54 protein-coding genes, 2 tRNA genes and 1 other annotated feature (2 of these 57 running past the window's edge) are annotated in these 56,460 nt (G+C 57.7%); of the genes, 29 read left to right on the top strand and 27 right to left on the bottom strand.

Features of this window, described 5'->3' with window-relative positions:
• The 3 genes in view from xth to ACN0TS_RS00910 are tightly spaced (at most 46 nt apart) and all read right to left on the bottom strand, a layout consistent with a single transcriptional unit that may run on beyond the window.
• Window positions 1–419, bottom strand: partial view of an exodeoxyribonuclease III gene (xth, locus tag ACN0TS_RS00920; protein ID WP_417257436.1) — the 5' portion only. Its footprint begins 412 nt before the window's first position; only the first 419 of its 831 coding nucleotides appear in the window; its start codon is at window positions 417–419; its stop codon lies beyond the left edge, outside the window.
• 36 nt (window positions 420–455) lie between these two features.
• A complete protein-coding gene (locus ACN0TS_RS00915; RefSeq protein ID WP_417257435.1) occupies window positions 456–1,655 on the bottom strand; it encodes an NAD(P)/FAD-dependent oxidoreductase in 1,200 nt (399 codons plus the stop codon).
• Between the two features lie 46 nt (window positions 1,656–1,701).
• Window positions 1,702–2,034, bottom strand: a complete 333-nt coding sequence (locus ACN0TS_RS00910; RefSeq protein WP_417257434.1) for a HesB/IscA family protein — start codon at window positions 2,032–2,034, stop codon at window positions 1,702–1,704.
• 171 nt (window positions 2,035–2,205) lie between these two features.
• On the opposite strand from ACN0TS_RS00910, the gene ACN0TS_RS00905 reads away from it, so the two are divergent.
• The 10 genes from ACN0TS_RS00905 (at window position 2,206) to ACN0TS_RS00860 (ending at window position 14,203) form a co-directional block, all read left to right on the top strand.
• Window positions 2,206–3,393 carry a deoxyguanosinetriphosphate triphosphohydrolase gene (locus ACN0TS_RS00905; RefSeq protein WP_417258160.1) on the top strand — a complete coding sequence of 396 codons (1,188 nt, stop codon included), beginning with the start codon at window positions 2,206–2,208 and terminating at the stop codon, window positions 3,391–3,393.
• 36 nt (window positions 3,394–3,429) lie between these two features.
• Window positions 3,430–4,380: an aldo/keto reductase gene (locus tag ACN0TS_RS00900; RefSeq protein WP_417257433.1), complete on the top strand. Its 951-nt coding sequence runs from the start codon at window positions 3,430–3,432 to the stop codon at window positions 4,378–4,380.
• Window positions 4,381–4,406: 26 nt separating this feature from the next.
• Entirely contained in the window at window positions 4,407–6,395 is a 1,989-nt protein-coding gene (locus ACN0TS_RS00895; RefSeq protein ID WP_417257432.1) for a cation:proton antiporter, read from the top strand.
• Between the two features lie 120 nt (window positions 6,396–6,515).
• Window positions 6,516–8,234, top strand: a complete 1,719-nt coding sequence (gene argS, locus ACN0TS_RS00890; protein WP_417257431.1) for an arginine--tRNA ligase — start codon at window positions 6,516–6,518, stop codon at window positions 8,232–8,234.
• Between the two features lie 165 nt (window positions 8,235–8,399).
• Entirely contained in the window at window positions 8,400–9,629 is a 1,230-nt protein-coding gene (locus ACN0TS_RS00885) for an SPOR domain-containing protein (RefSeq protein ID WP_417257430.1), read from the top strand.
• A 17-nt stretch (window positions 9,630–9,646) separates the two neighbouring features.
• The gene (locus ACN0TS_RS00880) at window positions 9,647–10,648 is read left to right on the top strand and encodes a glycoside hydrolase family 3 N-terminal domain-containing protein (RefSeq protein WP_417257429.1); all 1,002 of its coding nucleotides are present in this window, start codon (window positions 9,647–9,649) and stop codon (window positions 10,646–10,648) included.
• A gap of 50 nt (window positions 10,649–10,698) precedes the next feature.
• Entirely contained in the window at window positions 10,699–11,523 is an 825-nt protein-coding gene (locus tag ACN0TS_RS00875) for a segregation and condensation protein A (protein ID WP_417257428.1), read from the top strand.
• A complete protein-coding gene (scpB, locus tag ACN0TS_RS00870; protein ID WP_417257427.1) occupies window positions 11,520–12,197 on the top strand; it encodes an SMC-Scp complex subunit ScpB in 678 nt (225 codons plus the stop codon). Before ACN0TS_RS00875 ends, scpB begins: the two co-directional genes overlap by 4 nt.
• A 145-nt stretch (window positions 12,198–12,342) precedes the next feature.
• The gene (locus ACN0TS_RS00865; RefSeq protein WP_417257426.1) at window positions 12,343–12,561 is read left to right on the top strand and encodes a hypothetical protein; all 219 of its coding nucleotides are present in this window, start codon (window positions 12,343–12,345) and stop codon (window positions 12,559–12,561) included.
• A gap of 190 nt (window positions 12,562–12,751) precedes the next feature.
• The gene (locus ACN0TS_RS00860; RefSeq protein WP_417257425.1) at window positions 12,752–14,203 is read left to right on the top strand and encodes a diguanylate cyclase; all 1,452 of its coding nucleotides are present in this window, start codon (window positions 12,752–12,754) and stop codon (window positions 14,201–14,203) included.
• Here ACN0TS_RS00860 and ACN0TS_RS00855 read toward each other — a convergent pair.
• The 8 genes from ACN0TS_RS00855 to ACN0TS_RS00820 form a co-directional block, all read right to left on the bottom strand.
• Window positions 14,190–15,266: a 2'-deoxycytidine 5'-triphosphate deaminase gene (locus ACN0TS_RS00855; RefSeq protein ID WP_417258159.1), complete on the bottom strand. Its 1,077-nt coding sequence runs from the start codon at window positions 15,264–15,266 to the stop codon at window positions 14,190–14,192. The two genes, ACN0TS_RS00860 and ACN0TS_RS00855, sit on opposite strands and share 14 nt — an antisense overlap.
• 80 nt (window positions 15,267–15,346) lie before the next feature.
• Window positions 15,347–15,423 (bottom strand) — tRNA-Pro (locus ACN0TS_RS00850).
• A gap of 88 nt (window positions 15,424–15,511) precedes the next feature.
• Window positions 15,512–16,561 carry a MerR family transcriptional regulator gene (locus tag ACN0TS_RS00845; protein WP_417258158.1) on the bottom strand — a complete coding sequence of 350 codons (1,050 nt, stop codon included), beginning with the start codon at window positions 16,559–16,561 and terminating at the stop codon, window positions 15,512–15,514.
• 8 nt (window positions 16,562–16,569) lie between these two features.
• Entirely contained in the window at window positions 16,570–16,869 is a 300-nt protein-coding gene (gene ihfA, locus ACN0TS_RS00840; RefSeq protein WP_417257424.1) for an integration host factor subunit alpha, read from the bottom strand.
• A 125-nt stretch (window positions 16,870–16,994) separates the two neighbouring features.
• The gene (locus ACN0TS_RS00835; protein ID WP_417257423.1) at window positions 16,995–17,969 is read right to left on the bottom strand and encodes a beta-ketoacyl-ACP synthase III; all 975 of its coding nucleotides are present in this window, start codon (window positions 17,967–17,969) and stop codon (window positions 16,995–16,997) included.
• 30 nt (window positions 17,970–17,999) lie between these two features.
• Complete coding sequence (gene plsX, locus ACN0TS_RS00830; RefSeq protein WP_417257422.1) at window positions 18,000–19,133, bottom strand: phosphate acyltransferase PlsX; 1,134 nt, start codon at window positions 19,131–19,133, stop codon at window positions 18,000–18,002.
• 21 nt (window positions 19,134–19,154) lie between these two features.
• Complete coding sequence (gene rpmF, locus ACN0TS_RS00825) at window positions 19,155–19,361, bottom strand: 50S ribosomal protein L32 (RefSeq protein ID WP_074906205.1); 207 nt, start codon at window positions 19,359–19,361, stop codon at window positions 19,155–19,157.
• Window positions 19,362–19,594: 233 nt separating this feature from the next.
• Window positions 19,595–20,170 carry a YceD family protein gene (locus ACN0TS_RS00820; RefSeq protein WP_417257421.1) on the bottom strand — a complete coding sequence of 192 codons (576 nt, stop codon included), beginning with the start codon at window positions 20,168–20,170 and terminating at the stop codon, window positions 19,595–19,597.
• Window positions 20,171–20,261: 91 nt separating this feature from the next.
• On the opposite strand from ACN0TS_RS00820, the gene ACN0TS_RS00815 reads away from it, so the two are divergent.
• Window positions 20,262–20,735: an outer membrane protein assembly factor BamE gene (locus ACN0TS_RS00815; RefSeq protein WP_417257420.1), complete on the top strand. Its 474-nt coding sequence runs from the start codon at window positions 20,262–20,264 to the stop codon at window positions 20,733–20,735.
• A 17-nt stretch (window positions 20,736–20,752) separates the two neighbouring features.
• On the opposite strand, the gene msrB is transcribed toward ACN0TS_RS00815, so the two are convergent.
• Complete coding sequence (gene msrB / locus ACN0TS_RS00810) at window positions 20,753–21,160, bottom strand: peptide-methionine (R)-S-oxide reductase MsrB (protein ID WP_417257419.1); 408 nt, start codon at window positions 21,158–21,160, stop codon at window positions 20,753–20,755.
• A gap of 190 nt (window positions 21,161–21,350) precedes the next feature.
• On the opposite strand from msrB, the gene ACN0TS_RS00805 reads away from it, so the two are divergent.
• From ACN0TS_RS00805 to ACN0TS_RS00775, 7 genes are all read left to right on the top strand, one after another.
• A complete protein-coding gene (locus tag ACN0TS_RS00805) occupies window positions 21,351–22,130 on the top strand; it encodes a GNAT family N-acetyltransferase (protein WP_417258157.1) in 780 nt (259 codons plus the stop codon).
• Between the two features lie 86 nt (window positions 22,131–22,216).
• On the top strand, window positions 22,217–24,046 hold the full coding sequence (locus ACN0TS_RS00800; protein WP_417257418.1) for an ABC-F family ATP-binding cassette domain-containing protein: 1,830 nt from the start codon (window positions 22,217–22,219) through the stop codon (window positions 24,044–24,046).
• 225 nt (window positions 24,047–24,271) lie between these two features.
• Window positions 24,272–24,880: an outer membrane protein gene (locus ACN0TS_RS00795; RefSeq protein ID WP_417257417.1), complete on the top strand. Its 609-nt coding sequence runs from the start codon at window positions 24,272–24,274 to the stop codon at window positions 24,878–24,880.
• Window positions 24,881–25,019: 139 nt separating this feature from the next.
• Window positions 25,020–25,454, top strand: a complete 435-nt coding sequence (locus ACN0TS_RS00790; protein ID WP_417257416.1) for a DUF1499 domain-containing protein — start codon at window positions 25,020–25,022, stop codon at window positions 25,452–25,454.
• 81 nt (window positions 25,455–25,535) lie between these two features.
• A complete protein-coding gene (gene prfA / locus ACN0TS_RS00785; RefSeq protein ID WP_417257415.1) occupies window positions 25,536–26,585 on the top strand; it encodes a peptide chain release factor 1 in 1,050 nt (349 codons plus the stop codon).
• Complete coding sequence (prmC, locus tag ACN0TS_RS00780) at window positions 26,582–27,442, top strand: peptide chain release factor N(5)-glutamine methyltransferase (protein WP_417257414.1); 861 nt, start codon at window positions 26,582–26,584, stop codon at window positions 27,440–27,442. The genes prfA and prmC overlap by 4 nt, the downstream gene beginning before the upstream one ends.
• Before the next feature lie 253 nt (window positions 27,443–27,695).
• Window positions 27,696–28,352, top strand: a complete 657-nt coding sequence (locus ACN0TS_RS00775) for a DUF4167 domain-containing protein (protein WP_417257413.1) — start codon at window positions 27,696–27,698, stop codon at window positions 28,350–28,352.
• A 151-nt stretch (window positions 28,353–28,503) separates the two neighbouring features.
• On the opposite strand, the gene rsmA is transcribed toward ACN0TS_RS00775, so the two are convergent.
• From rsmA to ACN0TS_RS00745, 6 genes are all read right to left on the bottom strand, one after another.
• Entirely contained in the window at window positions 28,504–29,346 is an 843-nt protein-coding gene (gene rsmA, locus ACN0TS_RS00770) for a 16S rRNA (adenine(1518)-N(6)/adenine(1519)-N(6))-dimethyltransferase RsmA (protein ID WP_417257412.1), read from the bottom strand.
• On the bottom strand, window positions 29,343–30,326 hold the full coding sequence (pdxA, locus tag ACN0TS_RS00765; protein WP_417258156.1) for a 4-hydroxythreonine-4-phosphate dehydrogenase PdxA: 984 nt from the start codon (window positions 30,324–30,326) through the stop codon (window positions 29,343–29,345). The genes rsmA and pdxA overlap by 4 nt, the downstream gene beginning before the upstream one ends.
• A gap of 21 nt (window positions 30,327–30,347) precedes the next feature.
• Window positions 30,348–31,640, bottom strand: a complete 1,293-nt coding sequence (locus ACN0TS_RS00760) for a peptidylprolyl isomerase (protein WP_417257411.1) — start codon at window positions 31,638–31,640, stop codon at window positions 30,348–30,350.
• 84 nt (window positions 31,641–31,724) lie between these two features.
• Window positions 31,725–33,893, bottom strand: coding sequence for an LPS-assembly protein LptD (locus ACN0TS_RS00755; RefSeq protein ID WP_417257410.1), 2,169 nt, complete (start codon window positions 33,891–33,893; stop codon window positions 31,725–31,727).
• Complete coding sequence (gene lptG, locus ACN0TS_RS00750) at window positions 33,893–34,990, bottom strand: LPS export ABC transporter permease LptG (protein WP_417257409.1); 1,098 nt, start codon at window positions 34,988–34,990, stop codon at window positions 33,893–33,895. The genes ACN0TS_RS00755 and lptG overlap by 1 nt, the downstream gene beginning before the upstream one ends.
• Window positions 34,987–36,144: an LptF/LptG family permease gene (locus tag ACN0TS_RS00745; RefSeq protein WP_417257408.1), complete on the bottom strand. Its 1,158-nt coding sequence runs from the start codon at window positions 36,142–36,144 to the stop codon at window positions 34,987–34,989. The genes lptG and ACN0TS_RS00745 overlap by 4 nt, the downstream gene beginning before the upstream one ends.
• Window positions 36,145–36,314: 170 nt before the next feature.
• On the opposite strand from ACN0TS_RS00745, the gene ACN0TS_RS00740 reads away from it, so the two are divergent.
• Window positions 36,315–37,781, top strand: coding sequence for a leucyl aminopeptidase (locus ACN0TS_RS00740; RefSeq protein ID WP_417257407.1), 1,467 nt, complete (start codon window positions 36,315–36,317; stop codon window positions 37,779–37,781).
• Window positions 37,782–37,786: 5 nt separating this feature from the next.
• On the top strand, window positions 37,787–38,263 hold the full coding sequence (locus ACN0TS_RS00735; RefSeq protein WP_417257406.1) for a DNA polymerase III subunit chi: 477 nt from the start codon (window positions 37,787–37,789) through the stop codon (window positions 38,261–38,263).
• Window positions 38,264–38,266: 3 nt separating this feature from the next.
• On the opposite strand, the gene ACN0TS_RS00730 is transcribed toward ACN0TS_RS00735, so the two are convergent.
• From ACN0TS_RS00730 to ACN0TS_RS00720, 3 genes are all read right to left on the bottom strand, one after another.
• A complete protein-coding gene (locus tag ACN0TS_RS00730; protein ID WP_417257405.1) occupies window positions 38,267–38,845 on the bottom strand; it encodes a retropepsin-like aspartic protease family protein in 579 nt (192 codons plus the stop codon).
• A 31-nt stretch (window positions 38,846–38,876) separates the two neighbouring features.
• Window positions 38,877–39,506 (bottom strand): MarC family protein, encoded by a 630-nt coding sequence (locus tag ACN0TS_RS00725; protein ID WP_417257404.1) that lies wholly within the window; start codon window positions 39,504–39,506, stop codon window positions 38,877–38,879.
• Between the two features lie 136 nt (window positions 39,507–39,642).
• The gene (locus ACN0TS_RS00720; RefSeq protein WP_417257403.1) at window positions 39,643–41,496 is read right to left on the bottom strand and encodes an ABC-F family ATP-binding cassette domain-containing protein; all 1,854 of its coding nucleotides are present in this window, start codon (window positions 41,494–41,496) and stop codon (window positions 39,643–39,645) included.
• 160 nt (window positions 41,497–41,656) lie between these two features.
• Here ACN0TS_RS00720 and ndk point away from each other — a divergent pair, with 160 nt between their 5' ends.
• Entirely contained in the window at window positions 41,657–42,079 is a 423-nt protein-coding gene (gene ndk / locus ACN0TS_RS00715) for a nucleoside-diphosphate kinase (RefSeq protein ID WP_417257402.1), read from the top strand.
• Window positions 42,080–42,171: 92 nt separating this feature from the next.
• Here the strand turns inward: ndk and ACN0TS_RS00710 are convergent, their stop codons facing one another.
• Both ACN0TS_RS00710 and kdsA read right to left on the bottom strand, forming a co-directional pair.
• Window positions 42,172–42,510: a TfoX/Sxy family DNA transformation protein gene (locus tag ACN0TS_RS00710; protein ID WP_417257401.1), complete on the bottom strand. Its 339-nt coding sequence runs from the start codon at window positions 42,508–42,510 to the stop codon at window positions 42,172–42,174.
• 342 nt (window positions 42,511–42,852) lie between these two features.
• Entirely contained in the window at window positions 42,853–43,683 is an 831-nt protein-coding gene (kdsA, locus tag ACN0TS_RS00705) for a 3-deoxy-8-phosphooctulonate synthase (protein WP_417257400.1), read from the bottom strand.
• Between the two features lie 286 nt (window positions 43,684–43,969).
• On the opposite strand from kdsA, the gene ACN0TS_RS00700 reads away from it, so the two are divergent.
• Both ACN0TS_RS00700 and ACN0TS_RS00695 read left to right on the top strand, forming a co-directional pair.
• The gene (locus tag ACN0TS_RS00700) at window positions 43,970–44,185 is read left to right on the top strand and encodes a DUF1127 domain-containing protein (RefSeq protein WP_417257399.1); all 216 of its coding nucleotides are present in this window, start codon (window positions 43,970–43,972) and stop codon (window positions 44,183–44,185) included.
• A gap of 278 nt (window positions 44,186–44,463) precedes the next feature.
• The gene (locus ACN0TS_RS00695) at window positions 44,464–45,951 is read left to right on the top strand and encodes an NAD-dependent succinate-semialdehyde dehydrogenase (RefSeq protein WP_417257398.1); all 1,488 of its coding nucleotides are present in this window, start codon (window positions 44,464–44,466) and stop codon (window positions 45,949–45,951) included.
• An 82-nt stretch (window positions 45,952–46,033) separates the two neighbouring features.
• Here the strand turns inward: ACN0TS_RS00695 and ACN0TS_RS00690 are convergent, their stop codons facing one another.
• Window positions 46,034–47,014 (bottom strand): zinc-binding dehydrogenase, encoded by a 981-nt coding sequence (locus tag ACN0TS_RS00690; RefSeq protein WP_417257397.1) that lies wholly within the window; start codon window positions 47,012–47,014, stop codon window positions 46,034–46,036.
• A 343-nt stretch (window positions 47,015–47,357) separates the two neighbouring features.
• On the opposite strand from ACN0TS_RS00690, the gene ACN0TS_RS00685 reads away from it, so the two are divergent.
• A complete protein-coding gene (locus ACN0TS_RS00685) occupies window positions 47,358–48,170 on the top strand; it encodes an SDR family NAD(P)-dependent oxidoreductase (RefSeq protein ID WP_417257396.1) in 813 nt (270 codons plus the stop codon).
• Window positions 48,171–48,339: 169 nt separating this feature from the next.
• Here the strand turns inward: ACN0TS_RS00685 and ACN0TS_RS00680 are convergent, their stop codons facing one another.
• On the bottom strand, window positions 48,340–49,188 hold the full coding sequence (locus tag ACN0TS_RS00680) for a shikimate dehydrogenase family protein (RefSeq protein ID WP_417257395.1): 849 nt from the start codon (window positions 49,186–49,188) through the stop codon (window positions 48,340–48,342).
• Between the two features lie 171 nt (window positions 49,189–49,359).
• Window positions 49,360–49,415 (top strand) — a sequence feature (sul1 is cis-regulatory element that is thought to sense ions involved in sulfur or methionine metabolism; They are found in Alphaproteobacteria).
• A gap of 71 nt (window positions 49,416–49,486) precedes the next feature.
• Here ACN0TS_RS00680 and ACN0TS_RS00675 point away from each other — a divergent pair.
• The 4 genes from ACN0TS_RS00675 to ACN0TS_RS00660 all read left to right on the top strand — a co-directional run bounded on the left by ACN0TS_RS00675 (window position 49,487) and on the right by ACN0TS_RS00660 (window position 53,870).
• Complete coding sequence (locus tag ACN0TS_RS00675; protein ID WP_417257394.1) at window positions 49,487–50,983, top strand: SulP family inorganic anion transporter; 1,497 nt, start codon at window positions 49,487–49,489, stop codon at window positions 50,981–50,983.
• A gap of 9 nt (window positions 50,984–50,992) precedes the next feature.
• Window positions 50,993–51,847, top strand: a complete 855-nt coding sequence (locus ACN0TS_RS00670) for a universal stress protein (RefSeq protein WP_417258155.1) — start codon at window positions 50,993–50,995, stop codon at window positions 51,845–51,847.
• A 392-nt stretch (window positions 51,848–52,239) separates the two neighbouring features.
• Window positions 52,240–52,764, top strand: coding sequence for a hypothetical protein (locus ACN0TS_RS00665; RefSeq protein ID WP_417257393.1), 525 nt, complete (start codon window positions 52,240–52,242; stop codon window positions 52,762–52,764).
• Between the two features lie 8 nt (window positions 52,765–52,772).
• Entirely contained in the window at window positions 52,773–53,870 is a 1,098-nt protein-coding gene (locus ACN0TS_RS00660) for a CFI-box-CTERM domain-containing protein (RefSeq protein WP_417257392.1), read from the top strand.
• A gap of 245 nt (window positions 53,871–54,115) precedes the next feature.
• Here the strand turns inward: ACN0TS_RS00660 and ACN0TS_RS00655 are convergent.
• Both ACN0TS_RS00655 and ACN0TS_RS00650 read right to left on the bottom strand, forming a co-directional pair.
• Window positions 54,116–54,190, bottom strand: a tRNA-Asn gene (locus ACN0TS_RS00655).
• 74 nt (window positions 54,191–54,264) lie between these two features.
• Window positions 54,265–55,179 (bottom strand): MBL fold metallo-hydrolase, encoded by a 915-nt coding sequence (locus ACN0TS_RS00650; RefSeq protein ID WP_417257391.1) that lies wholly within the window; start codon window positions 55,177–55,179, stop codon window positions 54,265–54,267.
• Between the two features lie 44 nt (window positions 55,180–55,223).
• Here ACN0TS_RS00650 and ACN0TS_RS00645 point away from each other — a divergent pair, with 44 nt between their 5' ends.
• Window positions 55,224–56,460, top strand: the 5' portion of a protein-coding gene (locus tag ACN0TS_RS00645) for an ATP-binding protein (protein ID WP_417257390.1). Its footprint extends 104 nt past the window's final position; only the first 1,237 of its 1,341 coding nucleotides appear in the window; the start codon lies at window positions 55,224–55,226; its stop codon lies off the right edge, out of view.

Here is a 56,460-nt window from a genome sequence, read left to right as displayed (position 1 = left end):
TTGAAATCATACTTCGAGCCCTCAACCGGTGTCCCATCGGCATTGAGATCGACGGGGTTGCCGTTGGGTAGATATAGCCCGCAGATGCGTAGGGAATCCCGTGCGCCCATCACCGTGGCCTCGATATATCGCGCTTCGATGTCGTCCGCGCTGTCGCGTCCCATACCCTCGCCATTTGGCAAGCCACGTGTGACATCTTCCAGGGGCAGTTTGGACAGGATCGCAACGCCGTTGAATGACTTTTGCCCATGGGTTTCAACGATATAGCCCATGTCCTCAAAGTGTTCGCGCGGGAAGTTTTCGTCGACGGATTTGATCTCTTGGAGGACCACCACATCAGGTTCGGCCTCGCGCAACCAATCGGTGAGTGCGTCAATGCGGGCTTTGATCCCGTTGATGTTGAAACTGGCGACTTTCATGATGCACTCCTAGACGTTTTCCCCTTTGTAGGGGGCTTAACGGGACGCTGCAATGGCGCGACCACATGCGGCGGCAGATGACCAAGCCCATTGGAAATTATAGCCGCCAAGCCAGCCTGTGACATCGACGACTTCGCCGATGAAATAGAGCCCTTTGACCGCTTTGGCCTCCATCGTGCTGGAGGACAGCGCATCGGTGTCGACACCGCCAAGGGTGACTTCCGCCGTGCGGTAGCCTTCGGACCCCACGGGGCGCAACTCCATTGCGTGGAGCGCGTCGGCGATGGCGTGGAGCGCCTTGTCGGATTGATCCGCGAGATTGCCAGACAGGCCCAAGCGTTCGGCCAATGTGTTGGCCAGTTTGGTGGGAAAGATTGTGCCGAGAGCTGTGTGCATCTGGCGGCGACCGTTTTCAGATCGCGCGGCCTTGAGTGCGCCGAAAATGTCGCGGGTGGGCGATAGGTTCACCGTGATCGGATCGCCCTCGCGCCAATAGGAGGAGACTTGCAAGATGGACGGGCCTGAGAGGCCGCGATGCGTGAACAACAGTGCCTCGTCAAAGGCGGTGCCATTGGTCGCCACACGGGCGTCGAGCGCGGTGCCAGAGAGCGGCGCGATCCACTCAAGCTCTTGGGGCGCAAAGGTCAGCGGGACAAGGGCAGGGCGGGTGTCTGTGACAGCCACGCCAAACTGTTCGGCGATCTGATAGCCAAGGCCCGTCGCGCCCATTTTCGGAATGGATTTTCCGCCCGTGGCGACCACTAGGTTGTGGGCTGTCACCTTGCGTCCTGAGAGGGTCAGGCGAAACTGGATGCCGTCATGGGCCACAGCGTCGACGCTCGTGCCAAGGGCAATATCTGCGCCGCGGGCCTCGGCCAAAAGCATGTCGATGATGGCTTGGGATTTGCCATCGCAAAACAACTGCCCGAGGGTCTTTTCGTGGTAGGTGATCCCGTGACTGACGGCCAGATCGACAAAATCCCATTGGGTGTAGCGGGCCAGTGCGGATTTGGCGAAGTGCCTGTTCGCGCTTATGAAATTGTCGGGCCCTGCGTACATGTTGGTGAAGTTACACCGCCCGCCGCCAGATATGCGCACCTTTTCGGCTGCGCGTTTAGCGTGATCGACGACCAAGACCTTGGCACCTGTCTCGGTGGCGAATTTCGCGCAAAACAGCCCCGCAGCGCCTGCGCCGAGAATGATGGTGTCGTAATGGGGATCAGGGGCGTTGCTCATCACCTGTTACTGCCGCGAATGCACCCCGAAAACAAGGGGGTGCTGTCTACATCGAAAACGAAGTGCCACAGCCGCAAGAGGCGGTTGCATTGGGGTTGTCGATCACGAAACGCGCGCCGATAAGTTCTTCGCTGAAATCAATCACCGCGTTTTCCAAAAAGGGCAGGGACACGGGATCGACAACAACCACCGCCCCGTCGCCCTCAAGGCGTACATCATCGTTTGCAGGCTCGTCGAGGGTGATGTCGTATTGAAACCCCGAACAGCCGCCGCCCTCAACCGCGACGCGCAACGCTTTGGCCTCACCTGAGGCCGCGTTGATCTCGGCGATGCGGGCAAAGGCGCGGGGCGTGACGGTGGGCGGGAGCGTAAGGGCCATGAAACGTCTCTTTTTCGTTGAAGTTCGGTGATTTAAGCGTTGTTTTGCGCGGCATCTGTTTGTCGCGCGGTGTTGCATCCAATATAGTAGCGGAAAGGACTGCCGACAAGGTGGCCAAACAGGACTGTGATGACCGCCACAACGGCGGCGTCTCAAAGGGGAATTGCGCAGATGTTGAAATCCTATGCGAGCCAACCGTTCGAGACGCGTGGGCGTCTGTACGAAGAAAAACTGTCGACCTTTCGCTCGCCGTTTCAACGCGACCGCGACCGCATTATCCATTCGTCCGCCTTTCGCAGGCTCAAACATAAAACCCAAGTGTTTGTGGAACATGAGGGCGATTATTACCGCACCCGCCTGACCCATTCGATTGAAGTGGCGCAGGTGGCGCGCACCATTGCGGGCGCTCTGGGCCTCAATGAGGGCTTGGCCGAAGCGATTGCCTTGGCCCACGATTTGGGCCATTCGCCGTTCGGGCACACGGGCGAGGATGCGCTTGAGGCCTTGATGGCGCCCTATGGCGGGTTTGATCACAACGCACAGGCCTTGCGCATTGTCACCAAACTGGAGCGTCACTACGCCGATTTCGACGGGTTGAACCTGACGTGGGAGAGCCTTGAGGGGATCGCGAAACATAACGGGCCAATTATCGGCCCCTATGCTGACCCCAAGCGCCATCCCGAAGGCTCGGACTTGTCTTACGCGCTCAAAGAGGTCAACGATCAGTTTGATCTCGAATTGCACACCTTTGCCAGTGCCGAGGCACAGGTGGCCGCGATTGCCGATGACGTCGCCTACAATCACCATGACCTGCATGACGGGTTGCGGGCAGGGCTGTTTGCCGCTGAGGATCTGATGGAGCTGCCGCTCACGGATCGCGCCTATGCCGAGGTCGATGCGCTGTACCCCGAATTGGAGCGTAGCCGTCGCGACCATGAGGCCCTGCGTCGCGTGTTCGGCTATATGGTCGAGGACGTGATCGCCATTGCCACCAACCGCCTCGATAGCGAGATGCCCGAAACGGCGCAGGATATCCGCGATATGGATCGGACGATCATTCGCTTTTCCAAGCCGTTCTTTCAAAATCTCAAAGCGATAAAATCCTTTTTGTTCAAACGCATGTATCGCGCTCCTTCTGTGGTGGAAGAACGCAAGCGCGTGACGGCGATGGTGAATACACTCTTTCCGTTGTTCATGGAAAAGCCCGAGTTACTGCCCGATGAATGGAACCATGAGGTCGAATTGGCGTCGAGTGACGTCGAGTTGGCGCGGATTGTGCTTGATTACGTCGCGGGGATGACCGACCGTTTCGCGATTCAGGAATACGAACGCCTATGCGGAACGCCGCGCGATATCTAAGCGTTGGGCACCATAGGCAATGAGGAGGGAGACGATATGACACTGCGCAAGATTGGAACAACAGGGGTGGCATTGACTCCCTTGGGATTTGGCACCTCTGGTTTGGGCGATATGCCTGATACCTATGGCTACTCCGTGGATGAGGATCGTGCTGCCGCTACGGTGCGGGCGATTTTTGACGGGCCTGCGCGTTTGATCGACACCTCCAACAACTACGGTGCGGGGCGCTCGGAAGCGCGAGTGGGCGCGGTGATCAAGGCCGAGGGTCTGCCTGAGGGGATGACGCTGTCGACCAAATTGGATCGCGATCCCGAAACGGGACGCTTTGACGCCGACCGCGCATGGGCCTCTTTGGAGGAAAGTTGCACGCGGCTTGGATTGCCTCAAATCCCGCTGCTGTTCTTGCACGACCCTGAGCACGCGCGGGATCTGGATGAAGTCGAGGGCGCGCTTGATGCGCTCTTTGCGATGAAAGAGACGGGGCGGGCTAAGGCCGTTGGATTGGCTATGGGGCGGCTTGATATCATGGAGCCGATGCTCAAATCGCGCCCCTTTGATGCGCTGATCTCCCATAATCGCTACACACTTTTGAACCGGTCTGCCTCCGCGATGTTCGACTATGCCGCCCAGACGGGTATCGCTGTCATCAACGCTGCGCCCTTTGCGGGTGGGGTGTTGGCCAAAGGCGCCGACGTGATGCCACGCGTCACCTATCAAGAAGCCAATGAGGAAACACTCGCCCCTGTGCGCCGGATCGAAGACCTCTGCGCGCGTCACAACGTGGCAATGGGTGCTGTGGCCTTGCAATTTTCCATGCGTGATCCGCGGGTGACGACCACTTTGCTCGGCGTGACCAAGCCTGAACGTGTCACCCAAACTCTCGAATGGGCTGAGGCAGATATTCCTGAGGCGCTGTGGGATGAATTGGCAGAACTTCCCTATGAGACCACCGACCCCGAAGCCAACCGCGACTATAAACCAGGCTGATCAGCCGCACGAAGGATGATACCAATATGGCAGTAGAAAGCGTTACAGGCTTGGCTCCCGTCGAAGCCTTTGCCCTCGTCGGGGTTCTCGGTGTGGGCGCACAATGGGTGGCGTGGCGATTGCGCTTACCTGCCATTGTGGTGATGCTTGCCGTCGGCCTGTTGGTCGGTCCCGTGTTGGGTTTATTCGATCCCGCGCGAGACATTGGCGATATGGTGCAGCCGCTTATTTCAATGGCGGTTGCGGTGATCCTGTTCGAGGGCGGATTGACGCTTGACCTGCACAAGCTCGGAGATGCCAAGAAGGGCGTCATGCGGCTTGTGTTCATCGGCGCACCTTTGGGGTGGTTCCTGTCGTCTTGCGCGCTGCACTTCGGTGCGGGTCTTGGATGGGAAGCCTCGACCGTGTTTGGCGGCATTCTGGTGGTGACGGGGCCAACGGTGATTGCGCCCTTGCTGCGCACCGCAAAGCTGTCACGTCGACCCGCCAACCTGTTGAATTGGGAGGCTATTGTTAACGACCCCGTCGGGGCCTTGGCGGCGGTCTTGGCGTTTGAATTTGTCCTTGTGGGGCGTGAAGCCGAAAGCCTTGGTAGCGCGATTTCCGTCTTGGGCGTGGGGATTGTTGTGGCCTTGCTTGTGGGACTTGCTGCCGGCATCGGGATTTCTCGGGCGTTTCGTCGGGCGTGGGTGCCTGAATTTATGAAGGTGCCCGTGCTGTTCGTGACCATGCTCGCGGCCTTTGCGCTTCCCGATATGTTGTTGCACGAAAGCGGGCTATTGGCCGTGACGGTTATGGGGTTGGTGATTGCCAATGCCGATCTGCCGTCCTTTGTCGAACTGCGCCGGTTTAAAGAACACGCGACGATCCTTTTGGTGTCTGGGGTGTTTATCCTGCTTGCAGCGTCGCTTGATTTCGCCTCTTTGAGCGGCCTGACATGGCGGGCGGGTCTGTTCGTGGCGTTGGTGATTTTGGTCGCGCGTCCGTTGACCGTTCTGATCGCGTTGATGTTTTCGGGACTACCGACCAAGGAAAAGCTGCTGATCGCCTTTACGGGGCCGCGCGGTGTGGTTCTGGTCGCCGTTGCGGGTCTCTTTGGCGAGCGATTGGCCGCCGCAGGGGTCGCAGACGGGGCTGTGATCGGTCCGCTCGCCTTTATTCTCGTGATGGCGACTGTGGTCTTGCACGGCTTTACCCTCGCGCCCTTCGCGCGGTTTCTTGGCTTGGCGCAAAGCGGCACTCCGGGGGTGCTGTTTGTCGGTGGATCGCGCTTTACCACGGCCTTGGCCGAGGCGCTCAAAAAGGTCGAGGTGCCTGTGTTGATCGTGGACCCGAACCATTCCCGCTTAGTGCGTCCCCGCGCTTCGGGCATCCCTGTGTTTTATGGCGATGTCTTGTCGGAGGCCGCCGAGCATTCGCTTGAAGTCCTGAGCTATCAAACGGTCGTGGCGGCCACGGAAAACGACGCCTATAACACGCTTGTGGCCACGGATCTTGCGCCCGAATTTGGGCGCGATCAGACATGGCAAATTGCGCGTCATCGCGGGGAACAAGCCCGTCATGCTCTGCCGACACAACTTGGGGGGCGGCCATTCGGGGCGGGCAAAACCTACCGTGAATTGGAAGACCTGCACATGGACGGGTGGCGGATTTCTATCACGGGTCTGACCGATGAGTTTACATTTGAGGATTGGAAAGAAGGCCGCGAGGGGGCGCATTTGTTGGGCTACATCTCGAACGATGGTGAGTTCAAGCGCGTCACAACAGGTGAGACCGAAGTTCTGTTTCCAAATCGCGCCGAGGCCCGTATCGAGGATCTACCCGAGGAGCAGCGCGACAGTGCGCGTGCTGCCCTTAAACGCCGTTTGTCCGATGCGCGCCGCAACGCCGCGCGGGCCAAGATGGCCGATGGCGTGCGCCTTGTGGCTTTGGTTCCGCCGCGTAGCGAGAGTGAGGCCAAGGCGATGGCCGATCAAAAATCGGACATGCCCAAGCCGCAGGGCAAATTGCCCTAAAGCGCGGGAAAATCCAATTGGCGCAAGGGCGGGCAAATCGGCGCGTGTTTGCCCTATACCGTTGACGATTGCGCCCATCATGTTAAACCGCCCGCAGACGCAAAAGAGAGATCAAAAGACATGAACCTATTCGCCGATATTCGCGCTCTGGTGACAAGCAGCCTTGATGCCTTGGTATCCGAGGGCGTTCTTCCTGAAGGTCTTGATTTTGCCAACGTGGCCGTCGAGCCGCCACGCGATCCGTTGCACGGCGATATGGCCACCAATGCGGCGATGGTTCTGGCGAAACCTGCCAAGTCGAACCCGCGTGCGATTGCCGAGGCTCTGGCCGCAAAACTGGGCGCTGATCCGCGTATTGAAACGGTCGATGTTGCAGGGCCGGGGTTCATCAACTTGCGTCTGGCACCCAGCCTGTGGACTGGCCTGATTGAGGGCATTTTGAATGAACCCGCCTATGGCACCTCGGATCGGGGCGCAGGCAAGAAGGTCAATGTCGAGTTTGTCTCCGCCAACCCCACAGGCCCGATGCACGTCGGCCATACCCGTGGCGCGGTGTTCGGGGATGCTTTGGCGGCGCTGTTGGATTACGCGGGTTACGATGTGACGCGCGAATACTACATCAATGACGGCGGCGCACAGGTCGATGTGCTCGCCCGTTCCGCCTATCTGCGCTACCTTGAGGCGTGGGGCAAAGAGGTCGAATTCCCCGAGGGCACATACCCCGGTGACTACCTCGTTCCCGTGGGGGAAGCTCTCAAAGAGAAATACGGCGACAGCCTTGTGGGTAAACCCGAAGAGGACTGGCTCGCGGACATCCGTCTCTTTGCCACCGAGGCGATGATGGACATGATCCGCGGCGATCTGAAGGCACTCGGCGTCGAGATGGATCATTTCTTTTCCGAAAAATCGCTCTACGATACGGGCCTCATCGAGTCCGCTATTGGCGAGTTGAAGGAGAAAGGCCTGATCTATCGCGGCACGCTTGAGCCGCCAAAGGGCCAGATGCCCGAAGATTGGGAACCCCGCGAACAAACGCTGTTCCGCTCCACCGCGCATGGTGATGATGTGGACCGTCCGATCCAGAAATCGGATGGGGCATGGACCTATTTCGCGCCCGACATTGCCTATCACTACGACAAGGTCAAACGCGGCTACGACGAGATTATCGACATTTTCGGGGCCGATCACGGCGGCTATGTCAAGCGGATGAAGGCGGCAGTTTCCGCGCTCTCCGAGGGCAAAGTGGCCTGTGATATCAAACTTGTGCAGCTTGTGAAGCTGTTCAAAAACGGCGAGCCGCTCAAAATGTCCAAACGCTCGGGCACCTTTGTGACCCTGCGCGATGTCGTCGAGCAGGTGGGCGCGGATGTGACCCGTTTTGTGATGCTGACGCGCAAAAATGACGCGCCGCTTGATTTCGATTTCGACAAGGTTCTGGAGCAGTCTAAAGACAACCCTGTGTTCTATGTGCAATACGCCCATGCGCGGGTCCGCTCTGTGCTGCGGAAGGCAGAAGAGCAGGGGGTGACGCTGACCGGCACGCCCAGCCTGACTGATCCCGCCGAACTGGCTGTGGCCAAGAAGCTCGCCGACTGGCCGCGTCAGGTCGATATCGCCGCGAAAAGCCACGAGCCGCACCGCATTGCCTTCTACCTCTATGAGTTGGCGTCTGATTTCCATGCGCTGTGGAATAGGGGCAATGACGACGAGAGCTTGCGGTTCTTGCAAGACGATGCTGCGGCCTCAGCGGCAAAAATTGCCCTACCACGTGCCGTGGCCGTTGTTATTTCGGCGGGTCTTGGTATTCTCGGTGTAACACCTGCCGAAGAGATGCGTTAAACGCGCGTCTCGCGGCAAAAGGTGACTAAGGGTGGATGTGCATCCTCGTGTGGCGGCTGACGGAGATCAGCCTCACGCATCACATCAAGAGCAGTTTATAACCCGCTGATAACAAACAAGGCGGGAGGGGTCGCAACGTCGATTCCATGAGGCAAAGAGGCGAATATGACGCAGGATTTCAGATCTCATCACGGCGTGAATGCCCCTCAAACGGGCGCGCCTTCTGCGCAGCCGCATCAGGGCTATGCGCAACCACAGGCCGGGGGCTGGTCTCCCCAGACCGCACCGCAGGGCTATGCCGCTGCGCCACATGTCGCGCATCAGGGCGGCTCAACTGTGCACTCTGGGCAACAGTCCGCCCCCCATGCTGCGCAGTCCTACGCCGCGCAGCAACCGTCCTACCATGAACAACTCTACGCCCAAGGTCATGGACAGTCGCAGTATGGAGCGCCACATGGTTTTGCTGCGCCCGATGCCGAGTATGACGATGGCAGCGCCACGGCGGCCATGCCGCGCCTTGGCGCTGCGCAATGGGCGGGGGCTGCGATTTCCTTTGCACTGGTTTTAACGCTTGGTGTTTGGGGCTACAAACAGATGGTGCGTGATGTGTCAGGGGTTCCTGTGATCCGCGCCATGTCTGAGAGTGCCCGCTCTGTACCTGAAGATCCCGGTGGACAGTTGGCCATGCACCAAGGTCTCGCGGTGAACTCTGTCACTGCTGATGGCTCCGCTGCCGCTCCTGCCGATAGCCTGATCCTCGCGCCAAAGCCGATTGCGCTTACGGATGAGGATCAGCCGATGGGCGAAATCGAACCTGAGGCGACACTGGTGTCCTATACGCCCGAGACCAACGCCTATGCCGTTCCTGCCGATGAGGGGTTAACCCAAATCGCAGTCGATGTTGATCCACTTGAGCTTGACGCTGTGGAGCCTGTTTCCGCGTCGGTTGAGCTTGAGCCCGAGGCGGACCTTGGCCCAGAGATTGTCGTTTCTCCTATGCCGAAGCCGCGCCCCGTGCGTTTGGCTGCGGCTCAGACGAATACAACGATAAAGACGGATGCTTCTCCGAGCCTTGACGGTGTTGCGGGAGATATCTTTGCCGCAATCGGTGCGACGGAAGAAGTCTCGCCCGCTGATGTCAGCGCGGACACCCCGATGGTGCAGCTTGGGGCCTTTCCCAAACGCGACAGTGCGGTGATGGAATGGGATCGTCTTTCGACCAAATTTGCGGATTTCATGGAGGGTAAGAAGCGGGTTGTGGCTGAGGCCACATCTGGCGGCAAGCCGTTCTACCGTCTGCGTGCGATCGGGTTTGAGAACACCGAAGACAGCAAACGGTTCTGCGCCGCACTGAACGCGATGAAAACAGGCTGTGTGCCTGTTGCCCGCAACTAAGCGGCTCGCGTTACTTTATGGGGCAGGGCGCGTATATTTTCGGCTGTGAGGGACCACGCCTCGACAAGCGTGAGGCGGCGTTTTTTCGGGAAAGCGATCCGTGGGGCTATATCCTGTTTGCTCGCAATGTGGAGGCGCCCGAACAGCTGTATCGGCTGACCAATGAGTTGCGCGAGGCCGTGGGCCGAGAGGCACCAATCTTGATCGACCAAGAGGGTGGACGGGTGCAGCGGATGCGCGCGCCCGAATGGCGCGAGTTTCTCCCACCGCTCGATCAGATCGAGGCGGCGCTGCGCCGTGGTGACGAGGAGGCCGCTGCGCGGTCGATGTGGCTGCGTGGGCGTTTGATTGCCGACGATCTGGTGTCCGTGTGCATTGACGTGAATTGTGCGCCAACATTGGACGTGGCCCGTGACGAGACCCATCCGTTTTTGCGCAACCGCTGCTATGGCACCGAGGCCGATGTCGTTGCCCTGATGGGGCGCGCTATGGCCGATGGCATGGCCGAGGGCGGTGTGTTGAGTGTGATGAAACACATGCCCGGACATGGGCGCGGGACGGTGGACAGCCACCTTGGCTTGCCGCGCATTGAGGTTGAACTCGACGAATTGGTGGATGATTTCGCCCCGTTCAAAGCACTCAAGGATTTGCCGATGGGTATGACCGCGCATATCGTGTTGGATGCCGTTGACCCCGAAGTGCCTGCGACCCAAAGCGACAAGGTGATTGGGCTCATTCGCGACGAGATCGGCTTTGACGGGCTGTTGATGACGGATGACATCTCGATGGAGGCTCTCAGCGGCTCGGTGCTTGAACGGGCCACGCGGTCACTCAAAGCGGGCTGTGATCTGGTGCTGCATTGCAATGGCGATCTGGCGGAAATGGACAGTCTGGCCACGCTTGGCCATATGACGACTGCGGCTCAAACCCGCGCAGATCGCGCACTTGAGATGCGCAAACCGCCTGTAGGCATTGACATCCGCGAGGCACAAGCCGAACTTGACTCCCTAATTGAGTGAGCCGCGCAGCTTTGCCGCGCCCACGGCGCCGAGGAGAGATCGTCACCGACATGACGGACAGTGAACAGATCGAATTTGAGGACGGGTTCGAGAGTGATCTCGATGGAAGCGGCGCGCTTACCGTCGAGGAACGGCTTGCCGCCGAGGCACTGATCGTCGATGTCGATGGCTTCGAGGGGCCGCTCGATCTGTTGTTGCAATTGTCACGCACGCAAAAGGTCGATCTGCGTCAGGTCTCGATCCTTCAGCTGTCGTTGCAATATCTCGCCTTTGTCGAAAAGGCATCGGCCCTGCGTATTGAGCTGGCCGCCGACTATCTGGTGATGGCGGCATGGCTTGCCTTTCTCAAGTCTCGGCTGTTGTTGCCACCCGACCCGACCGACGAGGGGCCATCGGGCGAGGAACTGGCCGCGCACCTTGCATTTCAACTGGCCCGCCTTGAGGCCATGCGCAAAGCCGCTGCCCGTCTCATGGCCCGCGATCAACGAGGCCGCGATTTCTTTGTCCGCGGAATCCCAGAGTCCGTGGAGCGGGTGCGTAAAGTTACCTATACCGCGACGCTGTTGGACCTGATGCAGGGATACGCGCGTATCAGGACCAAGGATGAATTCCGCCCCTTCGTGATGGATCGCGACAGCATCTATACGATGGAGCAGGCATTAGAGCGGATGCGCGGGCTATTGGGCTATGCGGGTGAATGGGCGGACCTGACGTCCTATCTACCCGACGGGTGGCAATTGGACCCCAAACGCCGCCGCTCCGCCACCGCTGCCTGTTTTGCCGCCTCGCTTGAACTGGCGAAGCTGGGTAAGGTGGAGTTGCGCCAAGGCGACGTGTTTTCCCCGATTGAAATTAAGGCCAGAGACTCGCGATGACCGATACTGATCTCCCTCCTGACCTCACGGATGATGCGGCAGATGACGGACAGACCGAAAGCCTGTTCGAGGCGCCGCCCTTGGCCGAGCAGGAACGTATGGTCGAGGCCGTGCTGTTTGCCTCTGCCGATCCTGTAACGCTGACTGATCTGACATCGCGTATGCCGCATGGCTGCGACGCCAAGGCCGCGTTGGAGTTGTTACAGCGCCGTTATGAGGGGCGCGGTGTACGGGTCGTCAAAGTGGGCGAGGCATGGGCCATACGCACCGCACCCGACCTCGGTTATCTGATGCAAAAGGAAACGGTCGAGACGCGCAAGCTCAGCCGTGCGGCCATCGAAACACTGGCGATTATTGCCTATCACCAACCCTGCACCCGCGCCGAGATCGAAGAGATCCGTGGCGTGTCGGTGTCGCGGGGGACCATTGATCAACTGCTTGAAATGGAATGGATTCGTTTCGGGCGGCGACGTATGTCTCCGGGACGACCTGTGACCTATGTCGTGACCTCAGGCTTTCTCGACCACTTCGGCCTTGAAAGTGCCCGCGATCTACCTGGCGTTAAAGAGCTACGGGCTGCGGGACTGTTGGAAAGCCGCCCCTTGCCTGGATTGGGAGGCGACGACGAGGACGACGAAGATGGCCAAGAGGACATGTTCGAAGACGAAAGCTAACGTCCCGTTTCCGTCCCTTCGCCTCTTTGCAGACCTGTCTCGCGCGAATGTGAAAGGCACGCCATGAAATCACCGTGTTTTCGTGCTATAGAGCAAAGTGACAAGCCGCAGACCAAGCGTGTCTGCGCGTGAAAGGAAGACAGAAATGAATCTCGAACGCGTGATCAATATGATCCTCCGCCGTGTGATGAACCGTGTTGTGAACAAGGGGATGAACGCAGGGATCAATGCCGTGTCCAAGCGGGGCAATCGGTCGGGGCAGATGGCTCAAAACGATGCGCCACAGATGGGTGACGAGGCCAAGCAGACCGCAAAACGTGCCAGAAAAGCGGCCCGTATGGCGCGTCGCATGGGGCGGTTCTAGAGCGACAGTCCCATCGGTTGACGGGTTGATTGCCTCTACGTAAGGGAGTGCTTTCGCACGAATATCCCTACTTTTAATGGCAAATTAACCAAGTTTCGCCTACCATTCTTCCACTTAATCGCCACTTCTCGCGTGAGAAGAGGGGAATGAGCGACAATAACATGGGTTTGTCGACGGGATGGCGATTTGAATGAATAAGAAGCTTGAAGGCGCCTTGCGCGATCGGTCGCTTGAGAATGTGGGATCTGTCGGGTTCCAACCTGCGATCCTAGCGCTCAAGATCCATCGGGCTTTGGCGGCGACAACACTATTGATTTCCGTCATTATGATCTGGTCCCATTTGGACCACCAAAAGAATCCAATCTTGTACACTGAGGAAAACGGCACGCATATCATGACCGCGATTGCGCTTATGTGCTATTCGGTCGCGCTGTTTACCGGGGGGGTGTTCCATCGACGCACCCATATCAGGATGGCGCTCTATCTCACTGTTCTGGCTCTATCTTTTGGACGTTTGTTGGAGCTTTACCTGCTAGAAAGCGAGCCCTTTACCCTCGGACTTGATCGCCTGTTTGCCAACCATGAGTTAAGCCATGTGCGCATGGGGGCGAACACCGCGATTTCGCTTACCTTGTTGAGCCTTGGTGCTTTGCTGCGCCCGTGGCGTGCGCATACGGCGTTTCGCGTCATCATTCTCGGCCTCATCCTGCCGAGCGGCGCGGCATTGGGCTATTCGTACCGAGATGCCGAACTCTATGACATGATGAGCCCGTTTACGACCGCCATGCTTTTGATGGTCGGCCTTTCCAAGCTGTTGGTCTTCGTGCGCACGCCCTTTTTGCGACCGCTGTTGACCACATCACAATGGGCCAAAATCGCACGGCGACAGATTGCGATCTTTGTTTTTGGCGTTTGGGCTATGGGCTTTGTGTTGCAAGTGTTCAGCTTTGCAGGCGAGATTGAAATGTTGGTTGGTTGTGTGCTGTGGCTATTCATTGGCACCTTCTTGTGGTCTGGCCCTGTGTTTGAACGTTCGGACCGAGCGCGTCGCCTGTTAGAACGTCAGGCCATGCGGGAGGCGACCATTGATCCTTTGACGGGGCTTTTGAACCGTCGTGCGGTCCAGTCGATACTCATTATGCCCGATGAGGCCCGAAGCATCGCACCAGATGCGACGTTTGGGGTTATCCTGTGTGACATCGACAAGTTTAAATCCGTTAACGACACAGTGGGGCATAGAGTAGGGGACGCTGTGCTCTGTGAGGTTGCGGACTGTCTGCGTAGCCATGTGCGGGCCCATGATTTGGTGGCGCGTTGGGGCGGGGAGGAGTTCGTCATCATCCTACCCTCAACCGATCTATCTGGAGCGATGGTTGTGGCCGAAAGCCTGCGCAAATTGGTCGCGGCACAAGTGTCATGGATTCATAAGGGCAAGGCCCTACCGATCACGCTTTCATTCGGCGTAGCCTCTTATGATGAGGCAAAGGCCTATAGTCTGGAAGATGCAATTTATGATGCCGATACGGCGCTTTATCTCGCCAAAGAGGGCGGTCGCAATCGGGTGGTCTGTGCGCAGGGCCGTATTGGCCGCCCACGAGAAGAGATATTCGCAGACGGTACGGCGGCGCTTATTGGGCCTTGAAATGTTTGGATAATTTCAGGCCCTGACCTTGATAGTTCGACTTCAGGTCGGCGCCATAGATGCGATCTGGCTGTGTCTCCATGCGTTCATAGACCAACCGTCCGACGACTTGGCCATGCTCCAGAACAAACGGCGCCTCATGGCATCGCACTTCCAAGACCCCACGTGAGCCTTCGCCGCCTGCATTGGCGTGCCCGAACCCCGGATCGAAGAAGCCCGCGTAATGCACGCGAAACTCACCAACCATCGCCAGATAGGGGGCCATTTCAGCGGCATAGTCGGGCGGGATATGCACCGCCTCGCGGCTCACCAAGATATAGAACGCTCCGGGATCAAGGATGATACGCCCCTCGCGTGTGTGGATCGGCTCCCAGTAATCAGCGGGGTCGTATGCACCAATCCGGTCCAGATCAATAACACCTGTATGGGGCTTTGCACGGTAACCGACGAGATCCCCCGAGACAGGCTTCAAATCGACAGAAAAACCGAGACCTTGGTCAATAATGGCGGGGCTGTCGACCAAGGGGCTATCGCTATGGAGGTCGTTGAGTTCTCCGTCGGTCAGAACGGCCTGACCACGGCGGAACCTGATCTGATTCAATCGCATTCCGGGGCGCACCAAGACGGAAAAGGAGCGAGGGCAAATTTCGGCAAAGAGCGGCCCCGTGTAGCCCGAAGGGATACGGTCAAATTCCGTGCCGCCATCGGTGATCGTGCGGGTCAAAAGGTCCAGCCGCCCCGTGGAGCTTTTGGCGTTTGCAACGGCCTGCACATCTTTTTCGAGGGCGAGAGATTCCATCAAAGGCACAACATAGACGCAGCCCTTTTCGAGCACCGCGCCATCTGTGAGGTCAATTTGGTGCATTTCAAACTCTGCGAGACGTTCGGCCACAGTGCGATTTTCGCCTGCGAGAAAGGAGGCGCGAACCCGCCATGCCCGTGTGCCCAAGCGTAGGTCAAGAGACGCAGGTTGCACCTGTGCGTCGATCACAGGGACCGTGGCGCTAATCGCCTTGCTCTCAATCATCTCGCGGATCGCGCTATCAGCCAGAACACCCATTATTCGTCCCTCATTGCGGTTTTTACCCGCTTAACGCAAAACCGCCCGCAAGCAAAGGCTTACGAGCGGTTTTGAGGGTATAATGGTCGGGCTAGCAGGACTCGAACCTGCGACCTTCCGTCCCCCAGACGGACGCGCTACCAGGCTGCGCTATAGCCCGAACTGGGACTTTCATAAGGATTTTGGCGACAGGGGCAAGCGTGAAATGTCCAAATTATCGGCCAATGCCAAGTTTTATCGGTGCGGTGTTAGTCCGCGTGGCCGAGGCGTGAGCGCAAAGCGCTTGCGCGCTCCAAAATCGTTTTCAAGACCGCAGGGTCAGCGGCACTCAGGGCAGATTTCGAGCGGTAGACTGCGCCGCTTGCGGGGGCTTCATCGTCGAGGGGGTCTTCGGGTAGATCGGGGACGACAATGGGAGCCACGTTGACCGAGGGCGGTACATGTGCGTCCATCTCAGTGTTCTCTGGCTCGGCCTCATCTGTTTGGGGCGCAACAGTCTGTGGCTCGTCTGGCTCGGGCGTCTCCGTCACAAGGCGTTCTGGATGATCGGTGTGATAGGGGTCAGCTTTTTCCAGAACGGTCGAAATCGCAGACAGCGGCTCGCGAATCTCTGTGGCCTCGTCCTCGGGTGCAGGCTGCACTGTGGGCGCTTCTTCCACCTCATCCGTGGCATCACTGCCCGAATTGTCCAACGGGGCGTCGTCAGACACCACCGGCGCATCGCCGCTAATGTTTAGAGGCGCATCAAAATCGAACAGGTTCGGTTGGGCCAGATCCGTCTCGGCAGGCGCCTCTTTGGCCTCTGGCGGGTCGTTAACATCTGCGGCTTCTGTCAAACCCGCGAGCGATTCGACAGGCATCTCGAGAGGGGGGGCAGCGGTTTCAGTGGCGCGCGCGAAGGGCACAACCTTTGGCTCGTCTTTGGTTTCAGCGGGTGCTTGGGGCACATCAATGGCCATTGGCGCGGCGGGCACCTCTTCGGATTCGCGGGTCTCTGGGGTGTCGGGCTCATAGCCGTCTATCGCTGGCGACATTTGCGCCACGTATTTCACACCATGTTCGCGTAGCAGTTTTTGCACGCCGCGAATGGTCATGCCGTCGTCATGCAAAAGCTGTTTGATCCCCCCAAGAAGCGCCATGTCGGCGGGGCGGTAATACCGCCGCCCGCCAGCGCGCTTGATGGGTTTGATCTGTGTGAACCGACTTTCCCAAAACCGCAAAACATGCGCGGGCGTGTCGAGCCAATCGGCGACTTCGCTGATCGTGCGAAAGGCGTCGGGCGATTTTTGCATGTTAATTCCGAGCCTTAGCGTTTATTGCCAGCGGCGACGCGATCTTTCATCAGATGCGAGGGGCGAAAGGTCAGCACGCGGCGCGCAGGAATAGGAGCCTCGTCGCCCGTTTTCGGATTGCGGCCAACGCGGGCAGATTTTTCGCGTACCGAGAATGTCCCGAAAGACGAAATCTTGACTGACTCGCCTGCGACCAAAGCGTCGGACATGTGTTGCAGCACGCTTTCGACCAATTGTGCGGATTCATTTCGGCTCAGGCCAACTTCGCGAAACACAGCTTCGCTGAGATCCATACGTGTCAATGTCTTGCTCATAACTATCCCCCGAGATTGTTTCCCTGACACTGGCAGGTCGCGAAGCGTCCGTCAATATCAATGACTTGGACCGCGCAGTTCAGGCCATGTTTTGCAAAAACGCCGTTAGATTGTGCATCCGTAGCCTACCAACGCAGAACAACCGCACCCCAAGCCAAGCCGCCACCGATGGCCTCGGCCACGCAAATATCGCCTTGTTTGATCTGGCCGCGGGCCTTGCCCACGGACATGGCGAGCGGGATGGAAGCGGCAGAGGTATTGCCGTGATCCTGGACCGTGACAACGACCTTATCCATCGACAGGCCGAGCTTTTTGGCAGTGCCTTCGATGATGCGGATATTGGCCTGATGGGGCACAACCCAATCAATGTCGTTGGAGGTGATTCCCGCACGTTCCAATGCCGTTTCGGCGGTGGACGCGAGTTTCTGTACGGCCTGGCGGAATAGCGCGTTGCCCTGCATCCGCAATTTGCCCGCCGTGCCCGTGGTCGACACGCCGCCATCGACATAGAGCATGTCTTTGTAGCTGCCATCGGAATTCAGATCGATTGAGAGAATCCCGCGATCTGCGGAGGTGCCAGTGCCGTCTTGCGCTTCAAGCACCAAGGCACCCGCGCCATCGCCGAATAGCACACAGGTGGAGCGATCTTCCCAATCCATGATGCGCGAAAAGGTCTCCGCACCGATGACGAGAATGCGTTTGGCCTGACCCGATGTGATCTGGGCGTTGGCGTTGGAGAGCGCATAGATAAAGCCCGCACAGACGGCCTGCACATCAAATCCGAATCCGTGCCGCATGCCCAATTCACTTTGGATCATCGTGGCGACGGAGGGGAAGGTGAGGTCTGGCGTAGAGGTGGCGACAATCACCGCGTCGATGTCATCGGCGGTGAGCCCCGCATCCAAAAGCGCGTTTCGGGCGGCCTTGGTGCCCATCATTGATGTGGTTTCGCCCTCGGCGGCGAAATGGCGGCGCTCAATGCCGCTGCGGGTGCGAATCCATTCGTCGGAGGTGTCGAGAGTGGCCTCGAACTCGACGTTTTCTACAACGCGTTCCGGAAGATAGTGGCCTACGCCTTTTACAACTGCCCGAACCGTCATAGTGCGCTACTCTCGTTTTTGTTTTTATGTTTAGTCGTCAGTTTGCGTCGAGGCTGCAGCAGATGCAACCCGCGCAGCGAGACGGTCGGTAAAGCCGCTTGCCGCCAGTTCATAGGCCAGTTTGATCGCGGCGGAAACGCCTGTGGCATCCGCAGAGCCGTGTGATTTTACAACCGTCCCTTTGAGGCCGAGAAACACACCGCCGTTGACGCGGCGCGGGTCGATTCGTTTTTGCAAGCGGCGCAGGGACGTCAGGGCGAGCAGGGCGGCGATGCGCGACAGTGGTGTAGCCTTGAACGCAGTCTTGAGTGAGTCGCCCACGAATTTCGCCGTGCCTTCGCCCGTTTTGAGCGCCACATTCCCCGTGAATCCGTCAGTGACGATCACATCCACCTTGTCGGAGGGAATGTCGCCGCCTTCCACGAATCCCACATATTGGTAGGAGCCGATTTCGGAGGCTTTTTCGATCATCTCATTGGCGACTTTAAGCTCGGCACGCCCTTTGTGCTCTTCTGTGCCAACGTTCAACAGACCTACGCGCGGGGTGGGCAGGCCAAGACCGTTGCGGGCGTAAGACGCCCCCATCATGGCGTATTGCAGCAGGTCTTGTTGATCGGCACGAATATCGGCACCGACATCCAACATGACATTGAACCCACCGGCATTGCGCGAGGGCCAGAGGCAGGCAATGGCAGGGCGGTTCACACCCTCCAGTTTGCGCAGGCGGATCATCGAAGTGGCCATGAGCGCGCCGGTGTTGCCACATGACACAATGGCCTCAGCTTCGCCGTCGCGTACGGCATCAATGGCCGAGCGCATGGAGGTGTCTGTGCGGCGCATGGCCTGAGACGGCTTTTCGCTCATCGTTACAACACCTTGGGTGCCGCGAATCTCGACGCGGCCTTTCAGGTTCTTGCGCTTGTTGATGAGCCTGGTCAGTTCGGCCTCGTCGCCATGAACGATAAAGTCCACGTCGGAATTTTTGGCCGCAGAACGTGAAATACCGGCGACAATAGCCGCCGGTCCACGGTCCCCTCCCATTGCGTCGATGGAGAGGGTCACTTTCGTCCCGCTGCGAACACCCAATCGCCCTGATACGTCAACACCAGCCGCCAAAGGGGCAGCCGATGCAGAGGCCTGTTGCGCTGTGGGCTGATCGCTCATCGGGTCGGCACCAAAAGGTGCTTATGCTGCGTCGTCGTCGAGATCAATCTCGTCGGCTTGTGCAATCACTTCGCGGTCAGCGTAGGTGCCGCATGCGCCACAGACGTGGTGGGGGCGCTTCAGCTCGCCGCACGACGGACATTCGGTGGGGTTACTTGCAACCAGTGCATCATGCGAACGACGCATGCCGCGACGGGAACCAGTAATCTTACTTTTGGGGACAGCCATGTCACAACCTCGGTAGATGGGGGCGATTGCCCCGATTTGCGGACCATTCGGCCCCTATTAGCAGGCCAGAAGGCCCAGATTCGGCGGACCTGACGGTCCAGTTTCGCGATTTCTGCGGGCGCTGCGCAGTGGCTGCGCCGCAAGCAAAAACCGTTCACGTAAACGAGGCCGGGAACATACTCGGAATCTTGTATGTTGCAACCCCTATGTTTGCGTGAATTTCTTTGGCCCTTCTAGTCGCCTTTTTCAAGCTTGTCACGCAGTGCTTTTAGCCCTGCAAAGGGTTTGACGTCATCGTCGGTCAGCGCCTCTTTTCCAGTTTCGGTGAACTGCGTGCGCTCCAATGTGGCGTCTGGCGCGCGTGGATAGTCGGGCAGGGCCAGAACCAAAGCCTCAATCGCCACCTCTGAAAGGGTCAACGTCGCGGGCAGGGCCTCGCTTGTGTCATCCTCGGGCATTTCGATCTCAGTTTCGCCATCCTCAATCAGTTCCGCGTCCAACTCTTTGAAATCGGAGAGGTATTTGCGCTCTACCGGATCGTCTATCCGCGTCACAACGGGTTGCAGTGTGGTCACGCAGGGCTGTGTCACGGTCGCTCCGATCTCGCCAACGAGGTGCCAGTCCTGTTGACCCAAGGGGCGCAGTTCGCCCGTAAAACGCACCTTTCGCACGGCGTCGATGCCAAGCTCCTCGGCCAAAGCGTGCAACTGTTCAGGTGCAGGCTCAATCTTGAATTTATGTGTCCGTGATGCACTCAAATCTTTCAAGCGCAAGGTCGTGCCCCATTCGGTCAAGCCAGTTTTGGACATGTGAACCCTCCTTGATCGTCACGCGGTGTTTCTATAAGCCGAATATGAGGCGCGTCCGCGCATTACAAGAGCGAAGAGGCACGAGGGACATATGTATAAGCGTCCAGACCACAATTCCATGACCCGTATGATCCGCGCATGTGTTGCGATTGCGGCCATTGCTGTTTTGAGCGCCTGTGTGGCGCAGACCCGCAATCACGGCTATGTGCCCTCTGAGGCAGAACTGGGTCAGATCACAGTTGGCAAGGACACAATGCAGACTGTCGGCGAGGCCGTGGGTCGTCCGAGCGCCGAAGGGCTGTTGGACGCGACTGGATGGTATTACGTCCGTTCGCAGTTCAAAACCCTCGGAGCCTTCGCGCCCAAGGAAGTCGACCGCCAAGTGGTCGCCATCTCGTTTGACGACAAGGGCGTGGTCAGCAACATCGAGCGCTTCGGCCTTGAAGGCGGGCGTGTCGTGGCGCTGTCGCGTCGTGTGACCACCTCCAACACCCGTGGCGTCACGTTCCTTCAGCAGTTGTTCGGCAACCTTGGCCGTATCGACACAGGCACGCTGATCCAATAACGCGCCTGTCTCAGGCTTTATGATTTCGCTGCGTTGCCACTTGGGTGAAAGCGCAGCGAGACGCCGTTGATGCAATAGCGTTGCCCTGTTGGCAGTGGACCGTCATCAAACACATGGCCCAGATGCGCGCCGCAGTTGTCGCAATGCACTTCTGTGCGGACCATCCCGTGTGACGTGTCGCGCGTTTCGCCGATCGGCGCGTCGCTTTTGGGGGCGGAAAAGGCGGGCCAGCCGCAATGGCTTTCAAACTTTGTCTCTTGCGTGAAAAGCTCCGCGCCACAACAGGCACAGGTGAAAACACCCGCTTCTGCGGGGAACCCCTCGTGTGAATAGGGGCGCTCTGTGCCGTGTTCGCGGGTGACGCGGTAGGTCTCCGCATCCAGCTCCTTGCGCCATTCCTCGTTTGTTTTGGTGACTTTGGTCATGGTTGTCTCCCTGATGTCTCTGCTTCCAAGGTATGGTGCGCACAATTGGGTGCAAGCGCCAATGGGGCAGGATCGGTGTCACATAGACGTGACACTTGCGTGCAAGCATATGCGTGCACATATTGTGCCTGTCGAGCGCCACATCGTTCGGCTCAACCAACAAGGGGCGAGGATCGCCATGTTTGCTGCGATGATTTCTGGGCTGGCGGGGCGAAAAGGCCGGTATGACGTGCGCCTTGCGGCGACACCTGCGGATGTCGAGGCCGCACAGCGCTTGCGCTATCTCGCCTTTATCGCCACGCGTGAGCAAAGCGGTGCCGAGGGGTGTCCTGTTGAGGCCAACGGTCTTGATGGCGATGATTTCGATGCCCTTTGCCGTCACGTCCTGATTGAGGACCGCAAGTCGGGGCGGCTTGTCTGCACCTTCCGGTTTCAGGAATTCCAGAACGGCGCTGAGGTCTCGCGCAGCTATTCGGCGCAGTATTACGGGCTTGAGGCCTTGGAGAGCTACGCGGGGCGGATGCTTGAGATGGGGCGGTTTTGCATCCATCCCGAATGGCACGACCCTGATATTTTGCGCGTCGCGTGGGGGGCGATGACCGCCTATGTCGATGCCAATGATGTTGAGTTGCTGTTCGGTTGCTCCAGTTTTGATGGCACCGATTGGATGGCTCATGCGGATGCTTTGGCCATGCTCAAACATCGCCACATTGGCCCGAAGCATTGGTTGCCCAAGGTCAAAGCGCCCAATGTGTTTAAATTCGCGGCCCGTTTGCGCCGTAAGCCCAACGCCAAACGCGCGGCCCTTGCTATGCCGCCCTTGCTCAAGACCTATCTGATGATGGGCGGATGGGTGTCCGATCATGCCGTGGTCGATCCGCATCTTGGCACCATGCATGTCTTCACGGGGGTCGAGATCGCGGCGATCCCGCCCGCGCGTAAGAAACTCCTGCGCTCCGTCGCTTCATAGGTTTTTGCAACTTATGCACGGTTCAATCGCGTCTGACCCCTCGTGGTAGGTTGACCTTTCGCGCGTCCGCAGCTAGCGGTTTGCGCATGGCACGTGCACCCCTTCTTCAGCTCTCCGATATCTCGCTTACCTTTGGCGGTGATCCCGTATTTGCGGGGCTTAGCCTCGTTGTCCAAGAGGGCGACCGTGTCGCGCTTGTTGGCCGGAACGGATCGGGCAAGTCCACCTTGATGAAGGTGATGGCGGGTCTGGTCGAGGCCGATCACGGCTCGCGCGTCCTCGGTCCTGCGACCTCTGTGGGCTATATGGACCAAGATCCGAAAATGGACGGGTTTGAAACCTTGGGCGAATTTGCCGCCTCGGGATTGGACCCGAGCGAAACCTACCGTGTCGATATGGTTGCCGAAGGGTTGAAGTTTAATCCTGACGGTTTGATCTCCACTGCCTCAGGCGGTGAACGTCGCCGCGCGGCTTTGGCCAAACTTCTGGCCGAAGCGCCTGAATTAATGCTGCTCGACGAGCCGACCAACCACCTCGATATCGAGGCGATTGCGTGGCTTGAAAACGAGCTGAAGACCACGAAGACCGCCTATGTTCTGATTTCGCACGACCGTGCCTTTCTGAATGCTTTGACCCGTGCAACGCTCTGGATTGATCGCGGGGCGGTGCGCCGCCAAGAGCAGGGTTTCGAGAAATTCGAGGAATGGCGCGATAAAATCTGGGACGAAGAGGATCAGGAGCGCCACAAACTCAACCGCAAGATCAAAGCCGAGGCCCGTTGGGCTGTTGAGGGTATTTCTGCGCGGCGCAAACGGAACCAAGGACGTGTGCGGGCCTTGCAAGAGTTACGGGCCACCAAAGCGGGACAGATCAAGCGTCAAGGTACGGCTGCGATGGAGCTGGAGGTCTCGGAGACCTCGGGCAAGCGCGTGATCGAGGCCGAAGGGATTTCGAAATCCTTTGGGGATCGCACGTTGCTGCGAGATTTTTCGATCAAAGTTGGCCGTGGCGACCGCATTGCCTTTGTCGGGCCAAACGGTATCGGCAAAACCACTTTGCTCAAGATGCTGACAGGCGAATTGGAACCTGATTCTGGCCACGTCAAACGCGGCACGAAACTAGATATGGCTATCTTTGACCAGACCCGCTCGAACCTGCGCGATGACTTGTCTCTGTGGGAGGCGATGACCTCTGACAAGGATATGCGCGTGTCGGGCAAGGCCGATCAGATCATGGTCCGTGGCACACCCAAACACGTTGTGGGCTATCTCAAGGAATTCCTGTTCACCGACGCCCAAGCGCGTGCGCCCGTCGCATCGCTGTCGGGGGGCGAAAAGGCGCGGTTGCTCTTGGCGAAGATCATGGCGGCACCGTCGAACCTTTTGGTGCTCGATGAGCCGACAAACGATCTCGACATTGAAACGCTCGATCTGTTGCAAGAACTGCTGACCGATTTTGAAGGCACAGTTTTGTTAGTCTCGCACGACCGTGATTTCATTGACCGTGTGGCGACACAGACCGTAGCGATGGAGGGCGATGGCACGGCCACCGTCTATCCTGGTGGGTGGTCGGATTACATCCGTCAACGCGGGAACCGTAGCACGACCAAGGCGGAAACCAAGGCGTCAAAGTCCAACGCCAAAGCTACAGCACGAGCGGAGACGACTGACACATCCAAGGGCGCAGGCGGGCTCTCGTTCACCGAGAAACACCGCCTTGAGGTCTTGCCCGCCGAGATTGAACGGATCGAGGCAGAAATCGCCAAACTCGGTGAATTACTGGCTGACCCCGATCTATTTACCCGCGAGCCGGTAAAGTTTGCCAAGGCCTCCGATATGCTGGTCGAGCGCCACAACGCCCTGTCCGATGCCGAAGAGGAATGGTTGGCTCTCGAAGAGAAAGCCTCCAAGGCGTAAGTCCGTCGCTCCAATCTCATTTTCTGTTTTTATCGGCCAAATTTAGCCTGATCCGCGCCTGTGATGCGCGGGTCTTGTCCTATCACGCAGGGCTCACTGATCCGTGACCGCGTGTGGGGGTGAAATGACGGAACTTCTTGCGCATCTATTCATTGATCTGACGGACCGCATGAGGCGGACGATACAGACGTCCTCTGAACTTTGAGGCAGACAATGGAGAGACATATGACATCCTTCACACAGAAAACGACCCTTTTGGCATCCGCAGCCGCTCTGACCGCAGCGCTGAGCGCTCCCGCCGTTGCAGGAACAATTGAAGCCCCTGCGCCTGATCCCGTCGTGCCAACCGCGGCTCCTGTTTACACCGCGCCATCGGGCGAATGGACGGGCGCTTATGTCGGTGGCACACTTGGCTATGGTTGGGGCTCTGACGTGGCAGACGGCGCCGATGATGCGACTTACGGTGTCTTTGGCGGCTATAACTATGACTTCGGCAACTTCGTACTTGGCGGCGAATTGGAGTATCTCGAATCCGATCTCGCGACTGGCGGGGCGTCCGTGGACGACATGACGCGTTTGAAATTGCGGGCAGGCTATGACCTTGGCAAAGCGCTTGTTTACGGTGTGGTCGGTGCCAACTACGCGAATGCCACGATTGGCGGAACCGACTATTCCGACACAGGCGTGGCCTATGGCCTGGGCGTGGATTACGCCGTGACGGATCAGTGGACCGCAGGTTTTGAAGTGCTGCAAAACGACTTTAGCGAGTTCGATAACAGCGGCTCCGACCTGTCGGCTGTCACCGTGGGTGCCCGTGCGAGCTTCCGCTTCTAAAAGCTCGCTTAACCAGTTGCGCAGTTCTCCATCATCTCACCGGCTGCGCAAATGCCCCCCCTCGCGATGATCGCGGGGGGTGGCTTTTTTGCTTTGATAGGGTAGGGGGAGGTACCTGAACTTTGGCCAAGGTTGCCCTATGAAAACCACTGTATTCCTGCTCGTTCTCTTCTTCGCCGCGATTGTCGTGGCGCTTCAGGCCCATATCCGCCTTTCTCCTGTGGAGGTCGGACGTTGGCACGTTGATCCCTTCGAGGCCCGCGATCCGGGTGCCGAGGGCGACAAGCGGGTGATTGAGAGCAATACCTCACCCCAAGAGGCCTTGGCCCGTTTGGCGCAGGTGGCACAGGCGACCGCACGCACCCGTTTGGTTGCGGGCTCGGTTGAGGAGGGGCGCTTGACCTATATGACGCGCTCGAAGCTCTGGGGCTTTCCTGATTTCACCACCATTGAGGCCCGCGCCACCCCCACAGGCGCTCAGATTGCTATTCTGGCACGGTTGCGCTTCGGGAAAAGCGACCTTGACGTGAACGCCACGCGCGTGACCGCTTGGCTTGCGGCTGCGGGTTTATGAGGGCCGTGGCGGTCCGAGCGAACGCAGTTAATCCGTGAAACCCCTTGACCGCATGGGCGTTCAGGGGCATCAGATCACGCCATGATACCACAAGACCGCCTATATCAGATCATCCAGCGTTTCGAATATCTTGAGGCAGCCATGTCCCAAGGCGAGGGCGATATTGCCGCCTTGGGTCGAGAATACGCCGAATTGCGCCCCGTCGTCGAACAGGTGCGCGCCTATCAGGGGCTTTTGGCCGATCTGGAGGAGGCAGAGGCGATGCTGTCCGATCCGGATATGAAGGCCTTGGCCGAAGATGAAATCCCGATCCTGAAAGCCAAAATTCCCGAAGCCGAAGAGGCGTTGCAATTGGCGCTCTTGCCCAAAGATGCCGCCGACAACGGCTCGGCCATTCTGGAAATCCGTCCTGGGACGGGTGGCGACGAAGCGGGGTTGTTCGCGGGCGATCTGCTGCGGATGTATCAACGCTATTGCGAACTAAAGGGCTGGAAATTCGACATCATCGAATTGCAGGAAGGCGAATTGGGCGGAGTGAAATCCGTGACCGCCAACGTGCAAGGTTCGGGCGTCTTTGCCCGTCTGAAATTTGAAAGCGGCGTTCACCGTGTCCAGCGCGTTCCCGAGACCGAAAGCGGCGGGCGGGTGCATACCTCGGCGGCCACTGTGGCTGTTTTGCCCGAGGCCAAGGACGTGGACATCGACATTGCCGCAAGTGATATCCGTATCGACACCATGCGGGCCTCTGGTGCAGGCGGACAACACGTCAACACCACGGATTCGGCGGTGCGCATCACGCACTTACCCACGGGCATCATCGTGGTGTCGGCGGAAAAATCGCAGCACCGCAACCGCGAGATTGCCATGAACGTGCTGAAGGCACGGTTGTATGATCTGGAGCGTCAAAAGCTGCATGATGAACGCTCTGCGGCCCGTAAAAGCCAAGTGGGTTCTGGGGACCGTTCCGAGCGCATCCGCACCTATAACTTCCCGCAGGGGCGTCTGACAGATCACCGTATCAACCTCACGCTCTATAAACTGGATGCGGTGATGAACGGCGATCTTGACGAGATTATCGACGCGCTGATTTCCGATCACCAAGCCAGCCTCATGGCGGAGATGGAAGGGTGAGCAAAACCGTGCAAACTGCGCTGGTCGCCGGCACGAAACGGCTTGCGACCAACGGGATTGAGGGGGCCTCGCGCGATGCGCGTCTGTTGATGGCCCATGTGCTCGATATTTCGCCTGACCGCCTCACACTTGTTATGCCCGACACGATGTCCGAGACGGCGTTTCTGGCTTTTGAGGCGGCGATTGATCGGCGTATCTTGCGCGAACCTGTGTCGCATATCCTTGGGCGGCGGCAGTTCTATGGTCGTGAGTTTATCGTTACGCCAGATGTGCTTGATCCGCGCCCCGAGACGGAAACCCTCATTGCCGAAGCCTTGTCACGCCCGTTTAATTCCGTGCTTGATCTTGGCGTTGGATCTGGCGCGATTTTACTGACGTTGCTTGCTGAGCAGCCCTTGGCGAAGGGGCTTGGCACGGATGCGTCTCGGGCCGCGTTGGATGTGGCTGCACGCAATGCGCAGGCGTTTGGTCTCGGCGGCAGGGCGAGATTTCAACAGGCTGACTGGTTTGAAGGAGTCGATGGCACGTTTGAATTGATCGTGTCCAACCCGCCTTATATTGCCGCTGACGAAATGGCGGGCTTGGCGCCGGAATTGAACCATGAGCCACGCATGGCTTTGACCGATGAGGCGGACGGGCTGTCTGCCTACCGTGCGATTGCGGCGGGAGCGCGGGCACATCTTGCTCCGCGCGGGCGGATTTTGATGGAGATCGGCCCGACCCAAGGAGCGGCGGTGTCCGATCTGCTGCTTGAGCAGGGGTTCAAGGGCGTGCGGGTGCTGTGCGATCTCGACGGGCGCGACCGTGTGGTCTGCGCTCAGGTGCCGAACCCGCATCCGCGGAACGTAGGGAAATAGGTCCAGTTTGGCCCCAAAGCGGCAAAAACCTGTCTATTCGTACAAAAATTAAGAGTTTCTTGGAAAAACGCCTTGTAAAACGAGGCGGGATGTGGTGATTAAAAGCGTGTTCAGTGGGCTGTTTGGCCCCGATCACACCTACCCGAACAGTGCAGACCTCGCATCGCTCAATTCCCGAGCGGTTGAGATGCACCAAGAGTATGGCTCGCGCCACCGATTATAATCGGCGCATTTAGGCTCAAAAGGCAAATACATGAGATCTACCAAAAATCGCTCGCGGTCAAAGAACAACCGTAACCGTTCTAATAGTGTCGGAAACGTTGTAAACCGAGTGTTCGATAGCTCAGGCCCGGAGGGTCGTGTGCGCGGTACGCCGCAACAAATTATTGATAAATACAATCAGTTGGCAGGTGATGCTCAGTTGAGCAACGACCGTGTGGCCGCTGAGAATTTCCAACAACACGCAGAGCATTATGTGCGTCTGCTTGGTGAGGCTCAAAAAGAGCTGGATGCGCAGCGTGAGCAGCAAGAACGCGAACGCGAAGAACGTCAAAAACGCCACGATGCGGAACGCGCCGAGCGCGAAGAGCGTCAAAGGCGCCATGACGAAGAACGCGCAGAACGCCAGCGCAAACAGGAAGAGCGTCAAGTGGCAGGGGAAGGTGAACAACCTGATCTCGCCTTTAACGCTCCTGCATCTGACGAGGCCAACGATAGCGGTCTTGTTGAGACGCCCGAGCAAGCAGCACCCAAGCCCAAACGTGCCCGCGCCCCACGCAAGCCGCGTGCCCCACGGGCTGAAAAGTCTGCTGTAGAGGCGGAACCCAAGGCCAAGTCTAAATCCAAGTCTGCGGACGCGGATACGGCCAAGAGTGACGATACAAACGACAATCCTGCCGCTGCTGAATAAGTTCGCGGGATCGGTGTTATCTTCGCGACCATGACCTCAGATTGCAAAAGCCCGCCCTCACATTGAGGCGCGGGCTTTTTCGTGTGGTATGGACGCTGCGTTTTTGGATGCGGTCTCGTCAAACGGGGCGATGTGTTTGAGAGGTGAGGGGTTACCCTTTTGCAACCTCACGGGCCAAGGCGCACCATCCTTCGATCGGCACCTGTTCGGCGCGGTCGGTGGGTTTGATTCCCGCAGCGTCAAGGCGATCTTGGATGTCTGTTGCGACACCTTTGAGCGAGGCGCGCAGCATCTTGCGGCGCTGATTAAACCCTGCGGCGACGATGCGTTCCAACACCTTAGGATCGGCCTCGAACCGTGGCGCGGGCAGGGCCTCGAAATGGACCACGGCGGAGTGGACTTTGGGCGGCGGGCTAAAGGCTTCGGGCGGTAATTCCATCACGATGTGCGGTGTGGCCCGCCATTGGCTCAAAATCGCAAGGCGTCCGTATTTCTTGGTCCCCGGTTGCGCGACAATGCGTTCTGCCACTTCCTTTTGGAACATCAGCGTGAGTGAGGTCCAATAGGGCGGCCAGTCTGTCGGCGTGAGCCACCGCACAAGCAATTCCGTGCCGATGTTATAGGGCAGGTTGGACACGACGCGCACGGGCGGCGTGAGGCGCTCAAGCGGGTCGAGGGTCAGCGCATCTGCGTTGATGACCTCAAGGCGGTCGGGGTAATGCGCGCCGATCTGGGCGAGGGCGCCCATGACGCGACGGTCTTTTTCCACGGCAAGCACTTTGCGCGCCCCTTCGGCCAATAGACCACGGGTCAAACCACCGGGACCGGGGCCGATCTCAAGCACATCACATTTGCTCAAATTACCTGCTTGGCGGGCGATCTTGGCGGTGAGGTTCAGGTCCAGCAAAAAGTTCTGACCCATGGATTTTTTGGCCACAAGGTCGTGTTGTTCGATCACATCGCGCAGAGGCGGCAGTCCGTCGAGGGCGGTCATTGGGATGGGCCTTTCGCGCTCGCATGCGCCATATGCCACGCCATGTCGAGCGCCGCGATCAAAGAGGTTGGATCGGCCACGCCTTTGCCCGCGATGTCGAAGGCGGTGCCGTGGTCGGGAGAGGTGCGGATAAAGGGCAGGCCAAGCGTGACATTGACGCCGCCCGCGAAATCGATGGTCTTGATCGGGATCAGCGCTTGATCGTGATAGGCGCAAATGGCCACGTCATAGCCCGCGCGTGCGGCGGCGTGGAACATGGTGTCGGGGGGCATCGGGCCTTTGATGGCGTAGCCTTCGGCGCGCAGATCAGCGATCAGTGGGATCATCCAGTCGCCTTCTTCATCGCCCATAGCGCCGCCTTCACCCGCGTGCGGGTTGAGCCCCGCGATGGCAATGCGTGGATTGGAGAGACCCCAGAACCGTTTGAGGTCCGCCGCTGTGATGCGGATCGTCGCGTCCAGAAGATCGGGCGTAAACGCCTCGGGCACATCCTTGATTGCAATGTGGATCGTGGTCGGCACCACGCGCAATTCGGGACAGGCGAGCATCATCACAACGCGTTCGACCCCGCCCAAGTGGGCAAGGAATTCGGTGTGACCCGGATAGGCAAAACCGGCACCATCTTGCAGCACTTTCTTGTTGATCGGTGCGGTGCAGATAGCAGAGGCCTCGCCCGAACGGGTCAGCGCCACCGCGCGGCTAATCACGTCCACGACGCCCTGAGCATTTGCGAAATCTGGGGTGCCCGCTTGTGATGGAGCGGCAAAATCATGGCGCAGAACGGCCAAGTGCCCCGTCGGGACATGCATGGCCTCGGCAGGGGCGTTGATTTCGACCACTTGTGCGCTGTGGGGCAGGTGACGCGGGTCGCCAATCCAGAAGAACGGCACGCGTCCTTCTAGCTGTTCCGCGGCCTTTGCAGCCAATTCAGGACCAACGCCTGCGGGTTCGCCACAGGTCAGCGCGATCGGTGCAGGCACGCCCGTCATGGCTCGCGCTCCTTATTTGTAGGTGATGACCGCGTCGGCTTTCAACTCGGACAGATAGCTTGCCGCAAGAGCGGTCAGGCGTCTGCCTTGTAGGCTGTTGCGCACGGTGTCGCGGTCGGCTTCGCCCGTTTCGGCAAAGTTGCGGCCGCACATCATCAAGAAAACGAGCGTCTGGCCATTCGCACGGGTCAGCGCGGTAGAGACCTCACCCGGGTCCAGTTGCGCCAGTTCCACGGCAACATCGTTGGGGATGTCTTCAAAGGGCAGGGTGTCGATTTCGAGCGTGCTTTCGGGTTCGCCTTTGGCAATGCCGTAAAGATCCTCACAGGTGTCGACCTGTGCGGCCACCTTCGCAGCGCGGGACATGGCGGCTTCGGAATGTCCACCTGCGATGTAGTAGGCGGCGTATTTGATCGAAGTCGGCGTGGGGGTCGGAGTGTCGATTTCCTCAATGGCGCGCAGTTGGAAAATGCCGATTGCGTTGCCTGTGGACAGAGGAGCGGTCACGCCCCCTTTGGGCAATGCTGTGACCGCCGATTGCAGCGCGGGGGGTAGGTTGCCCAGTGGCACCCAGTCGAGGCGACCACTTTTGCTTTTGCTTGGCGCGACTGAATAGGCACGGGCCGCAGCGGCGAAAGCAGAAATCGTCGGGTTGGCGGCAATGCTTGCGGCGCGGCGCTCGGAGGCGGCGCGTTCAGAGGCGTTACGGGCGGGCAGGAAAATCTCGGACAGCAGGACACGCACCCCACCGGAGGGGCCGCTTTGTTGCAACGCGCGGTCGATTTCTGCCTCGGAGATGGTGACTTTGGGGCCAAAGCGGTCACGGGCATAGTCACGCCAAATGATGCCAACCTCTACAAAATCACGAAAACTCTCGTAGGCCACGCCACGTTTGGCCAGAAAATCCAATAGTTCCTCAGCTGACAGGCTGCCGCGGGATGCGAATTCTTCGATCCCCGCTTTGATGCCTTCTTCGGTGGCGACAAGTCCAACGCGTTTGGCGGCACTCATTTGCAAGCGCTCATTGATCAGAGCGTCAAGTGCAGCTTTTTCCGTCGCTCCGCCACCAATGGCGCTCATCAGCGCGATCCGTTGGTTGAGTTCATAGCGGGTGATAACTTCGTCATTCACCTGAACCACAGGGGCAAAGAGGTTTTGCGCCTCGGCGCCACGCGGTGCGAGCCCCGTCAAGGCCACTGTCACCATCATCGCCAAGGCCAATGCGGCACGGCTCACAGGGCGCGTGAAACGGCGCAGGTGGTGACGGTTGTGAAAGGTCTCGACGTCTTGCGGTGTGCGTCTCATGCTCGCCCTCATGTTCTTCTCATGTCGTCAGGTGTCTTCTTCTTAGTGGGTTTCGGCTTTCGGGCCAAGCGGATTGCGCGGTGGCTATGGCATCTGTACTCCACAGGACCGTTTGGAGGTGTTGTTTTTGCTGCCAAAGGCCCCAAATCCAACGGTTAGGGAATAGGTCGTGTCCGGGTCAACTGCCGTCGTATCCGTATAGCGACGCGCTGCCCCGAATTTGACTTTGGTGCATTCGTTTTCAAAGGACAGACTCAGGCCTGCCTCTGTGGACAGGTTGTCACTCAGATCGTGACGAATATCCGCCCCTGCGGTCCAATAGGGTGACAATTTGACCGAGCCGTCGAGTTGCAGCTCGTTAATATCGGCTTCGCGTCCTACTGAGGCATCTGCCACGATATAGGAGTGAATGCCTGATACCGCATAGCTGTCGCGTAAAAGATCAAAGCGGGTTTCCCAAGCCGAGATTTTCAAATCGTCATCGAAAATGCCGCGTGTTGTTAAATCCAACCCGTTGGACAGGTTCACATAGCCGCCCACAAGCCAGTTCGCGCCTGTCCCCGACAGGGATGTGGTTCCTGTCGGATTTATTTCGTCGACACGTCCAAAGGTGAGGCCATAAGTGAGGCGGTCGCTTTCGGAGCTGAACCGCAGGCCAAGTGCGGAACTGGCGCCTGAACCCGCTCGGTCGAAGCCGGGAAAGCGGGAGAGCGCCAACAGGTTGCCCTCATCAAACTCAATCAGAGTGCTGTCCGAATTGGGCACATCTCCGCCGTAGGTTTGGGCCCATCCGATTTGCGCAAAGGGTTCAAGAACCTGATGTGCGCCGCCCGCAGATGTACGCACCAAGGGGTAGCTCAATCGGGCCGTGGTGTGCGGTGTGAGACGCGCAACGGTGCTATCGTAATTGCTGTTCTGGCGGATGGCGTAGAGGTCGAGCGCCGCACCTGCATCCATATCGAAGCGTAAGCCTGATCCGAAAATGTGGCTGTGCGCCCAATCGGCAGACCCGCCAACCCGCAGGACATCCAACCCTCCCGCACCCAGTGAAAAGGCCGAATCTGCATCTGATTTACGCATGAACCCCGAGGCCGACAGCCCGTAAGTAAAGGTTCCGGGAACGCCTGCATATTCGGTGTTGTGCTCGAAATTGACCTCTCCCAAGAGGAAAGGGATCGTATCTCTGATCGCCTGTTCTGAGGCGCGTAGGGTTCGCGAGGTGATCAAGGAGGCATCAAACGCTGTGTCTGATCCGTAGCGGGACAAGGTGACATCGGATTGTAGGCGGTCACCCGAATAGATGCCGTAGTCCACCAGATAGGCGATATCCGAGGTCGCCCGCAGATCAATTCCGAGGGAGTATCCTCCCGCCAGTTCCCATTCGCCATCGACAAAGATATAGCCGCGCATTCCATCTTTGACATCATCGGAAGTCAGAGCAGCGTTTACGCTGAGATCGCCGCTGACAAAGGCCTGTCGGTATTGCAGATCAATCGTGCGCGTTTCGGTCGTCAAAAACGGTGCCACAGTGAGATCGCGATGATCTCCCATTTTGATGAAGTAGGGCACTTTTATGCCCCAGCCCAATGTGGTGGAGTTGTGCAGGCTTGGGATCAGAAAACCTGTTGCGCGATCCAGTGTGGGGTCAGGCAGGCGTAGATGCGGCAAATACAGAACCGGCACGCCCGCAATCCGGAATTGCGGACCTGTAAAGTAAAGCTGGCGCGTCTCGCTGTCGTGGATCACTTCGCGCGCGCGAATTTCCCAAAGCGGCACGGGATTGCTTTCGCAGACCTGACAGGCGGATGTCACGGTTTTGGACAATTGCGTATAGCGCCCGTCCACGCGACGGATTTGTGTGCTTGCCATCTGTAGCTGTTGGTCGATGACCAGTCGTGCAGAGGTCAAAATGCCGTTGCGCAGATCGGCGTCGAGCATGGCCGCATCCGCATAAACGACGATATCGCCTTCTGGGTCGGTGAGACGGATGGGGCCAGTGATGTTCAGAGCGCCAGAGGCGCGGTCATATTCAATTTTGCCAGAGGACAGACGGATGTCGCCATAAAACACTTCGACGTTGCCCTGCGCGGTGAGGCTCGTTCCGTCAAAGCGCACCTGATCGGCCAGAAGCGTTGCCGCAGGGGTGTCTTGGGCCACGGCTTGCGTCACGAGCATCGGAGTGGTGAGCGCCACTGTGCCCATGATCCCTGCAAGGGACAGACAAGCTGCGCGAAGACTGAAACGCATCTTCATCACCCGTCCTCCAAATGCAATAATAACGCCGTAGCGGCTAGAATAATGGCCAAAGGCGCGCCCCATGCGGCCAAGGCTATGGGAACCTCACCGCTTTGTCCCAGGATATTAGCGAAGTTGCGTAAAAAGAAAAACAGGAACGCGAGTATTATCGCGATAAGGACTCGTGGAGCTGTTCCGCCTAACCGTGTGTGTCGCATTGTGAACCCTGCAGCGATCAAAACCATAGCAATGAAGGTGAGAGGCAAAGCCAGCTCGCTTTGAAACCACATCTTATAGGCGCGGGCAGAAAAACCCGCCGCTTCCAGTTTTTCGATAAAGGCGGAGAGATCCCAGATGTTGATTTCATTGGGCTTGCCGAACCGGTCACGGATTTCGTCAGGAGACAGTTGGGTGGGCAGTTGCAGTGTGTCGTGTAGCGTGGACATGGCTTCGGGGTTTTGAGTGTCGGCAAGAGGCCAGTATTTGGCGCCGCTAAGTGTCCAGTTTTCGGGGCCGATCTTGGCCTCTTCGGCTTCGATGCGAAAGTTCAGGGTGCCATCAGGAGCGAAGCCGAGAAAGGTCACATCCCAAAGAATGGAGGCATCGGTATTGGAGCGGGTGGCGCGAATGACGGTTTGCCCGTCTGCGTCGCCCTCACGCAGCCAAAGGCCTTCGTCCGAGACTGAAAACGCTTGTTTGCCACCGCCAGCAATTTCTGCTTCGCGTTGTTCGTATTCACGCGCCGCTGCCGCCGAGAGCGGGTTGAGGACGGCGACGGTCAACAATCCAAAGACAAACGCCACAATCACGGGCGGTACCAATGCGCGTAGCGCCGAGCGGCCTGCGGCGCGCGTGACGACGAGTTCGGACGAGCGCGCAAGCCCCAAGAACATCACAAGCGTTGCCAGTGCCACCACGATTGGCAATAGCTCGTACATCGAGGCAGGAAGGCGCAGCAGTGCCAAAGAAAACAGCCCGCCCGCATTGATGTCACTTCCGCCGAAACGACGGACTTGTTCCAACATCTCAATCATCACAGTCAGACCGCTAAAGGCGCCACTGACGATGAGCAAGGCGCGCAAGAACCGCCGCGCAAGGTAGAAATCCAGTGTCATGGCGTCCCTCCGTTTTGCGAAGGTGTGGCCTTGTCTGCATAGCTTTGTCGTATCGGTTTTAAGCGCGGATGGGCGGCCCGCCATAAAAGGGCATAAGATATGGCCAATCCTGCGAGGGCGGGGAGATAGACCGCGATCCAGAGCGAGGCGTCGTTGCGGATTGTGCGCGCGGTGGAGGTGTCTATCATTTTCACGACGATCAAAAGCACGACCGCAAAGAGAATCTGACGCCATAGGCCAAACCGAGAAAATCCGCCTGCCACAAGCGCGGCAAAACCAATCATGACGGCTGCTACTGCTAAGAGGGCTTCACCGTTGCGTTCGTGCACGAGTGTCCAAACTTTTTCAGGTTTTGCTTTTAGGGCGGCAAGTTCGTCGGGTGAGGCCCTCAGAAGCGTGAGCGTATCCGTGACGGACGCGGTTTGTCGCGGTACGGTGCCTGCGTCGAACAGCGGTCCGAGGGCATAGGCAAAGCTGTCAAAACGCGTCACGGACAGGCGGCGATCTGTCGCTTCGTAATCTTGTGTCATGCCGTTGAACATCAGGAGCATCGGCCCGTCATCTTCGCGCACCAATAGCGCACGGGTGGCGTTGAAGCTCTGACGGTCGCCATTCTCGTCTTTGCGCGACAGATAGACGTCCAGTAATTCGCCGCCAGCCGTGATTTCGCGCACATAAAAGGTCACACCATCACCGGGATGGACGAAACTGCCTTCAGTGAGCAGTTGCGCGGTTAAATCCTGCGCTAATTCAGCGCGGCGCAAGGCAGACTCGCGCAACGACATGGGGACAAGAACATGCGATAAAATGGCGATCATCAAGGTGACGAGTAACGAGAACACAAAGACCGCGCGAGACAGGCGATAGGGCGAATAGCCCGAGGCCTGCACCACGACGAGCTCCGACTCAGAGGACAGCCTGTTGGTCACAAACACCGTGGCGGCAAATCCGGCGATGGCCAGAACCTTTGCCATCACCGAGGGCAACGACAACAAGGTGAGATAGAAGAACGCGCGCGCGGACTGGCCGTCACCTAGAAGTTTGTCGAGCAAGGACACAGCTGAGTTGACCCAGAATACAAGGATCAGAACGAGTGCAAAAAACCCGAACAGCATCAACAATTGTTGAAGCAGGTATCTATCGAATCGACCCAAAAACCTGTCCCCCCAAGGACATGACGCAGCATCTGGGGGACTTTAGCGTTATGCGCGTGGGTCTGAAAGCGGGAAAGTGCTCTGGTCACGGTGGCGCGCGCCCGTTACCAATAGCACAAAGCCATTTGGCGCTGATTTGCGCCGACCGTTAGACACCTTAGGAGTTGACCATGACATCACCCGCCGCATTGACCGTAACCGATCTCGATCTTGACGCCATTGAAGCCTGCTCGGCGAGCGTGGCCGTTTTGGTTGGTAGTGACCGGAAAATGGGCCGTGCGGCCCGTCGTGTGAACCGTCTGACCAAAGGCGCTGTTAAACGCGTGGTCGAGAGCGACGGCTTTGCCAAACTGGAAGAGGGCGATGCCATCACTCTGTCGTTTCCTGTGGGCATGGCCACCGAGACGCTTTTGGTTGTCAAACTGGCCCGCAATACCTCTCCCGATCTGGCCCGCAAGGCAGGGGCCACAATCGGTGCGGCTATGGGCAAGGCGGGGGCATTGATCTTGTCGACCAATTCCAAACGCGGTGGCGATATTGCGCTTGGAGCCTTGCTCAAGGCCTATAAATTCACCGACCACACTTCCGAGGGGCCGGCCTCATCTGTCCCTACTGTGACCTTGGCTGTGACCAAACCCGAGGACGTGGATGCGGCTTCCGTGACGGCATTGGCCGAGGGGGTCTTTTTCACCCGTGACCTCGTGACCGAACCTGCGAACGTGTTGACCACCACCGAATTTGCCGCGCGTCTTGAGGCGCTGACCGCCTTGGGCGTCGAGGTTGAGGTGCTCGACGAGGACGCTCTTGAGGCGCTTGGCATGCGCACGCTACTGGCCGTGGGGCAGGGATCGCGCAGCCCGTCCAAGGTCGTGGTGATGCAGTGGAACAAAGGCCCCAAAGGGGACGCGCCTCTGGCCCTCGTGGGGAAGGGCGTCGTGTTTGACACCGGCGGCATCTCCATCAAACCCGCCGGAGGTATGGAAGATATGACAATGGACATGGGCGGCGCGGGCGTCGTGGCCGGTGTGATGAAATCCATCGCCCTGCGCGATGTCAAAGCCAATGTCGTGGGTCTCGTCGGCTTGGTTGAAAACATGCCAGACGGCAATGCAACCCGTCCGGGCGATGTGATCAAATCCATGAAGGGCGACACAGTCGAAATCATCAACACCGACGCAGAGGGCCGCATGGTTCTGTGCGATGTGATGTGGTATGCGCAAGAACGCTTTGCTCCGCGCGGCATGATTGATCTGGCGACCCTCACAGGCGCGATCATCATCGGCTTGGGCCATGAGAATGCAGGCGTCTTCTCCAACGATGATGCGTTCTGTAAATCCTTCCTCAAGGCCGCTGAAATCGAGGGCGAGGGCGCATGGCGGATGCCACTGGGCACGGCTTACGACAAACAGCTTAAATCCGATGTGGCCGATATGAAAAACGTCGGGGGCCGTCCCGCAGGGTCGATCACGGCGGCGCAGTATCTGCAACGCTTTGTCAAAGAAGGCACACCGTGGATTCACCTCGACATCGCGGGTGTGGCCGATGTCAAAGCGCCGACAGCCTTGGCTCCGAAGGGGGCGACGGGATGGGGCGTTTTGGCGCTCAACCGTCTGGTTGACGATCTGGCGGCGGAATAAAACGGATGGGCGCTGCCTATTTCTATCACCTGACACGCAACCCGCTCGACGTGACTTTGGCCACTTTGGTGGAAAAGTCGCTCGGCGCGGGCTGGCGTGTCGAGGTGCGCGGACGCAGCCTTCAGACGCTTCAACGTCTTGATGCAAGCCTCTGGCAACGTGAAGGTTTTTTGCCGCATGGGGTTGCGGGCGGTGAATATGATGCCGAACAACCCGTGTTGTTGACCACGGCAACGGGCGGCAATGGGGCGCAGTGCCTGATGTCGATCGAGGGGGCCGAGGTGTCGACCGAAGACATCGCAGCGGCGCAGCGTGTGTGTATCCTGTTTGACGGGCACGATGGAGAGGCTGTGGCCCATGCCCGCACCCAGTGGAAATCGCTCACCGATGCTGGCTGCGCGGCACAATACTGGTCCGAGGAATCGGGACGGTGGGAGAAAAAGGCCGATACAGACGATAAAAAAAAAGCGTCAGAGTCCTGAGGCCTACCGTGTGAGGATCAACCTGTCGCGGCTGATCTCGATCTTTTCAAACCGCTGCAAATACTCCATGCCCAAGAGCGACCCGAACAGTTCACCGTCGGTCACATAGGCTTTTACGCGGTCGTCCTGAATGCCGCCAAGCTCAAGCGTGTCGATGCGCACGGGGGCGGTTCGAACGGTGCCATTGGCGGTTTGCGCCTGTCCGACAAAGGCCAGATCATCGACGTTGATCCCGACCCGTGCGGCGTCCTCCGCCGAAAGCACCACGTTGGACGCTCCCGTGTCGACCAGAAACTCGATAGGGGCACCATTAACGCTCGCTGTGACCACATAGTGGCCGCTCCGGTCGCGGGGGATCTCGACGACGCCATTGCCGTGGTTGATCTGCGCGGGGGAGAGGCGGGGTTTCACATCGGTCCACAGGCCTACCGCCGCGATGATCCCGATAAAGATCAGGGCCCAAAGCACAGCATGACGCACCATCTGTCCCATCCGCTTGCGATTGGCGATCAGATAGTAAAAGCCCACTGCGCCAAGCAGGAGCGAAAGGTAGAGAACACGGGCGCTGTCATCACTGGTCATGAGATATAGATAGGGGCGCGCGTGCGGAATGTCAGTAGGACAAAGTGAGCACATCGCGCACACCGTCGATCACGAATTGGACAGAGAGTGCAGCGAGCAGCATCCCGAAGATGCGCGTGACCACATTGATCCCCGTTGCCCCAAGTATCTTTTCCATGAAGCCAGAGACGAGAAAGAACAGCAAAACGATTAGCAGAACCGAGACCAAAACCGCTTCGATGATCAGCGCGCCGACGACGCCATTGCTTTGATCTATCAACAAAATCATCGATGTAATCGCACCAGGGCCCGCAAGAAGCGGCGTGGCCAATGGAAAGACGGACGGGTCTTCGACGGGTTGGTGTTCGGGGTGTTGCGCGTGCTCTTCGCGGCGTTTCGAACGTTTCTCGAACAGCATTTCAAGAGCGGTGAGGAACAACAAAATGCCCCCAGCAATGCGGAACGCGGGCATGGAAATCCCCGCGAAGGTCAGCACTTGATCGCCGAAAACGCCAAACAGGGTCAGAATGCAAAAGGCGATAAACACAGCGCGAAACGCGATGGAGCGGCGGTGCTTGGCGGTTGATCGAGGTGTCAGACCCACAAACAGCGGCGCAAGACCGATGGGATCAATGATCACGAAGAGCGTCACAAAGGCGGTGATGATCTCGGTGTAGGGCATGAGCAGTCCTGTGTCTAAGAGCCGTTAGCTCTGCACCCAAACATAGGCGAGGGTCGAACGCAATCTTTGTGAATGAAGGGGCTGGCCTGACGTCGTGGTGCTGAGACCGCCGTCATCAGGTCGAAAGGGGCAGGGATCAGCCCTGCGCCGCTTCCAGTTTCTCAAGCGCGATCATCCACAACTCTTCGGCGCGTTCTTGGGCTGCGCAGACTTCGGCGTACTTCTTTTGCCAGATGACAGCCGCTTCCTTGTCCTCGTAGAGCGCGGGATCAGCCAGTTTGACCTGTAGCTTTTTGGACATGTCCTCAAGCTTGTTCATGCGCTCTTCGCATTTTCTGGTTTCCGCTTTGAGGGCTTGGATGTCTTCGCGTGTGGCTTTGCGGACGGGTTTGGGAGCCGGTTTGGCTTTCTTCTCGGCCTTGGGCTTTTCGTCGCCTTGCAACAGCAACTCGCGGTAGGCTTCCAAGTCCTCGGTATAGGGGGAGACACGACCATCTTTGACGAGCCACAAACGGTCGGCCACGAGCGAGAGCAGGTGCATGTCGTGCGACACCAGAACCACAGCGCCCGTATAGGCGGTCAGTGCCTCGACAAGCGCCTCGCGGCTTTCAATATCGAGGTGGTTGGTCGGCTCATCGAGGATCAGAAGGTGCGGTGCATCAAGCGTAGCAAGGAGCAGCGATAGGCGAGCCTTTTGTCCACCCGACAGTCGACCCACTTCGGTATCGGCCTGATCGGCCCCCAAACCAAAGGTTGCCAGTTTGGCGCGCAATTTGGGCGGCAAGACGCCGGGCATGGCGGATTGAAGGTGCTGAATCGGTGTCTCGTTGAGGTGCAATTCGTCCACTTGGTGCTGCGCGAAAAAGCCGATGCGCAGTTTGTTGTGGCGCGTCAGGCGACCACCCATTGGGGCCAAACGGTCCGAGAGCAATTTGGAGAGCGTCGATTTGCCCTCGCCGTTGCGGCCCAACAGGGCGATGCGGTCGTCTTGGTCGATGCGCAGATCAAGTTTGCCGAGGATTTGCTTGCCATCATAGCCCACGGACACGTTTTCCATGTTGATGATCGGCGGTGAAAGCTCTTCGGGTTCTGGGAAGGTGAAAACAACCCGCGCGGCATCCTCAGGCGCGGTGATTTTCTCCATCTTTTCAAGCATCTTGACGCGGGACTGCGCTTGTTTCGCTTTTGAGGCTTTGGCCTTGAAACGATCGACAAAGCTTTGCAGGTGTTCGCGTTGTTGGTCCTGTTTCTTGGCTGCGGCCACAAGCACGGCGCGTTTGGCGGCGCGGGCCTTGGCAAAATCGTCGTAGCCGCCTGTGTAAAGCGTCAGTTTCTTGCTCTCCAAGTGCAAAATCGCGCCCACGGCGCGGTTCAACAATGCGCGGTCGTGCGAGATGAGCAGCACGGTGTGGGGGTATTTTCCAAGGTAGGTTTCGAGCCACAGCGCGCCCTCAAGGTCGAGGTAGTTGGTCGGCTCGTCGAGCAGCAGGAAATCGGGCTGCGAAAACAATACGCCCGCAAGCGCCACACGCATCCGCCACCCGCCGGAAAAGGCGGAGCAGGGCATGTGGATTTCGGCCTCGGTAAAGCCCAAGCCTTTGAGAATGCTTGAGGCCCGCCCTTCGGCGCTCCACGCATCAATATCGGCCAGACGGGTCTGGATGTCGGCAATGCGGTGCGGGTCCGTGGCTGTCTCCGCCTCGGCCATCAACGCGGCGCGTTCCTCGTCTGCGGCCAAGACGGTGTTGAGCAGCGAGACCTCGTTGCCGGGCACTTCTTGCGCCACTCCACCGATACGGGCGCCGCGCGGAATCTCAATCGACCCGCCTTCGAGGCCAAGCTCGCCACGGATGATACGGAACAGCGTGGTCTTGCCCGCGCCATTGCGGCCGACAATACCGACCTTGTGGCCGGTGGGGACGGTGACAGACGCGTTCTCGATCAGAGTGCGGCCTTCGACGGAGTATGTGATATCGTGGATTTTAAGCATGGGGCTTCCATTGCCTGTGTTTGCGTCCCGCGTCAATCGCAGCTTTCGCAATCATTGCTTTTCAAACGCGCATCCGCGTGATAATCGGCGCGCAATCATCGGGTGTGGCGTCGAATGTCGCGCTCGTTATCGCCATCAACGCAATTAAATGAGGTCCATCATGGCTATTCAGCGCACATTCTCCATCATCAAACCAGACGCCACCAAACGCAACCTGACTGGCGCAATCGTTGCCAAGTTCGAAGAAGCAGGCCTGCGCGTAGTTGCATCCAAGCGTATTCAGTTGACCCTTGCTCAAGCACAAGAATTCTACGGCGTTCACAAAGAGCGTCCCTTCTTTGACGAACTGTGTGAATTCATGATTTCCGAGCCAATCGTTGTTCAGGTTCTCGAAGGCGAAGACGCCATCGCGAAAAACCGCGAAGTCATGGGCGCAACCAACCCTGCCGACGCTGCTGAAGGCACAATCCGCAAAGAGTTCGCACTCTCCATCGGTGAGAACTCCGTTCACGGGTCCGACGCTCCAGAAACAGCCGCAGCAGAAATCGCATATTTCTTCTCCGGTCTCGAACTGGTTGGCTAAGGTCGTCTGACTTTACAATGCTTTTGAAAGGCCGCCCCATCGTGGGCGGTCTTTTGCATATGTGGATCGTGGTGTTCGGGGCAGGGTGACGCTTAGCGTCTTGTGCCTGTGCCAATCGCGTCCAAAATGCGCTCGATCCCTGTCGGGGCGGCATCTTTGTCGTTGAGAGCGGCGGCTTTAAGCGCATCAAACCGTTTGCGCAGGGCCTTTTTCTCCTCCCCTTTACAGTCATTCCACGGACGCCCCTGTAGCCCCATGACAAGGGCGTAGTATCCAATGAAATGCGGTTGTGAGCCGTGGGCCAAGAGTTTGCTATAGGCCGCATCTGCGCCCAAATCACGCAATTGCTCGGCACTTGTGATGCCTGCGCGCGCAAAGCTGGCGTCAGAGGCAGGGCCGAGATTTCGGATGGTCGAGACAGGTGATGACATGCGAAGGCCTCTATTGGTGGCGCATCGCCAGTTTAGTCACGGACTTAAGGGGGGAAAACCTTAGATGTCGGCCCAATCGCGAAAATTCACGGGTGCTGTGTCTGTCGGTTTGCGTGGACCCGCAGGAGCCGTTTTGACGGGTTGACGGGGAAGCGGTTGGGTTGCCGTTGCCATGTTATGCCTCATATTTTTTGTTCTTTTGTGTGCCCATAAGAATAAAACACTTTGCCGAGTGCGCGGCTCAATTTTGACCATTACATGCCAGTTTGCAGTGAATTGTGACAAAACTGCCTAGACGTGCGGGCGTTTTGGTAAGGGTTTATTGACCTTTGGCGCAGAGCCTTAGCGGTCTTTGACCACCTTATCTATCGCATGCAGCGTCTTCAGAAGCGGGCCGAGATCCTCGATACGGATCATGTTGGGGCCGTCCGAGGGGGCGTTGTCAGGGTCTTGGTGCGTCTCGATAAACAGACACGCGGTGCCGACAGCAACAGCGGCGCGGGCCAGTGGTGGCACCATCGTGCGGTCACCACCCGATGCGTTGCCTTGTCCGCCCGGTTGTTGCACCGAATGGGTGGCGTCAAAGCACACGGGATAGCCCGTTTGTGCCATACGCGGCAGGCCGCGAAAATCGCTCACTAGCGTATTGTAGCCAAACGACGTGCCGCGTTCACACAGCATGATGTTGGTGTTTCCCGTTGAGGCGACTTTCTCGGCGACATTGTCCATATCCCACGGCGCAAGGAATTGACCCTTTTTGATATTGATTGCCTTGCCTGTCTTGCCTGCGGCCAAGAGCAGATCAGTCTGGCGGCACAAGAAGGCAGGGATTTGCAGCATGTCCACGGCTTCGGCGGCTGCGGCGCATTGATGGGTTTCATGCACATCGGTAATCACAGGACAGCCGAATTCGTCGCGGATTTTCGAGAGGATGCTCAGCCCCGCCTCGGCCCCCAATCCGCGTTGGCCGCTCAAAGAGGAGCGGTTGGCCTTGTCATAGGAGCCTTTGAAGATGAACGGCGTGCCTGTGGACGCACAGGCTGTTGCGATCTTTTCGGCCAGCATCCGTGCGTGGTCGAGGCTTTCCAACTGACACGGCCCCGCAATCAGGCCAAAGGGCAGATCGTTGGACAGGGTGACGTTGCCGATGGTGATGGGGGTTGCGCGTGTCATGTCGAGGCCTCTTTGGATGTGTGTTCATAAATCACGGAACCCGCCTTTGGGGCAAGGGATCACGCAGGAGTGACGGGGCGAAGGCTTGATTCATGATGTGGGGTGGGGCGCGTCGGCTATGCGAAAACAGTGGGAGCTATGCAACAGGCGCATAACGGGTTGACCGTCTTGTCGGTTGTTCCAAAGCGCTTTTAGGCCCATTTATGTCTCATCCGAAACGGGCCGTAGTTCAAAGGCCCATCACTCAAAAGGGCCTTACGGAAAGGCCCGAATACTGGAGACCGATATGGCCTATGCAGCTCACACACTCTTTTCTCACGATCCACTTGCCGCGCGTTTCACACGTGCTGTTGAAGGCATGCGTCACTGGCGCGCACAGCGCGTCGAGTTCGATAAAGTCTACAACGAACTGGCTCAGATGACAGACCGCGACCTCGCCGACATCGGCATTTCGCGTGGTCAAATCCGCGATATCGCGAAGCAGGCCGCAGACGCCGTTTGATCGCTAAACATCCCTCGTGATCGGCACCTCCTCCCGCTGATCAGCATGAAACCCGCACCGTTTGGCGCGGGTTTTTGTGTGTCTTTGGTCCTTGTTGCGATACTTTGCCGCTGTGGAAGACGTCCGTGAGCGGGTTGCCGATGGCGTGACGCGGATTATGTTGAACGTAAAGACGACTTTGCTCACGCGGGAAGATCTCGCCATTTGCGTGTCGCGATATCCCATGTGCCTCGCCCGTTCTGGTGCGGGGGATCACTTCCAACAGAGAGATCATAGCCATGCCCCTGTTCTTTGACATCCACGCGGATCGGCTGCGCAATCCTGACTTACTCAAACAAGCGGCTTATGTAGCTGGCGATTGGGTCGCCCAAGCCGCCGATGGCGCGATGTTTGACGTCACCAACCCTGCGACGGGGGACACGATTGTCCAACTGCCTGACCTCGGGGTTTCCGAGACGCGTAGGGCGATTGACGCGGCTTATGTGGCGCAGGTCCAGTGGGCCAAGAAAACGGGCAAAGAGCGTGCGGGCGTTTTACGCGCATGGTTCGATTTGATGGTCGCCAACGCCGATGATCTCGCGGCGATCCTGTGTGCCGAAATGGGAAAGCCCTTGGCCGAGGCCAAGGGCGAAATCCTCTATGGGGCGAGCTTCATTGAATGGTTCGCGGAAGAGGCCAAGCGCATTTATGGCGATCTCATTCCCGGACATCAGCCAGACAAGCGGATCATGGTGATGCGCCAACCTGTTGGTGTGGTGGCGTCGATTACGCCGTGGAACTTCCCCAACGCCATGATTGCTCGCAAGGTCGCACCTGCGCTTGCTGTGGGATGTGCCGTTGTGGCTAAACCCGCTGCCGAGACGCCCCTTTCGGCCTTGGCGATGGCCGCACTTGCCGCGCAAGCAGGGCTGCCTGAAGGGCTGTTCAGCGTGATTACCTCGACCACTAGCGCGCAGATTGGCCAAGAATTTTGTGACAACGAAAAAGTGCGCAAGCTGACCTTTACAGGGTCGACCGAGGTTGGACGTATTCTGATGCGTCAATCGGCGGATCAGGTCATGAAAACCTCGATGGAGCTTGGCGGCAACGCGCCGTTTATCGTGTTTGATGACGCCGATCTCGACGCCGCCGTTGAGGGCGCGATGATCTCCAAATATCGCAATAACGGCCAGACCTGTGTCTGCGCCAATCGCATTTATGTCCAAGCGATCGTGTATGATGCCTTTGCCGAGAAACTCACCGCCGCCGTGAAAGCAGTAAAGGTCGGTGACGGATTTGAGGAGGGTGTCACAGCGGGGCCGTTGATTGACGCCAAAGCCGTTCGGAAAGTCGAAGCCCATATCGCCGACGCGGTGAAAAAAGGGGCAACGGTTTTGACAGGTGGCAAGCCTCATACCCTTGGCGGCACCTTTTTCGAACCAACGGTTTTGACGGGCGTGACCAAAGATATGGTCATCGCCACTGACGAGACCTTTGGCCCTGTCGCGCCGTTGTTCAAATTCGATAGCGTTGATGATGTGATAGCACAGGCCAATGACACGATCTTTGGACTGGCGTCCTATTTCTACGCCAACGACCTCTCGCGGGTGTGGAAGGTGGCCGAGGCGCTTGAATACGGGATGGTCGGCGTCAATACGGGGCTGATCTCAACCGAAGTAGCGCCCTTTGGCGGCGTCAAACAATCGGGGCAGGGGCGCGAAGGCTCAAAATACGGCACAGAGGACTATCTCGAAATGAAATATGTCTGCTTGGGCGGTATCGACTAAAGCGAATACTTAAACGCCCCGCCGCCGTTGACCGTGTGGTCGCGGGGGACGGGGCGCTTTCATTGCCATTGGTGCGTTTGGTTTATGGGCGCAGCAGCACTTTACCTGCGCGGCCAGGTGTAAGGGCGGCCGTCAACGCGTCACTGATCTGGCCGAGCGGGAAAATGCCGCCATCTTTGAGCGTCAATGTGCCGTTCGCGGCAAGTGTCACAAGCTCGGTGATCAACCGTTTGCGTTCCTCTGGCTCCATTTCGGCGCTGACGCGTGAGCCCCAGAATCCTTTGACGGTGATGTGCTTCATGATCAAGGCACCGGAGGACAGCGGCATTGGTGCGCCCGTTGCTGTTCCGAAGACAACAAGTTCACCGTCCACACCAAGCAGGTCAACAAGCTCTGCGGAAATCTCACCGCCAACGGAATCAATGGCTGAGGTTGCGCCTTTCGCGCCGATGAGTGCCTGTGCGGCCTCTTTCCACCCGTCGTCAGATGTGGACAAGATGTTTTCCATCCCGAGGGCTTCAAGCTCCGCGACGGCTTCACTGCGGCGCACAAGGTTCAGCAGGTGAATGCCGCGTGATTTGGCGAGGACGGCCATGATCTTGCCAACGGCGCCGTTCGAGGCGGTCTGGATGATCCAGTCGCCGCTTTTGGCTTTGAGCGTTTCAAGTAGGGACAAGGCGCTAAATGGCATGGCGATCAACTGTGCGCCGACGGTATCCGAGATCATGTCGGGCAGGGGCAGAACGCCGGCAGCGGGGGCGGTGAAGTAGTCCGCCCAAGAGCCGTGGATGCCAGCGACCGTGATCCGCTTGCCAATCATCGCCGCGTCAACCCCGTCGCCTACGGCTTCAATTGTGCCAAGAGCTTCCGAGCCGCCAATGGCACCAGGAAGGTCGGGTTTGTAGCCGTAGTTGCCACGGATCGTCCACAGATCGTGATTGTGGATGGGCGAGAGGGTCATTTTGACAAGCACTTCGCCTGCGGCAGGGGCCGGTTTGTCCGTCTCTTGCAGGGTCAGGACGTCGATGGGTTCACCGAAGGTGTCGTGGATGGCGGCTTTCATAGCGGTATTGTCCTTTTTAAGAAGGCCTTTTGCGGGAGCGCAGGGGCCTTGGGTGTCTGTGTTCTGCGTCTCACCTATGACAAAATAGACCAGTCGTCTAGAGTGCGGCACGAGGTTGTGAACATGCATATGCTACCGCATGTTTTGGCGGTGGTTTTCTATTGGGTATCAGGCTTTGCTGCGGGCTATTTGCTGTCGTTATTGTAGGTGCGTCATCCACCATGACCCACCACGTCTCACTCCGCCGTAAATCCGTTTGTTGGTGTTCACGCTGTCCGATGTTAGCGTTCTTATGACCGAGGTGTTTGACGGCGTCTCGAATTGGATTTGGAAAGGTATAAACGTGAACGACATTACACCCAGAATTGATTTTCAAAATGAACTGTCAGGCTTGTTTGATCTCTCGGGACAGGTCGCATTTGTCCCCGGCGGATATGGCGGTATTGGTGAGGCCATAGCATGGGGGCTTGCGCTCTCAGGGGCGAAGGTCATGATCGCGGGCCGTGACCGTGAAAAGGCCGAAACCTTAGCGGCGCAAATCTGCGAGGCGGGGTATGAGGCGCAGGGTATCGCGGTGGATGTCACATCCGTCGCTGACATTGATCGGGCCGCAGGCGATGTGGTTCGAGCCTTTGGCGCGATTGATATTTTGATGAACTGCGTTGGTACGCAAAAGGAGCAATTGCTGCTTGATGTGACCGAAGAGGCCTTTGATGAGGTGTACCAGGTCAATCTTAAATCCGCGATGTTTCTCGCGCAATCTGTCGCCAAACACCAAGTTGCGAGCGGGACGGGTGGCAAGCAGGTGCATCTGTTGTCAGTGCGCTCCCAGCTCGGTATTCGCGACAGGGGCTATTCGGCCTATTGCGCCACCAAGGGCGGCATGGTGATGTTGATCAAACAACATGCGATGGAACTGGCGCCGAAGGGTATCACCGTGAACGGCGTGGCTCCGACATTTGTTTACACCGAGATGATCTGCCACGTGATGGAGAATGACACCTTCCGTCAGGGTCTCTTGGATCGCATCCCTCTGGGGCGCATTGCAGACCCTAAGGATGTCGTCGGCCCCGCGCTGTTTTTCTGTGCCCCTGCATCGGGCTTTGTGACGGGGCAAACCATGTACGTGGATGGCGGGATTACCAGTAGCCAGTAATCAACAGAGGAAGAGTGCCACGGGAAAGGGGCGCGTGCGGTTTATTGTTTTCATTTGAGAAACGGCAAGGCGCATAAGGGTGGATTAAGGCCTCTGTAGGGATAGTTCGCAAAAGGCCCAATCTTATGCTGCAATGCGCCCGAGTGTTTATCGCTTGGGCGCTGTTGTGTTAAAGTGGCGCAGGTGCCGGCGCGTTTAAGTCTGCTCGCAAGAGCGCTTGGTCGAGCGGGCGCTCTGCAAAGATGTCCCATGCGTTAACGCCTTGGAAAAAGAACAACTCATATCCCGAGATCACCTGAAGGCCTGCTTGCGCGGCCTCGCGTAAAAATTGCGTATCAACTGGGGTATAAACGGCGTCAAACGCCCACGCCGCGTCACGCATCGCCGTGGTGGGGATCGCTGTTCCCTCGTAGCCGACCATGCCGACGGGCGTGCAGTTAACCAGTCCCTCGACGCCCTGAGCGAGGTCGTCAACTGTCTCGCCGACTGTGATAATTGTCCCTGCGGGTGCCGCGGCTCGTAGGTCAGAGGCAAGCCCGTGCGCACGCTCTGGATCGCAATCGGTGAGGCGGATGTCGTGCGCGCCGAGCGTCAAAAGTCCAAAGGCAATCGCCCGTCCGACGCCTCCCGTTCCCACCAACAACACAGGATCAGGCGGGATCTGTCCGCGTTCTTTGCGGTAGGCGTCGAGAAATCCGGAATAGTCGGTGTTGTAGCCGCGTGGCTCTTGGTCCGAGAAAACGACCGTGTTGATTGCCCCGATGCGGCGCACTTGTGCGTCCTCTATTTCGACGCGCTGCGTTGCGATTTCCTTATAAGGGTAGGTGATGTTGACGCCGCGATAGGTGCCGTTCCGGCAGGCGTCGAACACTTGATCAAAGGTCTTGTTCAACTCGGGAGGGATCAAGCTGTCATACTGAACGTCCAAACCGTTTTGGCGTCCCGCCAACCGATGCAGTCTGGGGGTTGAGGACTGTTTGATGTTGTCCCCGATCAGGCCAAGGTGAAGATCAGGCATTGGTGCCCTCCAGACAGATCAAAAGCACCTGCGATGCGCGGGCGGTTTGCGGAGTTTAAGGGGGCAGGGGGAGAACGGCCAGTCTTCTCATGAATTTACAGGCGTCACGGTAAAATTGAGGAGAGTGGTTGCTTTCCCCGTGAAGTTAGGGTTTATCACCCCCTAATAGCGTTAGGACCCGGTGAAAGCCCGGGTGGCTCTTCCGGCCGCTGATCCGCCGGACAACCCTGATAACTCCCGAAAAATACGGCCAACGGTTTGTGAAAAGCGTTCTGGCTCAGGGTATTGGACTGACTATATGATCTCAATTTATGACTACCGACAGCAATGGTTCGGTAATGTACGCGGCGATGTGCTTGCGGGTGTCGTCGTAGCTTTGGCGTTGATTCCCGAGGCGATTGCCTTTTCCATCATCGCGGGCGTCGACCCGAAAGTGGGGCTTTACGCCTCCTTCTCAATCGCCGTTCTTATTTCCTTCACTGGCGGACGGCCCGGTATGATTTCGGCGGCTACGGCTGCGACTGCCGTCCTCATGGTGACACTTGTGCGGGACCACGGCCTTGAATATCTCTTGGCCGCGACCGTGCTTGCGGGGCTGCTACAGATTGGCGTGGGTCTGCTAAAGCTCGGGCGCTATATGCGCTATGTGTCAAAATCTGTGATGACAGGGTTTGTGAATGCCTTGGCGATCCTGATCTTCATGGCCCAACTGCCAGAGTTGAACCTGAGCAACGCAGGCGTCACTTGGCTGACATACGCCCTTGTCGCTGTTGGGTTGGCGATCATTTATCTGTTCCCACGTTTGACAACCGCTGTGCCGTCGCCCCTCGTGACCATCATTATTCTGACCTTACTCGTTGGTTTCATGGGGTGGGATGTGCGCACCGTAGGCGACATGGGCGCATTGCCCGATACGCTGCCCGTCTTTCTCATTCCGCAGATCCCGCTGACGTTTGAGACGCTTGTGATCATCTTCCCATACTCCGCAGCGGTTGCCGTTGTCGGTCTGCTGGAGAGTTTGATGACCCAGAACATCGTCGACGACCTGACGGACACAAAGTCGGATCGGAACCAAGAGTGCATCGGTCAGGGCATTGCCAATACCTGTACGGGATTCATTGGTGGCATGGCGGGCTGCGCTATGATTGGCCAGTCGATCATCAACGTGAAATCCGGCGGGCGCGGGCGTCTGTCGGCCTTTACCGCTGGCGTCGTGTTGTTGTTTTTGGTTGTTGGCCTCGGTGATCTCGTGGCGCAAATTCCGATGCCCGCCTTGGTCGCGATCATGATCATGGTGTCGATCGGCACATTCTCATGGTCCTCGATTAAGGCCCTTAGAGTGCATCCGCGCTCGTCCTCCATCGTGATGCTCGCTACAGTCGTCACCGTGGTCTACACCCACAACCTCGCCATTGGTGTGCTGGTCGGCGTGTTGCTCTCCGGAATCTTCTTTGCGGGCAAAATCGCGCAGCTCTTCCGCGTCTCTTCGACGCTGTCCTCTGACGGGCGCGAGCGGGTCTATGTCCTCGAAGGTCAGCTTTTCTACGGATCTGCTGAGGACTTCGCGGCAGCCTTTGATTTCCGTGAGGCACTTGACCGCGTGGTCATCGACGTCAGTCGGGCGCATATTTGGGATATCAGTTCCGTTCAAGCGTTGGATATGGTCATCCTGAAATTCCGCCGCGAAGGTGCGGAGGTTGAGGTCGTCGGCATGAACGATGCAACAGAAACGCTCGTCGACAAGCTTGCGATACACGACAAGCCGGGCGCGTTGGACAATTTGATGGGACACTGAGGGAGGATCATCATGGACAAGATACTGACACTACTGGACGGGTCGGCCTATTCCGAAAGCGTCTGTCACTACACGGCGTGGATCGCGCGAAAGCTCAATGCCGACGTGGAGGCCATGCATGTATTGGGCCGCAGCGAAGGCGCGGTGACGGGCGACCTTTCGGGCGCGTTGAAACTCGGTGCTCGCACGGCTCTGCTTGAAGAGTTGTCGTCACTGGACGCCCAGCGTGCAAAACTTGCGCAAGCAAAAGGTCACGCGATTTTGGAGGATGCGAAAGCCATCCTTGAAAAAGACGGCATTTTGAATGTGAACCTTCGTTTGCGAAAAGGTGATCTTCTTGAGGCGGTTCGCGATCTTGTGGACGACACGCGCGCTATCACGATCGGGAAACGGGGCGAGGGCGCCGATTTCGCGACGGGTCATCTGGGGTCCAATCTGGAGCGGATCGTGCGCAGCTCCAAGGTGCCTGTTTTCGTGGCCTCGCGGGAGTTTCGCCCTGTCACCAAAGTGCTCGTGGCCTATGATGGAAGCGCAAGCTCCAAGGTGGCTATTGAGCGCATGTCGACGAGCCCCGTTTTTACCGACCTCGACGTGAGTGTGTTATGCGTTGCACAAGATAGCGCACAAGCCCAGAGCATCGCGAATGACGCAGTCGAAAAGCTCACCGCCGCCAATATCGCAGCTACGTCACGAACCGCGACAGGCGACCCCGAAGACGCGCTCAATAAATTGGTGTGCGAGGAGGGGTTCGATCTTCTGGTGATGGGCGCGTATGGCCATAGCCGGATCAGAAGACTCATCATCGGCTCCACGACCACCGCGATGATCCAATCCGTGAAAATTCCCGTTTTGCTTTACCGTTAAATTTTAGCGGTCTCGACGGGAGGCGCGCAAAAGAGATTAGACACTGGATCAGCGCTCTCATCCCATAGGGTGGGGCGGCGGTACCCTTGTACGGTCTTTTCGTCTTTCAAAAGGCGCTCCATTGCGCCCGCAATTGCATTTTCAGCGGGTTGAGCGGCGATCAAGGGCACGGCGGCTAGTTGGTTATTTAGGTGGCTAGCTGATGAAATTGTGCGCTTTTGAGACCGCATATAAGCCTCTCCAGTCCCGTGTTTTCACCAAATCCTATTGACAGCTTATGCAGAATGTTTTCCCCTTTGTCGCGGCAAATTTTGGGCCGGACGTTTTCATTTTTGGATTTCAAACGACTGTGGCCCTCTGTTCTGGTTTAGAAACAAGGTTTTTGAAAAGAAATGGAAGAACGTATTATCAAGACGCATGGTCTTGGCCGTTACCCTGTAATGTTCGGCGCTGTGATAATGGTGTTCGGTTTACTCCTATCGTTGAACATAATCGCATTGCACGGGCATCGCGATGAAGAAGTGTTTCAGGTCCTCGGAATATTCTTTATGTGCCTCTCCCTAATACCGCTTCTGTATGGTTTTTCTTTGCTATTGCGCAAAAATGGACTGCGGCTGTCGTCTACCGGATTTCATGATCCGCAAATGTTTCGAAATGAAATTCCCTGGACTGGGTTGGTTTCGGTCAGCAATGGCGTTTCGAACAACGGACGTGAAGAAGCGATCCGTCTCATTTTGCACCCTGAGGCTTACAAGGCAGCAAAAGTGAATTGGATGGCAAAGCTGGTTATGGCCGATCCTGTGAATGGCATCGGGTACACAGCCAAAATGATCGATGAACCGCTTGATGTGTTCGGCAATGAAATCGTCGACTACGCAAACAAGGCCCTCGAACAGCAACAGTATATGGAGCATTAGGATTTTAAATGCAGAGTTCTGGCCCAAAATTCTCACGGCGTCGCTTTATTAATAACCTGTTCGGGACTTCACTCGCGACAGCCAGCTTCTGGGGGAAACCCTCTGTTGGATCTAGTTCTAAATGCGACATGACGATTGGTCCCGAGGGCAGCTGGTTGCTTCATTTATCCACCTATTCCGAGAATAAGCCGGAAAATCCGAAAATTATTCAGTTTGAGTTTGAGCAGACCGAGGGACTTTGCAGCATTTTTCTGTACACTACTTTGGGTGGCGCAGAAGATGACACGACTGCGATAGCTGACGCGACGGCTTCCGTTCACGTGGATGTCGAGCGGTTCAGCGAAAATGAAAGATTTCGAAAGTTGGTCCATTTACGGACGGGTGGGGCCGTCAGCTATTCAGAGCTCTCCGATATGGATATTCCCGTCGAAATTCAATTCGTAAGTGCCGATGACGATTTTTATTGGAATGCCGCAGCCACGATACGTTTTGATGCATTTGAGTATTACACGGAGTATTACAACAAAGAGAACATGGGGCGTGTTAAGTACCATACGTCCGAACTTCATTTTGAAAATAGTGAAGAATTTGGGTATCTACTTTCTCGTGCTATCGAGGGCGAAAGTTTAGAGCTTGAACTTTACGCAGAAGTTCAAGGAGAGTGGTATTTGATCGGGGTCCATGACGTGGATATGTGGGGATTTCGCGAGCTGGCGGCTTCCATAGATGCTAATGTCGAACGTTTGATGGAGCAGTCGGAAGACGCCTATTGCGTTAAAAGAACCTCCTGCTTTCTGACAACCGCTTGTTGTGACTTCTATGGTCGTCCCGATTCCTGCCTGGAGCTTTCGACGCTACGCAAATTCCGCGATGGTTGGTTGTCTCGCTGCAAACAGGGAAGTCTAGAGATCGCAGAATATTATCGTATCGCGCCAATGATCTGCGATGCCATAGATCGGGACGCTGCGCGTGCCGCTGTTCTGCGCAGGGTCTATTGGGGAACGATTCTGCCCTCTGTGGCGCTGATACGGATGGGGCTGAATCCTCTCGCCCATTGGTTGTACCGGCGCATGGTCCGGCGGCTTCAACACCGCTATCAGCTATAATTTCAGACGAATAATAGATGTACCGAAACGTAACAGGTGGACTTCATGAATTGCGTGGGGTGCGCAGCTATCTGATGTCTTGTTGATCTGATCAGGGGCCCTGAAATCAATACAGACAATAGAACAGTGAAGACCAGGTCATGCGATCCTGCGTTTTTACCGTATCTCGCAAGTGATGTAATGCAACAAACCTCAACCGAATGAGACGGTTAAGGTTGTTGATCATACTTAGCTTTTTGCCAAATTGGCTCCGGCGGTAGGGATCGAACCTACGACCAATTGATTAACAGTCAACTGCTCTACCGCTGAGCTACGCCGGAATGTGAGGGGTGTATAGCTATGAGATTCCTGACCCGCAAGAGGGTTTTGTGACAAAAGTTCAAAAAGTTTGCACTTATGGTGTCTTGAGGGAAAATTGCGCGGTTTCGCTGAGGGCGGGGGTGGCGATCACTGTGTTTTGCTCCACTAAATCAATGAGATGGGCCAGTGTGTTGCGCGCGGCGTAGGGCAGGGCCTGTGTGGGCAGGTCGGTGTAGATCGCACGGGTCAACTCGGTGAGGCCAGATGGTCCTTGAGTCAACTGCGCTAGGATTTGGGCTTCGCGGTCTGCGCGATGCGCAAGGAGGTCTGAGATACGCGCAGCAGGGGTTTCAATCGGTTCGCCATGTGCGGGCAAAAGCCGCGTGATGTGCTGTTTTTCACTCATCGCCAAGAGCCTCTGACAACTGTCGTGGTAGGCGCGGGCGTCACCATCGGGGGGCGAAATCAGTGAAGAGGACCACCCCATAACCAGATCGCCCGTAAAACACGTCTGCCCCCAAAGAAAGCTGAGGTGATTCCCCATGTGTCCGGGCGTGTGCAAAGCGCGCAGGGTCACGTCGCCAACGTTTAGCTGGGCCTCGTCGGCCAAAAGCGAATCAGGGACAAAATCGGTATCCACGCCTTCGCCACCTGACGTCAGGCCAGTCTGGCTCAGGCGGGTCATCACGTCCGAGCGTCCCGCGGTGGCGTTTCCGAAGGCATAAACCGTAGCGCCTGTAGCGCGGGCCAGATCGACGGCTCCGGCGCTATGGTCGAGATGGGCGTGGGTGATGGCGATGGCTGTGATGCGTGCGCCTTGAGGAAGGGCCGAGAGTACGGTCTCAATATGGTCCGCGTCACGCGGTCCTGCGTCGATCAGAACCCGCTCCTCGCCCTTGCCGAGCAGATAACAATTCGTGCCCCAATAGGTCATGGGGGAGGGATTGGGGGCGAGGATTCGGATCACACCTTCGCCCAAATCCGTGATCGTTTGTGGTCGCTCAGACATGATTTGCCCTTTCCCTTTGCTGCGTGACAAGGCTACCAATAGCTATGTTCTTTGCTTGGCTCAAAAAGTTTACACCGCGCGGCATCTACGGACGCGCCGCTTTGATCATATTGTTGCCTGTAGTGGTGCTTCAATTGGTGGTCCTTGTGGCCTTTTCCCAACGCTATTTTGATGACGTCACAGAGCAGTTGATGGTGGGTGTGGTGGCCGAGGTCGGGCTCTACGAGGTGGCCGTCGAGGGGCTTGAGCCGCAAGATGCGCGTGCAGCGATGGCGGATCTGGATGCGCGGTTGCGGATATCATCTTCGTTTGGCCAGGATGTTCCTGCCGTGGTCTCCAGTCGACTTTGGTATGACGTTTCGGGGCGGACCATTGAGCGCACGTTGAAAGAGGCGTTTCCCACATTCGAAGGTGTGGACCTTGCAAGTAGTCCGCGCCAGTTCGCGTTCTCGTTTGTGACGGATGTGGGGCGGTTGCGTTTGGTGGTGGATCGCCTGCGAGCCTCGGCGCGTAATCCGCACCAGTTGATTGTCTTGATGCTCTTTACGGGCGTGGTCATTACGGCGATTTCTATTATCTTCCTGCGCAACCAAATGCGGCCGATCAGACGGTTGGCGCGGGCTGCGGATGCGTTCGGGCGCGGAGAATTGGTGCCTTACCGGTTGAGTGGGGCAACGGAAGTGCGCTCGGCTGGTGCTGCGTTTTTGAATATGCGGGCGCGGATCGAGCGGCAGATTGACCAGCGCACCTTGATGCTCTCGGGTGTCTCGCATGATCTGCGCACGCCTTTGACGCGGATGCGGCTGACCTTGTCGATGTTGGAGGCCGAGGGCGCGCCCCAAGAAGAAATTGACGCGCTCAAGAGCGATATGTCCGAGATGGAGCGCCTGCTTGATGAATTTCTGACATTCGCGCGAACGGATGCAGCAGAAGAAAACGAACTCGTGGACATTTGCGCCTTGGTGACGGAGGCCGTGGCGCGGGCCAAGCGGGCAGGCGGCGATGTGACCATTTGCGACATGCCGTCGGGCGAGCTGTCGATGTCAGTGCGGCCTCACGCATTGGCGCGGGCGCTCGACAACCTCATCGGCAATGCCCTGCGTTACGGGACACAAGCCTTTGTGAGCCTGAATGCGTTAGAACGTTCTGTGGTTTTGACCGTTGAGGACGACGGGCCAGGGATTCCCGAGGCGGATCGTGAACGGGCTTTGCACCCCTTTGTACGCCTCGACGGTTCGCGGAACCAGAATATGGGGTCGGGCGTCGGATTGGGGCTGTCCA

The organism is Celeribacter sp., from assembly GCF_048266405.1.
In the GTDB taxonomy this organism is placed as follows: Bacteria; Pseudomonadota; Alphaproteobacteria; order Rhodobacterales; family Rhodobacteraceae; genus Celeribacter.
The sequence above is the reverse complement of the archived record's forward strand: the minus strand, read 5'-3'. Positions and strand labels throughout refer to the sequence as shown.

Bases quoted from the DNA above. Each gene is read 5' to 3' on its own strand.
- ACN0TS_RS00915 (WP_417257435.1), bottom strand. From the start codon at position 1,655: ATGAGCAACGCCCCTGATCCCCATTACGACACCATCATTCTCGGCGCA.
- ACN0TS_RS00910 (WP_417257434.1), bottom strand. From the start codon at position 2,034: ATGGCCCTTACGCTCCCGCCCACCGTCACGCCCCGCGCCTTTGCCCGC.
- ACN0TS_RS00905 (WP_417258160.1), top strand. From the start codon at position 2,206: ATGTTGAAATCCTATGCGAGCCAACCGTTCGAGACGCGTGGGCGTCTG.
- ACN0TS_RS00900 (WP_417257433.1), top strand. From the start codon at position 3,430: ATGACACTGCGCAAGATTGGAACAACAGGGGTGGCATTGACTCCCTTG.
- ACN0TS_RS00895 (WP_417257432.1), top strand. From the start codon at position 4,407: ATGGCAGTAGAAAGCGTTACAGGCTTGGCTCCCGTCGAAGCCTTTGCC.
- argS (WP_417257431.1), top strand. From the start codon at position 6,516: ATGAACCTATTCGCCGATATTCGCGCTCTGGTGACAAGCAGCCTTGAT.
- ACN0TS_RS00885 (WP_417257430.1), top strand. From the start codon at position 8,400: ATGACGCAGGATTTCAGATCTCATCACGGCGTGAATGCCCCTCAAACG.
- ACN0TS_RS00880 (WP_417257429.1), top strand. From the start codon at position 9,647: ATGGGGCAGGGCGCGTATATTTTCGGCTGTGAGGGACCACGCCTCGAC.
- ACN0TS_RS00875 (WP_417257428.1), top strand. From the start codon at position 10,699: ATGACGGACAGTGAACAGATCGAATTTGAGGACGGGTTCGAGAGTGAT.
- scpB (WP_417257427.1), top strand. From the start codon at position 11,520: ATGACCGATACTGATCTCCCTCCTGACCTCACGGATGATGCGGCAGAT.
- ACN0TS_RS00865 (WP_417257426.1), top strand. From the start codon at position 12,343: ATGAATCTCGAACGCGTGATCAATATGATCCTCCGCCGTGTGATGAAC.
- ACN0TS_RS00860 (WP_417257425.1), top strand. From the start codon at position 12,752: ATGAATAAGAAGCTTGAAGGCGCCTTGCGCGATCGGTCGCTTGAGAAT.
- ihfA (WP_417257424.1), bottom strand. From the start codon at position 16,869: ATGAGCAAGACATTGACACGTATGGATCTCAGCGAAGCTGTGTTTCGC.
- ACN0TS_RS00835 (WP_417257423.1), bottom strand. From the start codon at position 17,969: ATGACGGTTCGGGCAGTTGTAAAAGGCGTAGGCCACTATCTTCCGGAA.
- plsX (WP_417257422.1), bottom strand. From the start codon at position 19,133: ATGAGCGATCAGCCCACAGCGCAACAGGCCTCTGCATCGGCTGCCCCT.
- rpmF (WP_074906205.1), bottom strand. From the start codon at position 19,361: ATGGCTGTCCCCAAAAGTAAGATTACTGGTTCCCGTCGCGGCATGCGT.
- ACN0TS_RS00820 (WP_417257421.1), bottom strand. From the start codon at position 20,170: ATGTCCAAAACTGGCTTGACCGAATGGGGCACGACCTTGCGCTTGAAA.
- ACN0TS_RS00815 (WP_417257420.1), top strand. From the start codon at position 20,262: ATGTATAAGCGTCCAGACCACAATTCCATGACCCGTATGATCCGCGCA.
- msrB (WP_417257419.1), bottom strand. From the start codon at position 21,160: ATGACCAAAGTCACCAAAACAAACGAGGAATGGCGCAAGGAGCTGGAT.
- ACN0TS_RS00805 (WP_417258157.1), top strand. From the start codon at position 21,351: ATGATTTCTGGGCTGGCGGGGCGAAAAGGCCGGTATGACGTGCGCCTT.
- ACN0TS_RS00800 (WP_417257418.1), top strand. From the start codon at position 22,217: ATGGCACGTGCACCCCTTCTTCAGCTCTCCGATATCTCGCTTACCTTT.
- ACN0TS_RS00795 (WP_417257417.1), top strand. From the start codon at position 24,272: ATGACATCCTTCACACAGAAAACGACCCTTTTGGCATCCGCAGCCGCT.
- ACN0TS_RS00790 (WP_417257416.1), top strand. From the start codon at position 25,020: ATGAAAACCACTGTATTCCTGCTCGTTCTCTTCTTCGCCGCGATTGTC.
- prfA (WP_417257415.1), top strand. From the start codon at position 25,536: ATGATACCACAAGACCGCCTATATCAGATCATCCAGCGTTTCGAATAT.
- ACN0TS_RS00775 (WP_417257413.1), top strand. From the start codon at position 27,696: ATGAGATCTACCAAAAATCGCTCGCGGTCAAAGAACAACCGTAACCGT.
- rsmA (WP_417257412.1), bottom strand. From the start codon at position 29,346: ATGACCGCCCTCGACGGACTGCCGCCTCTGCGCGATGTGATCGAACAA.
- ACN0TS_RS00760 (WP_417257411.1), bottom strand. From the start codon at position 31,640: ATGAGACGCACACCGCAAGACGTCGAGACCTTTCACAACCGTCACCAC.
- ACN0TS_RS00755 (WP_417257410.1), bottom strand. From the start codon at position 33,893: ATGAAGATGCGTTTCAGTCTTCGCGCAGCTTGTCTGTCCCTTGCAGGG.
- lptG (WP_417257409.1), bottom strand. From the start codon at position 34,990: ATGACACTGGATTTCTACCTTGCGCGGCGGTTCTTGCGCGCCTTGCTC.
- ACN0TS_RS00740 (WP_417257407.1), top strand. From the start codon at position 36,315: ATGACATCACCCGCCGCATTGACCGTAACCGATCTCGATCTTGACGCC.
- ACN0TS_RS00735 (WP_417257406.1), top strand. From the start codon at position 37,787: ATGGGCGCTGCCTATTTCTATCACCTGACACGCAACCCGCTCGACGTG.
- ACN0TS_RS00730 (WP_417257405.1), bottom strand. From the start codon at position 38,845: ATGACCAGTGATGACAGCGCCCGTGTTCTCTACCTTTCGCTCCTGCTT.
- ACN0TS_RS00725 (WP_417257404.1), bottom strand. From the start codon at position 39,506: ATGCCCTACACCGAGATCATCACCGCCTTTGTGACGCTCTTCGTGATC.
- ACN0TS_RS00720 (WP_417257403.1), bottom strand. From the start codon at position 41,496: ATGCTTAAAATCCACGATATCACATACTCCGTCGAAGGCCGCACTCTG.
- ndk (WP_417257402.1), top strand. From the start codon at position 41,657: ATGGCTATTCAGCGCACATTCTCCATCATCAAACCAGACGCCACCAAA.
- ACN0TS_RS00710 (WP_417257401.1), bottom strand. From the start codon at position 42,510: ATGTCATCACCTGTCTCGACCATCCGAAATCTCGGCCCTGCCTCTGAC.
- kdsA (WP_417257400.1), bottom strand. From the start codon at position 43,683: ATGACACGCGCAACCCCCATCACCATCGGCAACGTCACCCTGTCCAAC.
- ACN0TS_RS00700 (WP_417257399.1), top strand. From the start codon at position 43,970: ATGGCCTATGCAGCTCACACACTCTTTTCTCACGATCCACTTGCCGCG.
- ACN0TS_RS00695 (WP_417257398.1), top strand. From the start codon at position 44,464: ATGCCCCTGTTCTTTGACATCCACGCGGATCGGCTGCGCAATCCTGAC.
- ACN0TS_RS00690 (WP_417257397.1), bottom strand. From the start codon at position 47,014: ATGAAAGCCGCCATCCACGACACCTTCGGTGAACCCATCGACGTCCTG.
- ACN0TS_RS00680 (WP_417257395.1), bottom strand. From the start codon at position 49,188: ATGCCTGATCTTCACCTTGGCCTGATCGGGGACAACATCAAACAGTCC.
- ACN0TS_RS00675 (WP_417257394.1), top strand. From the start codon at position 49,487: ATGATCTCAATTTATGACTACCGACAGCAATGGTTCGGTAATGTACGC.
- ACN0TS_RS00665 (WP_417257393.1), top strand. From the start codon at position 52,240: ATGGAAGAACGTATTATCAAGACGCATGGTCTTGGCCGTTACCCTGTA.
- ACN0TS_RS00660 (WP_417257392.1), top strand. From the start codon at position 52,773: ATGCAGAGTTCTGGCCCAAAATTCTCACGGCGTCGCTTTATTAATAAC.
- ACN0TS_RS00650 (WP_417257391.1), bottom strand. From the start codon at position 55,179: ATGTCTGAGCGACCACAAACGATCACGGATTTGGGCGAAGGTGTGATC.